This is a genomic window from Nannocystis sp., from assembly GCF_016714285.1.
Classification (GTDB): domain Bacteria; phylum Myxococcota_A; class Polyangia; order Nannocystales; family Nannocystaceae; genus Nannocystis.
The window spans coordinates 111,350-169,020 of record NZ_JADJNN010000021.1; the positions used below are offsets into that span (position 1 = coordinate 111,350).

The 57,671-nt window shown below is 72.2% G+C and carries 45 protein-coding genes (2 of these 45 running past the window's edge); 21 read left to right on the forward strand and 24 right to left on the reverse strand.

What is annotated here, in order from left to right:
* From IPJ59_RS28380 to IPJ59_RS28395, 4 genes are all read left to right on the forward strand, one after another.
* Window positions 1-219: the 3' portion of an NmrA family NAD(P)-binding protein gene (locus IPJ59_RS28380; RefSeq protein ID WP_293274120.1), read on the forward strand. 648 nt of this gene lie to the left of the window's left edge; 219 of the gene's 867 nt are visible here — the last part of the coding sequence; its start codon lies off the left edge, out of view; it ends in the stop codon at window positions 217-219.
* A gap of 68 nt (window positions 220-287) precedes the next feature.
* Entirely contained in the window at window positions 288-716 is a 429-nt protein-coding gene (locus tag IPJ59_RS28385; RefSeq protein ID WP_293274121.1) for a hypothetical protein, read from the forward strand.
* Window positions 717-766: 50 nt separating this feature from the next.
* Window positions 767-1,270 (forward strand): endonuclease V, encoded by a 504-nt coding sequence (locus IPJ59_RS28390; protein ID WP_293261440.1) that lies wholly within the window; start codon window positions 767-769, stop codon window positions 1,268-1,270.
* Between the two features lie 83 nt (window positions 1,271-1,353).
* Entirely contained in the window at window positions 1,354-1,731 is a 378-nt protein-coding gene (locus IPJ59_RS28395) for a GFA family protein (protein ID WP_366524709.1), read from the forward strand.
* An 8-nt stretch (window positions 1,732-1,739) separates the two neighbouring features.
* Here IPJ59_RS28395 and IPJ59_RS28400 read toward each other — a convergent pair whose 3' ends face one another.
* The 9 genes from IPJ59_RS28400 to IPJ59_RS28440 all read right to left on the reverse strand — a co-directional run bounded on the left by IPJ59_RS28400 (window position 1,740) and on the right by IPJ59_RS28440 (window position 9,779).
* On the reverse strand, window positions 1,740-3,101 hold the full coding sequence (locus IPJ59_RS28400) for a sigma-54-dependent transcriptional regulator (protein ID WP_293261434.1): 1,362 nt from the start codon (window positions 3,099-3,101) through the stop codon (window positions 1,740-1,742).
* Window positions 3,101-4,831: a protoglobin domain-containing protein gene (locus tag IPJ59_RS28405; RefSeq protein ID WP_293274122.1), complete on the reverse strand. Its 1,731-nt coding sequence runs from the start codon at window positions 4,829-4,831 to the stop codon at window positions 3,101-3,103. Before IPJ59_RS28405 ends, IPJ59_RS28400 begins: the two co-directional genes overlap by 1 nt.
* On the reverse strand, window positions 4,828-5,868 hold the full coding sequence (locus IPJ59_RS28410) for a transporter substrate-binding domain-containing protein (RefSeq protein WP_293274123.1): 1,041 nt from the start codon (window positions 5,866-5,868) through the stop codon (window positions 4,828-4,830). Before IPJ59_RS28410 ends, IPJ59_RS28405 begins: the two co-directional genes overlap by 4 nt.
* A 65-nt stretch (window positions 5,869-5,933) precedes the next feature.
* Entirely contained in the window at window positions 5,934-6,341 is a 408-nt protein-coding gene (locus tag IPJ59_RS28415; protein ID WP_293261425.1) for a CBS domain-containing protein, read from the reverse strand.
* Between the two features lie 26 nt (window positions 6,342-6,367).
* The gene (locus IPJ59_RS28420) at window positions 6,368-7,213 is read right to left on the reverse strand and encodes a universal stress protein (RefSeq protein WP_293261422.1); all 846 of its coding nucleotides are present in this window, start codon (window positions 7,211-7,213) and stop codon (window positions 6,368-6,370) included.
* The gene (locus IPJ59_RS28425) at window positions 7,210-7,623 is read right to left on the reverse strand and encodes a response regulator (protein WP_293261419.1); all 414 of its coding nucleotides are present in this window, start codon (window positions 7,621-7,623) and stop codon (window positions 7,210-7,212) included. Before IPJ59_RS28425 ends, IPJ59_RS28420 begins: the two co-directional genes overlap by 4 nt.
* 9 nt (window positions 7,624-7,632) lie before the next feature.
* Entirely contained in the window at window positions 7,633-8,103 is a 471-nt protein-coding gene (locus IPJ59_RS28430) for a CBS domain-containing protein (protein WP_293261416.1), read from the reverse strand.
* 271 nt (window positions 8,104-8,374) lie between these two features.
* A complete protein-coding gene (locus tag IPJ59_RS28435; protein ID WP_293261413.1) occupies window positions 8,375-9,007 on the reverse strand; it encodes a CBS domain-containing protein in 633 nt (210 codons plus the stop codon).
* Window positions 9,008-9,128: 121 nt separating this feature from the next.
* A complete protein-coding gene (locus tag IPJ59_RS28440) occupies window positions 9,129-9,779 on the reverse strand; it encodes a CBS domain-containing protein (protein ID WP_293274124.1) in 651 nt (216 codons plus the stop codon).
* A gap of 146 nt (window positions 9,780-9,925) precedes the next feature.
* Between IPJ59_RS28440 and IPJ59_RS28445 the strand changes: the two genes are divergently transcribed.
* Window positions 9,926-11,428, forward strand: a complete 1,503-nt coding sequence (locus IPJ59_RS28445; RefSeq protein WP_293261407.1) for a hypothetical protein — start codon at window positions 9,926-9,928, stop codon at window positions 11,426-11,428.
* A 3-nt stretch (window positions 11,429-11,431) separates the two neighbouring features.
* Here IPJ59_RS28445 and IPJ59_RS28450 read toward each other — a convergent pair whose 3' ends face one another.
* The 3 genes from IPJ59_RS28450 to IPJ59_RS28460 form a co-directional block, all read right to left on the reverse strand.
* Entirely contained in the window at window positions 11,432-11,707 is a 276-nt protein-coding gene (locus tag IPJ59_RS28450) for a DUF4404 family protein (protein WP_293261404.1), read from the reverse strand.
* 110 nt (window positions 11,708-11,817) lie between these two features.
* Window positions 11,818-12,417, reverse strand: coding sequence for a hypothetical protein (locus IPJ59_RS28455; protein ID WP_293261401.1), 600 nt, complete (start codon window positions 12,415-12,417; stop codon window positions 11,818-11,820).
* Between the two features lie 26 nt (window positions 12,418-12,443).
* Window positions 12,444-13,757: a sigma-70 family RNA polymerase sigma factor gene (locus IPJ59_RS28460; RefSeq protein WP_293274125.1), complete on the reverse strand. Its 1,314-nt coding sequence runs from the start codon at window positions 13,755-13,757 to the stop codon at window positions 12,444-12,446.
* A gap of 119 nt (window positions 13,758-13,876) precedes the next feature.
* Between IPJ59_RS28460 and IPJ59_RS28465 the strand changes: the two genes are divergently transcribed.
* Window positions 13,877-14,794 carry a DnaJ-like cysteine-rich domain-containing protein gene (locus tag IPJ59_RS28465; protein ID WP_293274126.1) on the forward strand — a complete coding sequence of 306 codons (918 nt, stop codon included), beginning with the start codon at window positions 13,877-13,879 and terminating at the stop codon, window positions 14,792-14,794.
* Window positions 14,795-14,808: 14 nt separating this feature from the next.
* Here the strand turns inward: IPJ59_RS28465 and acs are convergent, their stop codons facing one another.
* Entirely contained in the window at window positions 14,809-16,761 is a 1,953-nt protein-coding gene (acs, locus tag IPJ59_RS28470) for an acetate--CoA ligase (RefSeq protein ID WP_293274127.1), read from the reverse strand.
* 133 nt (window positions 16,762-16,894) lie between these two features.
* On the opposite strand from acs, the gene IPJ59_RS28475 reads away from it, so the two are divergent.
* Together IPJ59_RS28475 and IPJ59_RS28480 are read left to right on the forward strand one after the other, a co-directional pair.
* On the forward strand, window positions 16,895-17,749 hold the full coding sequence (locus IPJ59_RS28475; protein ID WP_293274128.1) for a spermine/spermidine synthase domain-containing protein: 855 nt from the start codon (window positions 16,895-16,897) through the stop codon (window positions 17,747-17,749).
* A 235-nt stretch (window positions 17,750-17,984) separates the two neighbouring features.
* Complete coding sequence (locus IPJ59_RS28480; protein ID WP_293274129.1) at window positions 17,985-23,615, forward strand: ABC transporter substrate-binding protein; 5,631 nt, start codon at window positions 17,985-17,987, stop codon at window positions 23,613-23,615.
* A 33-nt stretch (window positions 23,616-23,648) separates the two neighbouring features.
* On the opposite strand, the gene IPJ59_RS28485 is transcribed toward IPJ59_RS28480, so the two are convergent.
* Window positions 23,649-24,521 carry a DNA alkylation repair protein gene (locus tag IPJ59_RS28485; RefSeq protein ID WP_293261375.1) on the reverse strand — a complete coding sequence of 291 codons (873 nt, stop codon included), beginning with the start codon at window positions 24,519-24,521 and terminating at the stop codon, window positions 23,649-23,651.
* A gap of 61 nt (window positions 24,522-24,582) precedes the next feature.
* A complete protein-coding gene (locus tag IPJ59_RS28490; RefSeq protein WP_293261372.1) occupies window positions 24,583-26,235 on the reverse strand; it encodes a hypothetical protein in 1,653 nt (550 codons plus the stop codon).
* Between the two features lie 160 nt (window positions 26,236-26,395).
* Here IPJ59_RS28490 and IPJ59_RS28495 point away from each other — a divergent pair, with 160 nt between their 5' ends.
* Entirely contained in the window at window positions 26,396-26,827 is a 432-nt protein-coding gene (locus IPJ59_RS28495; protein WP_293261369.1) for a hypothetical protein, read from the forward strand.
* Window positions 26,828-26,966: 139 nt separating this feature from the next.
* On the opposite strand, the gene IPJ59_RS28500 is transcribed toward IPJ59_RS28495, so the two are convergent.
* Window positions 26,967-27,434 carry a hypothetical protein gene (locus tag IPJ59_RS28500; protein ID WP_293261366.1) on the reverse strand — a complete coding sequence of 156 codons (468 nt, stop codon included), beginning with the start codon at window positions 27,432-27,434 and terminating at the stop codon, window positions 26,967-26,969.
* A gap of 265 nt (window positions 27,435-27,699) precedes the next feature.
* Here IPJ59_RS28500 and IPJ59_RS28505 point away from each other — a divergent pair, with 265 nt between their 5' ends.
* The 4 genes from IPJ59_RS28505 (at window position 27,700) to IPJ59_RS28520 (ending at window position 36,357) form a co-directional block, all read left to right on the forward strand.
* Window positions 27,700-28,368, forward strand: coding sequence for a hypothetical protein (locus tag IPJ59_RS28505; RefSeq protein ID WP_293274130.1), 669 nt, complete (start codon window positions 27,700-27,702; stop codon window positions 28,366-28,368).
* Window positions 28,369-28,513: 145 nt separating this feature from the next.
* Window positions 28,514-33,130, forward strand: coding sequence for a serine/threonine-protein kinase (locus tag IPJ59_RS28510; RefSeq protein WP_293274131.1), 4,617 nt, complete (start codon window positions 28,514-28,516; stop codon window positions 33,128-33,130).
* Window positions 33,131-33,169: 39 nt separating this feature from the next.
* The gene (locus tag IPJ59_RS28515) at window positions 33,170-34,609 is read left to right on the forward strand and encodes a sigma 54-dependent Fis family transcriptional regulator (RefSeq protein ID WP_293274132.1); all 1,440 of its coding nucleotides are present in this window, start codon (window positions 33,170-33,172) and stop codon (window positions 34,607-34,609) included.
* Between the two features lie 440 nt (window positions 34,610-35,049).
* Entirely contained in the window at window positions 35,050-36,357 is a 1,308-nt protein-coding gene (locus IPJ59_RS28520) for an adenylate/guanylate cyclase domain-containing protein (protein ID WP_293261351.1), read from the forward strand.
* A gap of 38 nt (window positions 36,358-36,395) precedes the next feature.
* Here IPJ59_RS28520 and IPJ59_RS28525 read toward each other — a convergent pair whose 3' ends face one another.
* From IPJ59_RS28525 to IPJ59_RS28535, 3 genes are all read right to left on the reverse strand, one after another.
* Window positions 36,396-38,513: a protein kinase domain-containing protein gene (locus IPJ59_RS28525; protein ID WP_293274133.1), complete on the reverse strand. Its 2,118-nt coding sequence runs from the start codon at window positions 38,511-38,513 to the stop codon at window positions 36,396-36,398.
* A 223-nt stretch (window positions 38,514-38,736) separates the two neighbouring features.
* Entirely contained in the window at window positions 38,737-40,041 is a 1,305-nt protein-coding gene (locus IPJ59_RS28530) for a sigma-70 family RNA polymerase sigma factor (protein ID WP_293274134.1), read from the reverse strand.
* Between the two features lie 457 nt (window positions 40,042-40,498).
* The gene (locus IPJ59_RS28535) at window positions 40,499-42,013 is read right to left on the reverse strand and encodes a hypothetical protein (protein WP_293274135.1); all 1,515 of its coding nucleotides are present in this window, start codon (window positions 42,011-42,013) and stop codon (window positions 40,499-40,501) included.
* A gap of 231 nt (window positions 42,014-42,244) precedes the next feature.
* Here IPJ59_RS28535 and IPJ59_RS28540 point away from each other — a divergent pair, with 231 nt between their 5' ends.
* From IPJ59_RS28540 to IPJ59_RS28560, 5 genes are all read left to right on the forward strand, one after another.
* Window positions 42,245-43,462: an efflux RND transporter periplasmic adaptor subunit gene (locus IPJ59_RS28540; protein WP_293261339.1), complete on the forward strand. Its 1,218-nt coding sequence runs from the start codon at window positions 42,245-42,247 to the stop codon at window positions 43,460-43,462.
* Window positions 43,462-44,670 carry an ABC transporter permease gene (locus IPJ59_RS28545; protein ID WP_293261336.1) on the forward strand — a complete coding sequence of 403 codons (1,209 nt, stop codon included), beginning with the start codon at window positions 43,462-43,464 and terminating at the stop codon, window positions 44,668-44,670. Before IPJ59_RS28540 ends, IPJ59_RS28545 begins: the two co-directional genes overlap by 1 nt.
* Window positions 44,663-45,367 carry an ABC transporter ATP-binding protein gene (locus IPJ59_RS28550; RefSeq protein ID WP_293261333.1) on the forward strand — a complete coding sequence of 235 codons (705 nt, stop codon included), beginning with the start codon at window positions 44,663-44,665 and terminating at the stop codon, window positions 45,365-45,367. The genes IPJ59_RS28545 and IPJ59_RS28550 overlap by 8 nt, the downstream gene beginning before the upstream one ends.
* A gap of 123 nt (window positions 45,368-45,490) precedes the next feature.
* Window positions 45,491-46,852 carry a Vgb family protein gene (locus IPJ59_RS28555; protein ID WP_293274137.1) on the forward strand — a complete coding sequence of 454 codons (1,362 nt, stop codon included), beginning with the start codon at window positions 45,491-45,493 and terminating at the stop codon, window positions 46,850-46,852.
* A gap of 77 nt (window positions 46,853-46,929) precedes the next feature.
* Window positions 46,930-48,318, forward strand: a complete 1,389-nt coding sequence (locus tag IPJ59_RS28560) for a hypothetical protein (RefSeq protein WP_293274138.1) — start codon at window positions 46,930-46,932, stop codon at window positions 48,316-48,318.
* 4 nt (window positions 48,319-48,322) lie between these two features.
* On the opposite strand, the gene IPJ59_RS28565 is transcribed toward IPJ59_RS28560, so the two are convergent.
* From IPJ59_RS28565 to IPJ59_RS28575, 3 genes are all read right to left on the reverse strand, one after another.
* Window positions 48,323-49,222, reverse strand: a complete 900-nt coding sequence (locus IPJ59_RS28565; protein WP_293274139.1) for an acyl-CoA desaturase — start codon at window positions 49,220-49,222, stop codon at window positions 48,323-48,325.
* A gap of 220 nt (window positions 49,223-49,442) precedes the next feature.
* A complete protein-coding gene (locus IPJ59_RS28570) occupies window positions 49,443-50,816 on the reverse strand; it encodes a DUF1552 domain-containing protein (protein ID WP_293274140.1) in 1,374 nt (457 codons plus the stop codon).
* Entirely contained in the window at window positions 50,813-52,555 is a 1,743-nt protein-coding gene (locus IPJ59_RS28575; RefSeq protein ID WP_293274141.1) for a DUF1592 domain-containing protein, read from the reverse strand. Before IPJ59_RS28575 ends, IPJ59_RS28570 begins: the two co-directional genes overlap by 4 nt.
* A gap of 200 nt (window positions 52,556-52,755) precedes the next feature.
* On the opposite strand from IPJ59_RS28575, the gene IPJ59_RS28580 reads away from it, so the two are divergent.
* Both IPJ59_RS28580 and IPJ59_RS28585 read left to right on the forward strand, forming a co-directional pair.
* Complete coding sequence (locus IPJ59_RS28580) at window positions 52,756-53,661, forward strand: hypothetical protein (RefSeq protein WP_293261315.1); 906 nt, start codon at window positions 52,756-52,758, stop codon at window positions 53,659-53,661.
* Between the two features lie 150 nt (window positions 53,662-53,811).
* Window positions 53,812-54,600 carry a nuclease A inhibitor family protein gene (locus IPJ59_RS28585; RefSeq protein WP_293274142.1) on the forward strand — a complete coding sequence of 263 codons (789 nt, stop codon included), beginning with the start codon at window positions 53,812-53,814 and terminating at the stop codon, window positions 54,598-54,600.
* Window positions 54,601-54,683: 83 nt separating this feature from the next.
* Here the strand turns inward: IPJ59_RS28585 and IPJ59_RS28590 are convergent, their stop codons facing one another.
* Window positions 54,684-55,970, reverse strand: coding sequence for a C69 family dipeptidase (locus tag IPJ59_RS28590; RefSeq protein ID WP_293274143.1), 1,287 nt, complete (start codon window positions 55,968-55,970; stop codon window positions 54,684-54,686).
* Window positions 55,963-57,333: a flavin monoamine oxidase family protein gene (locus tag IPJ59_RS28595; protein WP_293274144.1), complete on the reverse strand. Its 1,371-nt coding sequence runs from the start codon at window positions 57,331-57,333 to the stop codon at window positions 55,963-55,965. Before IPJ59_RS28595 ends, IPJ59_RS28590 begins: the two co-directional genes overlap by 8 nt.
* A 170-nt stretch (window positions 57,334-57,503) precedes the next feature.
* Here IPJ59_RS28595 and IPJ59_RS28600 point away from each other — a divergent pair, with 170 nt between their 5' ends.
* Window positions 57,504-57,671: the 5' portion of a TIGR02996 domain-containing protein gene (locus IPJ59_RS28600; protein ID WP_293274145.1), read on the forward strand. The gene runs 1,563 nt beyond the window's last position; the window shows 168 of its 1,731 coding nt (coding positions 1-168); it begins with the start codon at window positions 57,504-57,506; its stop codon lies beyond the right edge, outside the window.

Sequence of the window (57,671 nt, forward strand, 5' to 3'; positions counted from 1 at the left end):
CGGGCGGTCCACTATCGCCGGGCGAGCGCGCTGGGCTACGCCGCGCGGCTGCGCCGTCAGGGCTTGCCGTGGGGTCAGGTCGCGGTGCAGACGATCCTCCATGTCGGCTTGCGCTTCGGTCAGGCCGAGGCGGTCGACCCAACATTGCCGCGGCTGCTCGGGCGCCCGGCGGGCACGCTCGCGGCCTATATCGCGGACCACCGCTCGCTGTGGACGTGACCTGAGCGCGGGTCTGGCGGGCCAGGTGGGCCTCGCTCTGCGGGGACGTGCTGCTAAGATCGGCGACCATGTCCGTGTTCGACGATCCGAAGGGCTGGGCGAAGGCCCAGGCGCAGCGCCTCCGCGACGACCCGAAGGGCTGGGCCCGCGAGCGCGGCGAGCAGCTGCGCGGGATGGTCGACGTGGCGCCGTTCAGCGATGAGGCGCTGGAGCGCGAGCTGGTGGCGCTGCGGGGCCGCATCGAGGGGCTCGCGGGGCTCGACGCCGCGGCGCGGCAGCAGCTGCACGACGACCTGATCGATCTACACAATCGCCTGAGCCCGGGCGGGGCGGCGGTCAGCGGGGCGAAGATCGGGCTGGCGGCGGCGGTGTTGCCGGTGATCGGGATGATCACGGGGCCGCTGCTCGGCGGGGCCTACGGGGTCTATCGCTCGCAGCGGGTGACGGCGGCGCGCGACGAGGTGCAGGCGATGCTGCGTCGGCTCGCGCGCGGGTGAGAGATTCGCGGGGTCGGGCGTGCGGTGAGGCTGCTATGCTCGCGGGCGCGATGGAGTTGCCGCTGCTCGCCTGCGTGGATGTGGACTACCGCGGGGAGGCTGCGGTGGCGGCGGCGATCCTGTTCCTCGACTGGAGTACCGCGGATCCGCTGGCCGAGCACGTGGTAGCGGTCGAGCACGTGGCGCCGTACCGGCCGGGGGCGTTCTACGAGCGCGAGCTGCCGTGCATCCTGGCCGTGCTGGCGCGCAGTCGCTGGCCGATCGCCACGGTGGTGGTCGACGGGCACGTGTGGCTCGGCGAGGGGGTGCCGGGGCTCGGGGCGCACTTGCACGCGGCGCTCGGCGGGCAGACGCCGGTGGTCGGGGTGGCCAAGAGCCCGTACCACGGGGCGCCGGCGGTGACCTTGCTGCGCGGCGACAGCACGCGGCCGCTGTATGTGACGGCGGTCGGGGTGGAGCTGGCGATCGCGGCGGACAACATCCGCAGGATGCATGGGCCGCACCGGCTACCGACGTTGCTGAAGCGGGTCGACCGGCTGTGCCGCGACGGGTGACGGCGCCGGGCGTCGGCCGGGGATCGACAGGGTCGCCGGGCCCTGGTAATCAGGGCCCGGGCTTATCGACCATGGAGCGCGACATGCACCGAGGATCGTGTCTTTGCGGGGCCGTGACCTTCGAGGTCGCCGGCTCGCTGCCGCCGCCCGACGCCTGCCATTGCACGCAGTGCCGCAAGCACTCGGGGCATATCTTCGTCTCCAGCGACGTGCCCCGGGCCGCCCTGACGATCCACGGCGCCGATCATGTGACCTGGTTTCGCTCGTCCGAGAAGGTGCGCCGCGGTTTTTGTGCGACCTGCGGGTCGTCGCTGTTCTGGGATCCGATCTTCAGGGACTGGATCGGGGTGGCGATGGGCGCGCTGGAGTCGCCCACGGGCACCAGGCTGGGGATCCACGTCCACGTGGCGGACAAGGGCGATTACTACGACATTAGCGACGGATTGCCGCAGAAGCCGTAGCGACCGCTCTATCGCCGCCCGTACGTGTGCATACGATACTGGATCGTTCGCACGCTGATATCGAGGATCTCCGCGGCGCGGGCGGTGGAGCCGTCGACCGCGTCGAGCGTCGATAGGATCGCGTGGCGTTCGATCTCGGCGAGGGTGGAGCCGGGGATGCGGACGCCGCCTTGCACGTCGGGGGCGCTCTCGAAGGGGAGGTGTTCGGCCTCGATGTATTCGCTGTCGCACAGGACCACGGCGCGCTCGATCGCGTTCTCCAGCTCGCGCACGTTGCCGGGCCAGGTGTGGCGGGCGAGCTTGCCGCGGGCGCGCTCGCTGAAGCCGCGGATGGAGGCGTGGTTCTCCTCGACGAAGCGCTGCAGGAAGTGCTCGGCGAGCAGGAGGGCGTCGCGGCCGCGGAGGCGCAATGGTGGGAGTTCGATATGGACGACGTTGAGGCGATAGTACAGGTCCTCGCGGAAGCGGCCCTCGCGGACCTCCTTGGCGAGGTCGCGGTTGGTGGCGGCGATGAGGCGCACGTCGACCTTGATCGTCTCGCTGCCGCCGACGCGCTCGAAGCAGCGCTCCTGCAGCACGCGCAGCAGCTTGACCTGCAGGGTGCCCGATATCTCGCCGATCTCGTCGAGGAAGAGGGTGCCGCCGTGGGCCTGCTCGAAGCGGCCGCGGCGGAGGCGGTCGGCGCCGGTGAAGGCGCCGCGCTCATGGCCGAAGAGCTCGCTCTCCAGCAGAGATTCGGCGAGGGCGGCGCAATGGAGGGTGATGAATGGTTCGCGGGCGCGGGGGCTGAGGGCGTGGATCGCCCGGGCGAGCTCGCCCTTGCCGGTGCCGCTCTCGCCGGTGAGGAGGACGGTGGCGCGGGCTCCGGCGACCTGGCGGGCGGTGCGGTAGATCTGCTGCATCGCGGGGCTGGTGCCGAGCAGGCCCTGGAGGCCGCCGCCGTCGCGCTCGCGCAGCTGACGGCGCAGGTTCTCGGTCTCGACGCGGAGGGCGCGTCGCTCGATCGCCCGCTCGATCGCCAGCACGAGGGCGTCGATGTCGAGCGGCTTGGTGAGGTAGTCGTCGGCGCCGGCGCGCATGGCAGCGACGGCGGTGGCGACCTCGCCGAAGGCGGTGGTGACGATGACGGGGAGGTCGCGGTCCTGCTCGCGCAGGTGGCGGAGCAGCTCCATGCCGTCCATCTGCGGCATGCGCAGGTCGGTGACGACGACGTCGGGGGCGAAGTCGGCGGCGCAGCGGAGGGCGGCGGCGCCGTCGGCCTCGCTGCGGACCGTGAAGCCCTCCTGCAGCAGCAGCTTCTCGAGGCCGTTGCGGGCGCTCTGCTCGTCGTCGACGACGAGGATGCGGGCTTTCTTGGCGGTCGCGGACATCAGGCGGTCTCCGTGGGTTTGGCGGGGGCGTGCGAGGGGCCGTCGATGGGGAGCAGCATGCGGAAGATGGTGCAGCCGGGTCGGCTCTCGAGGTCGAGGCTGCCGCCGTGGTCGGTGATGATGCGGTGGGAGATCGAGAGGCCGAGGCCGGTGCCCTGGGCCTTGGTGGAGAAGAAGGCGTCGAAGATCGGGCTGTCGGGCGGGACGCCGGGGCCGTCGTCCTCGACCTCGATCGTGACGGTGCGCGGCTGCCTGCGCGCGCGCAGGGTGACGGTGCCACTCGCGTTGGCGCCGGCGACGGCCTCGATCGCGTTCTGGCCGAGGTTCAGGAGGACCTGCTCGAGCTTGGCGGCGTCGGCGTTGAGCCCCAGCGGGGCGATCGGGAGGTCGAGGGCGACGGTGACGTTGTGGGTCGCGGCCTGGGGGGCGATGAAGTGGGCGACGCGCTCGAGCAGCGGGCGCAGCTCGAACGGTCGCAGGGACAGCGGGCGGGGGCGGGCGAAGGCGAGGAACTCGGTGACGAGGGCGCCGAGGCGGGTGATCTCGTCGCCGACGACGGCGACGGCGTTCTGCAGCTCGGGGTCGGCGCGCTGGCGCTTGAGGGCGCGCGAGAGGTAGGTGAGGTGGAGCTGGGCGCCGTTCAGGGGGTTGCGGATCTCGTGGGCGAGGCCGGCGGCGAGGGTGCCGATCGCGGCGAGCTTCTCTTGCTGGCTGGTGCGGGCCTGGGCGGCGCGCTCGTCTGTGATGTCGCTGCCGACGGCGAACACGCAGACCTCGTCGGCGTCGGCGGGGGCGTGGGTGAATTGCCAGGCGAGCAGGCGGGTGTGGCTGGCGCGGGTGACGATCGTGGTCTCGAGCGGGCGGGTCGCGCCGGGCTCGGCCGCGCTGTGCATGAGGTCGGCGAGGAGGTTGCGCAGGGCCGGGGCGCCCGGGTCGTCGAGGCGGAGGCAGGCGACGAGATCGCGGCCGAGGACCTCGTCGCGGGCGAAGCCGGTGACGCGCTCGGCCTCGCGGTTCCACAGGCGGACCCCGCCGGCGGCGTCGAGGCCGACGATGATCACGTGGGCGAGCTCGACGGCGTTGACGTAGCGGTGTTCGGCGCGGGCCAGAGAGGCGCCGAGGGTCTCGCGCTCGAGGCGCTCGGCGTGCTGGAGGCGGGCGACGAAGTCGTCGTGGTAGGTCTCGAGCATGATCGCCAGATCGAGGTCGAGGAGGCGGGACAGGGCGTCGGCGGCGGCGCTCGGGTGGATGGAGTCGTCCTGGTCATTGCGCGGGTGGGCCTCGAGCACCCGGAGCAGCGCGCTGCGGATCTGGGCCATGGCGGTGAACATGTAGCGCTGGGGCAGCCCGACCTTGACGTGGACGCGGCCGATCTGGGCGGTGCTGACGTAGTAGGCCTCGTCGTAGGTGCCGGTGAAGAGGCGGTGCATCCACTGGACCAGCGAGCGCTGCAGGCGGGCGATCTGGGCCTCGCCGGTGAACACGGCGTGGGCCTCCTCGTGGTGGCGCACGCGCTCATAGAACTCGCCGGCGATGCGCGTGAAGTGGGGCGCGACCACATCGGCGAACGATCGCAGGGCGTGGGCGTCGGCGGGGGAGAAGCCGACGTAGCGCTTGAGCTCGTCGAAGCGGGTCTCGGTTCGGGGGCTCGGGTTGGCGCGCGACAGAGGTCTCTGGCTACCACATTGCGATCGCGGGCGACAACCGGGCCCTCGCGGCGGGCGTTTCACGGGTCTTGCAGGGTCGCGAGGTCGCGGGCGAGGATCTGGTTGATCGGCTCGCGGAGCGGGCTGCCGGTCGGGAGGGCGAGGGCGTAGTCCTGGCGCTGGAAGCTGCGGGGGAGCAGCTCGAGGGTGTCCTTGTGGGCGAGCGCGATGGCGTCGACCAGCAACGGGCGGTCGAAGACGATCGCGTCGAGCTCGCCGGACTCGATCGCGGCGAGGCCGAGGGTGAGGTCGCTGAAGCCGCGGTAGTCGAGCTTCATGTCGCGCAGGTAGGTCTCGCTGGTCGTGCGGAGGACCGTGCCGACGCGCAGCTTGCCGAGGTCCTCGGGGCCGCGGACGCGGGCCTCGAGCTGGCCGAGGGTGAGCTGGGATGTGATCGCCGCGGTGGCGCTGGTGAGGATGATGAGCGAGGCGAGCATCCACAGCATGGCGAGCAGGCGCCCGGGGACGGTGATCGGGACCTTGTCGCCGTAGCCGACGGTGGCCATGGTCACGACGGCCCACCACAGGCCGGCGAGCACGCCGGGGCCGGGCGGGCCGGGGAACTGCGGGTTTTTACCGCGTTCGATCAGCCACATGAGCGCGCCGATCAGCAGCTGCAGGGCGGCGAAGGTGAGGAGCAGGCGCAGGAAGGAGAAGGTGAAGACGGAGATGAAGCCGTCGAACCAGGTCTCGGGCGGGCGATGGGCGACGGCGATGGCGAGGCCGGTGGTGTAGAAGGGGTGGGTGAAGTCGAAGCGCTGCTCGCGTTCGGCGGTGACGGTGATCGCGGCGACGGCGGCGTCGAGCGAGCCGTCCTCGAGGCCGCGCAGGAGGCTGGTGATGTCGCGGGGCTCGAGCTTGTAGTCGAGGTCGAGCTCGTCGGCGAGGTTGCGCCACAGGTCGATCGCCTGGCCGGACCAGCGCTCGGGGCCCTCCTGGACGACGAAGGGCGGGGTGTGGGTGACGCCGACGACCAGGCGCTGCGGGACCTCGCCAGGCGCGCCAGATGCCGGGGTCGTGGCGGCGGCGACGGCGAGGACCAGGGCGGCGAGGCTGATCATGGGGGCATGCTGGCCCGCGGCGCGCCCGGAGCACAAGGGGCGGACCGCGGGCGAGCGCGTCGGGTTCAGCTGGCGCGGAGCATGTCGGCGAAGGCCTGGCAGGCGTCGACGGTCGTGAACACGCCGACGACCTTGTGGTTGTCGACGACGATCGCGGAGCCGTACTTGTGGCGGGCCATCTCCTGGACGACCTCGTCGAGGGGGGCGTCGGGGGCGACGACGTAGACCTCCTGGGTCATGGCCTCGTCGACGCGGACATTGGCGGGGTCGACGTCGTGGAGGGTCTCGACCATGTGCAGGTCGCCCTCGGAGATGATGCCGACGAGCTTCTGGGCGGACAGGACGGGGAGGTGGCGGATCCGCTCCTTGCGCATGACGGCGTGGGCGTGGGCCATGGTCTGGTCGGCGCCGATCGTGTGCGGGGAGGTAGACATGTACTTGCGGATGGGAGGGATGATGCGGTGTTTGGACATGGTGTGGCTCGTGGGGTTGTGAGGGATCAGGTCGGGGGGATGACGGCGACCGGGCAGACGGCGATGCCGGCGAGGGCCGAGGCGCTGCTGCCGAGGAACAGGCGGCCGACGCTGCCGAGGCGGCGCGAGCCGACGACGATGAGGGCGGCCTGGCTGGCGATGGCGAGGGCCTGCAGCTCCTCGACGATGCTGCCGTAGGCGAGGTGGCGGCGGCAGGCGAGGAGCTCGTGGCGGGCCGCCCACTGCTCGAAGCTGCGAGCCACCTCGTCGCGGTAGGCGTCGCGCGCGGCCTGCCAGTGGGGGTCGAGGTCGTCGATGAGGTCGCTGGCGCGGGTGTCCCCGACGTGCACGAGCACGAGCTCGCGCTGGTGCTTCGCGGCCAGGTCGCGGGCGAAGGCGAGGGCGGCGTTGGTGGGGGCGTCGAGGTCGGTGGCGAGCAAGATCGGGCCGGGGCCGACGGCCGGGAGGTCGCGGGGGACGACGACGACGGGGCCGGGGAGGCGGCGCAGGAGGTGGCGGGCGACGTGGCCGAGGCGCAGCGCGACGTCCTCGCCGACGCTGGCGGCGCGACCGATGATGAGGCCGGCGGCGCCCTCGGCCGCGTGGGCCAGGCCCTCCTCGGCGGAGGCGGCTTCGAGGATCGAGGTGGTGGCGGGCGCGGCGACGTGGAGCTCGCGGGACAGGCGCTGGACGTTGTCGCGGACCGCGGTGATTGCGTCGTTGCGGATGTAGGGGCGGCTCCACTGCTCGAGCACGTGGATGGCCACGGTGTGGTCGGGGCCGGCGAGCCAGTGGGCGAAGCGGACGGCGCCGCGGCTGCGCTCGCCGAGGTCGAGTCCGAGGATCCAGGTGTTGGTGTCGGTGGCGGTCATGGTGAGTGTCGCTCTGCGAGGGCGCGCACGAGCGCGGGGTAGTCGAGGGGTTTGATGAAGATCCGCAGGCGGGCCTGGGGTTCGGCGCCGAGGGGCCGGGCGAGCTGCGGGTGGGCCGTGATCACGATAATCGTGAGCTCGGGGTGTTGGGTGTGGATCTTGCGGACGGTCTCGATGTCGCGGCTGCGGGCCGGCGTGAGGTCGATGAGCAGGGCCTCGGGGACGGGCGGCTGGGCGGCGCGGGCGAGCGCCGCGGCGCCGCTCGTGCAGGTCTCGACGTAATAGCCGTCGGCGCGCAGGAGGGTGGCCAGGAGCCGGGAGGTGCGAGTGTCGGTGTCGAGCAGGAGCAGGGTCGGGGCCGTGAACTGCTCGAGATCCATCGCGCCGCTGCTGTCGAGGCTGCTGTCCATGGCGGCGAGTCAGCCCGCTTCGGGCGTGGGCGGGACGCTGCGGGTGGTCCACTCGTGGGCGGGGTCGGCGGCCTGGACGGCGTCGCGGCGGAGCACGGCGGCGAGGGCCTGGAGGGCGTCGATGACGGTGAAGATGCCGATGAGCTGGCCGGCCTCCATGACGAGGGCGGCGCCGAACTTGTGGTCGCTGAGGACCAGGACGACCTGCTCGAGCGGGGCGTCGGGGGTGACGACGTAGGGGTTCGGGGTGCAGGCCTGCTCGGCGGTGTACTTCTCGGGGTCGACGCCGCGGACCGCGGCGAGGTGGGCGATGTCGCGGTCGCTGAGGATGCCGACGAGGTGGCCCTCGACGTAGACGGGGAGGTGTCTGGCGTGGACCTGGAACATGCGTGCGGCGGCGTCGGCGACCGAGAGGGCGCCGTCGATGGTCGCGGGGTTTTGGGTCATGAAGTCGCGGACAGTGGGCGTGGCGCTCGGCATGCTCGTGCCTGAGCAAGCGGTGTGCCAGCGGTCGTGACTGGGGAAGATGGGGCGGGGGCGCGAGGTCTGGCGTGGGAACTTGCGTGGCGACGCAACACTTGCACACGCGGATCAGGCGGGGCCGTAGGGCATCCAGCCCGAACACGAGGCCGCCGCGGCCGTGGTTCCCCACGTCGACGTGGAGGACCAGGAGCGCGGCGGACCAGGACGGCCAGCACGATGTGGTGGGCGCGGCGGCTTGGTAGCCGAGCCGCGCCCGGGCCGGGGCGGCTCAGGGTTTGTCGCGGCCGGTCACGGTGGTGGCGGCGCGGCGCAGCTCGGCGCGGTGGCCCGCGTCGCTGCGGACATCGATGCTGCCGCCGACGGAGTCGAGGCCGACGCGCACGCCGGGGGCGGCCTGGCTGACGCCGTCGTGGCGGGACTGGCTGTGCATCATGGCGTCGTGTCGGGGATCGTGGCCGTGATCGTGGTGGGGCTCGGCGGTGGCGGGCGCGTCGGGGCCGAGGCTGGCGGTGACGGGGCGGAGCTGGGCGACCAGGGCGCGGAGGGCGTCGATGACGGTGAAGATGCCGAGGAGCTGGCCATCTTGCATGACCAGAGCGGCGCCGAACTTCTGGTCGGCGAGGACCTGGGCGACCTCGGCGAGCGGGGTGTTGGGGCCGACGACGTAGGGGTTTGGCGAGCAGACCTGCTCGACGGTCGGGTTCTTGCCGGCGTAGGTGTCGACGCGGGCGAGGTCGCGGTCGCTGAGGATGCCGACGAGGTGGCCGCCGACGTAGACCGGGAGGTGGCGGGCGTGGGTGTAGAACAGGCGCTCACGGGCGTCGGCGACGGAGAGGCCGCCGTCGATGGTCACGGGGTCGGGGGTCATGAACTGGCGGACGATGGGCGTGGAGCTGAGCATGATGCCCGGCCATCGCAAGCCTTGTGCCAGCGGCGCGGGCGGCGGCGGCGGGCACTTGCGGTCGCGGCGGGCGCAGGTGTTTGCGCTTCGACGCAGAGATTGCATGTACGCGCTGCGGGGCTCAGGTCTTGTCGCTGTTGTCGCGGCCGGTGACGGTTCGCCCGGCGCGGCGGATCTCCGAGCGGCGGCCGGCGTCGCTGCGGAGGTCGACGCTGCCGCCGACGGTGTCGAGGCCGACGCGGACGCCGGCCGCGGCGTGGGCGAGGTCGTCGTGCAGGGCCTGGCTGTGCAGGAGGGCGGTCTCACGCGGGTCACGGCCGTGGTCGTGGGCGGGGTCGGTCGCGGCGTGGGGGTCGGCGCCGAGGCTGGCGGTGACGGGGCGGAGCAGGGTGACGAGCGCGTGGAGGGCGTCGATGACGGTGAAGATGCCGAGGAGGTGGCCCTCCTGCATGACCAGGGCGGCGCCGAATTTTTGGTCGGCGAGGACCTGGGCGACCTCGGCGAGCGGGGTGTCGGGGCCGACGACGTAGGGGCTCGGTGTGCAGGCCTGTTCGGCGGTGGCGTGCTTGTCCTCGAAGCCGTCGACGGCGGCGACGCGGGCGAGGTCGCGGTCGCTGAGGATGCCGACGAGGTGGCCGCCGACGTACACGGGGAGGTGGCGGGCGTGGGTCTGGAACAGGCGCTGGCGGGCGTCGGCGACGGACAGGCCGCCGTCGATGGTGACGGGGTCGAGGGTCATGAACTGGCGGACGGTCGGTGCGTGGGTCGACATGGCCGGACCATGGACCGCGTCGCTGAGGTCGCAAGCCGGGCGGCGCCGGTGCGAGGGGGTGGGGCCTGGGTGGTGATGGCGGGGCTTGGTCGCGGGCCTGCGGGGGCGCCGCGAGCGGCGCGCGGAGGCTTCGTAGTACCCTGGCGATGGAGGTGTTCATGCCGCGCATCGGGGTTGTTCTGACGTTCGTTGCTGGGTTTGTGGCGTGCGGTGATTCGGGGCGGGAGGCGACCACGACGCTCGAGACGAGCGCGGCGACGCCTGGCACGAGCGGCACGAGCGGGTCGCTGACGACGGAGCCGACGGGCGGGGCGACGACGGGTGGGGTGACGACGGAGTCGCCGACTGGCACGAGCACGAGCGCGGGCACGACGGGCGGCGTGAGCACGGGCGAGGTCTTGTCGAGCGGGTCGACGGGGGGGACCAGCGGCGGCTGCGTCGGGCTCGAGTGTCAGCAGGTGCTGTGCGGTGGGAACACGACGACCAACCTGACCGGCGTGGTCTACGATCCGGCGGGCAAGCTGCCGCTGTACAACGCGGTGGTCTACGTGCCGAACGCGCCGGTCGAGCCGATCACGATCGGGGCGCAGTGCACGACCTGCGACACGGCGCCGTCGGGCGCGCCGATCGTGGCGACGCTGAGCGACACGGCGGGGGCCTTCGTGCTGAAGGATGTCCCGGCCGGCGACGACATCCCGCTGGTGGTGCAGATCGGGAAGTGGCGCCGGCAGGTCGTGGTGCCGAAGGTGGAGCCCTGCGTCGACACCGCGGTCGCCGCCGATCTGAGCCGACTGCCGCGCAACAAGGCCGAGGGCGACATGCCGCAGCTGGCGATCACGACCGGTGGCGCCGACCCGCTCGAGTGTCTGCTGCGCAAGATCGGGGTCGACGACGCGGAGTTCACCACCGACGCGGGCGACGGGCGGGTGCACCTGTTTAGCGGGCTCGGCGGCGGGCAGAAGTTCGTGCCGGAGCTGAACGGCGGGGCCGCGTTCGCGCCGACGACGGCGCTGTGGAACGACGTGGCGACGCTGTTCAAGTACGACGCGCTGCTGCTCGCGTGCGAGGGCTCGCTCGAGGAGACCAACAAGTCGATGCAGGCGGCGCAGGCGGTGTTCGACTATGCGCAGGCGGGCGGCCGCATCTTCGCGTCGCACGTGCACAACTACTGGCTGCGCAAGGGGCCGCCGCCGTTCCCGACGGTGGCCCAGTTTCAGTTCGACCCGGACCTGCCGAGCCCGATCACGGGCGCGGTGATCGACACCTTCCCGAAGGGCAAGGCGCTCGCGGAGTGGCTGGTCAACGTCGGCGGGTCGCTGGTGTACGGGGAGATCGAGCTCAAGGCGGCGCAGAAGTCGGTGAAGTCGATCGACGCGCAGCTGGTCCAGCCGTGGATCGACATCGCGGCGCAGGACTCGGTGCAGTACTTCACCTTCAACACGCCGATCGGGGCGGCGCCGGAGGAGCAGTGCGGGCGGGTGGTGTTCTCCGACCTGCACGTGTCGTCCGGCGACCAGACCGGGCAGGCGTTCCCGCAGGGCTGCGTGACCACCGAGCTGTCGCCGCAGGAGAAGGCGCTGGTGTTCATGCTGTTCGACCTGACCTCGTGCGTACTGCCGGACGACGAGCCGCCGGTCGTGCCGGGGTAGGTGTCAGATGCCCATGCGCGACAGGGACTCGACCACACCGCGCAGGGTCGCGGCGAGGGTCGGGTACTCGACCTCGAACTGACGCGCCGCCTCGGCGAGCTCGGGGCTGACGGGTGGCTCGACGGGCAGGCCGGCCTCGCGGGCGCTGAGCTTGTCGGCGATCTCCTTGAGGGTGCCCGCCAGCAGGTTGCGGACCTCGGGGTCGCGGGTCTCGATGCTGCCGAGCTCCGTGTGTAGGGTGGCGAGGGTCTCGCGGAGCTTCTCGACGTCCTCGGTCATGGCGGTGACCGTACAGCAGGGGGCCGGGCGTGCCAAGGCCGTGCGCGCCGCGGGCGTGGCGGCAATCTCTGCCGATCGGGCGCGGTGGTCGGCACGATCACGATCGTGGTTCACTTCGGGGCTGGCGGGGCGTCGCTCGCTGCGGGGGCGTGGACGCCGGGCGGGAGGGGAGTGCCGGGCGTGAGGACGGTGCCCGGGACGACCTCCAGCTCGTGCTTCGGCGGCGGGGTGACGGCGATCGCCGCGTCGTCGTCGCAGGTGAGCAGGCAGGTCTCGCGGTTGGTCTCGCTGAGCTTGCTGTCCTCCCAGCAATTGATCATGCAGCCGCGCAGGTGCTGATACATGGCGCGCGCGGCCGGGTCCGCGTTGGCGCCGAGCTTGTCCTCGGCCAGGCTGTCGCACTGGAGCTTGCAGGTCTCGCGGTTGGTCGCGTTGGTGTGGGCCGTGAAGCAGCCGCGGTAGCAGCGATCGAAGGCGGCGATCGGCGGCTCGGCGGGCTGCCCCGGCGAAGCCGGCTGCGGCGTGGCCGTGACCTGTCCACTCGGGGCCGGGGGCGCCTTGGGGTCGACGGCCGTCGGCGCGGTGTTCGGCTTCTGCGCGATCGTCTCGTCGCAGCCTCCGGACAGCGCGAGCAGCAGCGCGAGCAGCAGGCCCGATCGGGGGGCGATGCGGGAGAGGACGGGCGATGGGTGCGTGACTCGGTTCGGCATGGCTGTTCCTGGGTGACGTTCTTGGGTTACAGGAGGTCGCGGCGGCGAAACTCGGCGCGGAGCTTGGCGAGCGCCTGCTCCTGCAGCTGGCGGATGCGCTCGCGTGAGAGTGCGTGGTGCTCGCCGATCTGCTTGAGGGTGAGCTCTTGCTCGTCGCCCATGCCCATGCGCTTGCGGAGGATGTCGGCCTCGATCGGCGAGAGCGCGGTGAGGGCCTCGCGGACACTGGCGATCAGGAGATCGTGGTCCATGTCCTCGACGGCCTCGAGGGTGTGGGTGTCGGCGAGGGTGTCGAGGAGGGTGAGGCCGGTGTCGCCGGGGCGCGGTTGGTCGAGGCTGACGGGAGCCTCGACCAGCGCGTAGTTCATGCGCTGGAGGCGTTCGGCGCTGACGCCGGTGAGCGCGACGAGCTCGGCCTCGTCGGGCTGGCGGCCGTGCTGGGTCGCGAAGTCGCGGCGGGCGCGACAGACCTTGTTGTGGGCCTCGAGCATGTGGACGGGGAGACGGACGGTGCGGGCCTGGTCGGCGATCGCCCGGCTGATCGCGTGACGGATCCACCAGCTGCCGTAGGTGGAGAAGCGGAAGCCCTTGCGGTGGTCGAAGCGGTCGACGGCCTTGAGCAGGCCGACGTTGCCCTCCTGGATGAGATCCTGCAGGGGCATGCGGCCGTGGTTGAAGCGGCGGGCGATGGTGACGACGAGGCGGAGGTTGGCCTTGATGAAGGCGTTCTTCACGCTCCACAGGGCGTGGTGGTTCGTGCGCACCGTGCTGATGTAGTGCACGAAGGGCAGGCTGCCGCGGGGCGGGAGCTTGACCGTCATGCTGATGGCCTCGTTGTGACCGGCCTCGACGCTGCCGAGGTCGGCGAGGATGCGGTCGGAGAGGAGGCCGTCGAGGTCGGCCTCGGCGAGGGCGAGGGTGAGGCGCTCGCGGGCGGCCTCGTAGGCCTGGCGGTGGAGGAGGAGGTCGCGGTCGCGGAGGGCCCGGGAGGCGCGGCGCATGGCGTCCAGGGCGTCGGCGGGGCAGGTGTCGGCGGGCAGGACCTCGCCGGCGAGCTCGCAGATGCCGGCGATGAAGGGCGGGTAGGACAGGATGGAGCGCCAGTAGGTCTGCCGCAGGGTGGCGATGCGGACGGCGGCGGCGAGCTCCTCGTCGCGGGTCATGAGGTCGAGGGTGGCGAGGTCGTGGAAGTAGGGGGTGAGCGAGCCGGGGTTGTCGTGCCGGGCCGGTTGTCGCGGCGGATCGGGCGTCGACTCGACTCGCGGGAGCACGGTCAGCCGCGGGGCCACGATGGCGTCGGCATGGATCGGGACGGCGACGGCGCTGTGGCTGTGGGGCATGGTGCCGCTTCAGCAAGACACGTGCCACGGCGGAGCCGTGAAAGCGGTCGCGTTCGCGGCGGCGCGGCGCAATCCATGCATGCCCGGCGGAAGGATTGCGCCGGGTCTATGCTCGCGGCGTGTTCGGCGACGTGGCCATGCCCGACCTGGATCTGAGCGCGGTCGATGGCCCGTGTCGGCCGCTCCCCTGGCGGGTCGCCCGGATCCTCGCCGAGGGGCTCGAAGCGGCGGACGAGGCTGCGTACACGCGGACGCGATCCTACTGCATCACCGACGACGACGCCGATCAGCCAGCGACGCTGTCCTACCGGGTCCGCGGGTCCACCCGCTCGATCCCGCTGCGCAAGGCGCGAGATGCCTGGCGTGTGGCGAGTGAGTGTGGGCTGGTCCCGCACTCCTGGCGAGACGACGCTCGCCGCGGGTTCGCGGATCAGGAGATCCTGTTCTTCTGCGACGCATGCGGCGGAATGGGCGCGACGGGCTACAACTACGACGACCTTTGTGGCGATTGCCACGGCAAGGGCAACGCGATGGTCCGGCGGACGACGAGCTCGCCGACCTCGATCGCGGCAATGTGGATGGTCGCGCTGCCGGAGGTCGTCGAGGCGGCCGAGGCGGCGGCGCGCGAGGCGGTGCGTCGGCTGACCAACGCACCCGCCGTCGATCGCATCCAGTGGGGCCGTGTGCGCGAGGGGAAGCCGTGCGGCACGGTCCCGCTGGTGCTGACGAGTCCGATCTGGGACCGTGTCCGGCCGCAGCCGTGGGACTGGCGGCGGATGAAGGGACCGGCATTTCGCCAGGCGTCGTGGTGGAAGGCCGCCGCGAAGCTCACGCCGGAGACCCGCGAGATGCTGTGCTTCGACGTGGGCGGAGCCTGGGCCCAGCGCGCAGCGGGCATCGTAGCTTCGCCGTTCGAGCCGCTGCTCCGGCTGTGGGAGCTCGGCGTCGTGTTCGAGGAGCTCCGCGACGATGTCATCGTCCTCGATCGGGCGTGTGCGCGGACCTTCATCCGTTCGTGGCGTGCGCACAGCCCGTGAGTCGCTGCTCCGGCTCACTCTTCGGGGGCGGCGCGCAGGCGGGCGAGCACGCCGAGATCCTCGAGGGTGCTGGTGTCGCCGGTGGTCTCGCGGCCGGCGGCGATCTCCTTGAGGAAGCGGCGCATGATCTTGCCGCTGCGGGTCTTGGGCAGGGCCTCGGTGAAGCGCAGCTCGTCGGGCCGGGCGAACTTGCCGACCTCGTGGGCGACCTGGGCGAGGATCTCGTCGTGCAGGGCCGGGCTCGCGTGGTGGCCGAGCTTGAGGGTGACGAACACGACGAGGGCCTGGCCCTTGAGATCGTCGGGGCGGCCGACGGCGGCGGACTCGGCGACGGCGGGGTGGGTGCCGATCGCGGCCTCGATCTCGGCGGTGCCGATGCGGTGACCGGCGACGTTGAGCACGTCGTCGACGCGGCCGAGCACGGTGACGTATCCGTCGGCGTCGACGCGGGCGCTGTCGCCGGTGAAGTAGACGCCGGCGATCGGGGCGAAGTAGCCGGCGAGGAAGCGCTCGTGGTTGCCCCAGATCGTGCGCAGCATCGAGGGCCAGGCGCGGCGCAGGACCAGGAGGCCGGTCTCGTCGGCGGCGCAGGGGCGGCCGTCGGGGTGGACGACGGCCGCGTCGACGCCGAAGAACGGGAGGCCGGCGCGCCCTGGGCGGGCCGGGACGGCGCCGGGGAGGGTGCTGAGCATGATGGAGCCGGTCTCGGTCTGCCACCAGGTGTCGACGATCGGGCAGCGGCCGCCGCCGATCGTTCGCTGATACCAGTGCCAGGCGTCGGGGCCGATCGGCTCGCCGACGGTGCCGAGCAGGCGCAGGCTGCCGAGCTCGTGCGCGGCGGGCCAGGCGTCGCCCCAGCGCATGAAGGCGCGGATCGCCGTCGGTGCGGTGTAGAGGATCGTGACGCGGTGGCGCTCGACGATCTGCCAGATGCGGCCGGGGTCGGGCGCGTTGGGGGCACCCTCGTAGATCAGGACGGTCGCGGCGTTGGCGAGCGGGCCGTAGACGACGTAGCTGTGGCCGGTGATCCAGCCGATGTCGGCGGTGCACCACAGCAGATCGTCGGGCTGCAGATCGAGGACGTGGCGGGCGCTGAGGTAGGCGCCCGCGAGGTAGCCGGCGCTGCTGTGCAGCACGCCCTTGGGCTTGCCGGTCGAGCCCGAGGTGTAGAGGATGAAGAGCGGGTGCTCGGCGTCGACCTGGGCCGGGGCGGATGGCGTGGACGGGTGGGCGAGGGCGAGGGCGTCGTCCCACCACAGGTCGCGGCCCGGGGTCATATTGACCGGGAGGGCTGCGGCGACGCGGCGGAGGACGATGACCTTCGCCACGCCGGGGGAGAGGGCGAGCGCGGCGTCGACGACGGGCTTCATCGGCACGACGCTGCCGCGGCGCCAGGCCCCGTCCTGCGTGATCACGAGGCGGGCCTCGCAGTCGACGATCCGGCTGTGCAGGGCCTCGGCAGCGAAGCCGCCGAACACCACCGAATGCACGGCGCCGAGGCGGGCGCAGGCCAGCATGGCGACGATGGCCTCAGGGACCATGCCCATGTAGATGATCACGCGATCGCCGGCGCCGACGCCCAGCGCGGTGAGGGCGGCGGCGAGGCGCACGACCTCGCGGTGTAATTGCAAATACGTGAGGGTGCGGGTCTCGGGCTGGCCGTGGGCGTCCTGCGGCTCGCCCTCCCAGATGAGGGCGGCCTTGTGGCGGGCTGGGCCGGTGAGGTGGCGGTCGAGGCAGCGCTCGCTGACGTTGAGGGTGGCGCCGTGAAACCAGGTGGCGTCCGGGAGCTCGCCCTGGCGGACGCTGGACCAGCCGCCGAGCAGACCGGCGAGCTCACGCGACCAGAAGGTCTCGGGGTCGGCGAGGCTCTCGCGGTGGAGCGCCTCGTAGTCGGCGCGCGAGCGGACGCGGGCGCGGGCGCGAAACTCGGGGGAGGGCTCGAGCTGCTGCGGGTCGTCGGTCATGGGTCGCTCCGGGGCTCGTTGTACCTGCTCTGGCGCGGCGATGCAGCATGAGGTCCGCGTGGCAAGCTCGCCGCGATCGGGCTTGGCTGCGCGGCGCCAAGGGCCTACCATCGCTCGACACCTGAGCCACTGCATGAACGACAGGATCTGGATCCCGGCGGCGTTCCTCTTCGACGAGGGGATGCTGCTCCTCCACGAGCCCGTCCATGCGGATCGGCGCGCTCTGGTCGCTAGCTTGCTCGAGTTCGACTATCCCAAGCCCTTCGTCTTCGACAACGGCGTGGTCCGGCGCCTGCACTTCTCACCGATGTACGTGCAGAGCGAGATGGTGATCCGGGTGCCGAATGACCTGAGCCTGGCCTATACCCGGAAGATGATGGCATTCATGCTGTTCATGTCCGCGCCCAGGCACATCCTGGTCGTGGGTCTGGGAGGTGGGTCGCTCACCAAATATTGCTACCACCATTTACCTACGACGCGAATCACCACCGTCGAGATCAACTCCGAGGTGATCGCATTCAGTGATCTCTTCGAGGTCCCGCCCCAGGGGGCGCGACACACGCTCGTGCAAGGGGACGCCGTCGACTACGTGGCGAGCATGACGGATCGGGTCGACATCGTGCTCATCGATGGCTGCGACAAACATGGCATCGCGCCCACTTTCTGTGATGATGCCTTCTATCGCGAGATCCGCGCGCGCCTCGAGCCCGACGGATTGCTGGTCATGAATTTGGTGGGTCCGACCGACGCGCGGCGAGCCAACCTCCGGATGATCGCCAGCGCCTTTGGTGCCCGCCTGCTCGTCCAAGAAGTCTCGATTGACGGCAATCAGATCGTCTTCGCGTTCAACAACACCGCATATCAGCCCAACTGGCCGCTCATCGAGCGCAAGGCCGCGTGGCTCGCACGCCATCATGGCCTGGACTTCGGGAGGCTCGCCCAGAAGCTGCGGCGCACGCACCAGGGGCCGCAGAGGGCCCCCTGGTGACGGCGAGCCCGGGGGCGAGCGGCGCTCGCTGCTGCCTCCGCTCGAGCGCCTCCCGAGGCGGACACCTCCGCATAGACTCGCCATCATCCGCCCCGCGGAGCGCGCGCGGCGTCGGCCTGGGCGCGAAACCGCGGCCAGGATCGCGGCCGAGCCTATGACGTGACGAGCGAGTGCGGCGGCACCACGGGGCCGCCTCGCGTCGGCGCCAGGTTCCGTGGTATGGCGATCCAGCGGGATGATCGGGACCAAGCTTGCGGGTCGCTATGAAGTGCTCGCGGAGCTCGGGCAAGGTGGCATGGGAGTGGTCTATCGGGCCCGCGACCAGGTGCTCGGCCGCGAGGTAGCGATCAAGATCATCTCCGCGACGGGCGGGGTCACCGACGATGCGGAGCGGCGCTTCCGCAGCGAGGCGCAGACGATCGCCCAGCTCGGTCACCCGGCGATCATCTCGATCTACGACTTCGGTCGCGACGCGGGCGTGCTGTTCTATGTCATGCCCGTGATCGAGGGCCTGAGCCTGCAGGAGATGATCCGGGCGACGATCGACCTGCCGAGCGTCATCGACATCGGGATCGCGGTCGCCGAGGCCCTCGCGTACACCCACGCGCGCGGGATCGTCCACCGCGACGTCAAGCCCGCCAACATCCTCGTGTCTCGCGGTGAGCAGGGGGTGCCCCGCGTCACCGTGATGGACTTCGGCCTGGCGCGCAGCGTCGACGACGACCCCTTGACCCGCACGGGCGTGCTGATCGGCACCGTCGCCTACCTCAGCCCGGAGAACATCACCGGCAAGATGGCCGACGCGGCCTCGGACATCTACGCCCTCGGCAACGTGCTCTACGAGTGCATCGCCGGCGAGCCGCCCTTCGTCGGCGAGCCGCAGACGATCCTCTACCGGATCGCCCACGAGTACCCCCAGCCGCTGCACGACCGCGGCATCACCGTCGACCCCGAGCTGGCCGCCATCGTGATGAGCTGCCTGGCCAAGGCGCCGATCGATCGGCCGGCCTCGATGGCGGCGCTCGCCCGCAGCTTGCGGCAGGTGCGGGCCCGCCTGCTCCACGCGGGCCCGACGCAAAACAGCCTGGTCGTCGGGCCCGTGCGCCGGGCCCAGGCGACGCCCCTGATCGGTCGCCAGCACGAGCTGGCCGACCTGCAGCAGCGGCTCAACCGCATGTTGACGGGCGAGGGCCACTTCGTCGTCCTCGGCGGCGACGCCGGGGTCGGCAAGACGCGTCTGGTCGCCGAGCTCGAGTCGCTGGCGTCGGCTCGCGGCCTGACCGTCCTCCACGGCCAGCTCGCCGAGCAGGACGGGCCCTCGCCCTACTACGGGCTGTGCGAGGTGCTGGTCGACTTCTTTCGCCAGCGCGAGACCGGCGGCGGGCCGCTGCCCGAGCTCGCGGACGTCGCCGGCGACCTCATCGCCTGCTTCCCGACCCTGGGCGAGATCGAGGCCCTGCGAGCGGCCGCCGGCGAGCTGCCGCACGCGGCGACGACGGCCCGCGCGAGCGACAACCGGGCCCAGCTGTTCGAGGCGCTCGCCCGCGTGTTCGTCCGCCTCACCTCGGTCGGCCCGCTGCTGCTCGTCTTCGAGGATCTGCACGCCGCCGGGGCCTCGATCGAGGCCCTGCAGTACATCGTGCGGCGCCTCGCCGCGACGCCGACGCTGATCGTCGCCACCTACCGCACGACCGAGGTCGAGCGTCACCATCCGATCCACCGCATGCTCGAGGAGCTCCGCGGTTCCCGGCGCTTCGCCTCGTTGACCCTCGGCCCGCTCTCGCGCAGCGAGCACCGCAACCTGCTGACCAGCCTGCTGGGCGACGTCCCGGTCTCGGATCTCGTGGTGGACCACCTCTACGCGACCACCGAGGGCAACCCCTTCTTCACCGGCGAGGTCGTCCGATCCCTGCTCAGCAACGAGACCGCGGCCGAGGGCGCCGACACCTGGTTGCTGCTGAGCCCGAGCCATCTGTCGAGCGCCCTGCCAGCGACCATCCAGCAGGCGATCGACCGCCGACTCGGCCGCCTGCCGGAGGCCCTGCGCGAGATCCTCGTGTGCGCCACCGTGATCGGCAAGACCTTCGACGCCCGCGAGCTCGAGCAGCTCGCGCGCGAGGGCGACGACCTCGACGAGGCGATCGATCGCCTCGTGCAAGAAGGCCTGCTCGTGGAGGAGCGGTCGTCGCGGGGTGACCGGCTGTCGTTCGCCAGCGGCGTCGTCCGCGAGGTGCTCTACGCCCAGATCCCCCGTCGCCGCCGTCGCGGCCTGCACCGCCGCTACGCGACCTACCTCGAGGGGCGCTACGCCAACCGCATCGAACGCGTCTACGCCCAGCTCCTGCACCACTACGCCGAGGGCGACGTGCCCGACCAGAGCGTCCTCTACGGGATCCGTGCGGCCCGCCAGTCGATCGCGGCGTTCAACCCCGATGAGGCGATCCGGGCGGCCCGCACCGCGCTCGAGTTCCTCGACGAGGAGTGGCAAGGCGACCCCGCCGCCCACGGCGAGGTCCGTGAGCTGCTCGCCGCCGCGTACCGCATGAACGGCAACCTCGACGGCGCCCTGCGCGAGGCCGAGGCCGCGATCACCGTGTACCGCGGGCTCGGTCGGCCCGCGGACGAGGTCCGCTGCCTCCTGCTCGCGGCGCGCACCGCCTGGCAGGCGCGCCTGACCGACGACACCCGCCGCTGGGTCGACCTCGGACTCGCGGCCGCACGCGGGCTCGGTCAGCTCGAGGTGCTCGCCCAGCTGCTCGCGCTCGCGGCCACCCTCGCCAGCCTGCGCGGCGACAGCGACCTCGCGGCCGAGTACCTCCATGAGGTCGAGCTCCTCGACCGCGACGCCGGCCGACGCGATGAGCGTGGCCCGCGGCCCGCGGTCGGCGGACGTCTGGTCGTCGCCCTCGCCACCCCTCCGCACCCCGAGCCAGCGGCGGCCCAGACCCAGGACGACATCGAGGTGCTCGCCAACATCTTCGAGACGCTGCTGGTCGCCGAGGAGGACGGCCACCTCCTGCCGTGCCTGTGCGAGCGCTGGGAGCCGCGCCGCGGCGGCGAGAGCTTCGTGTTCACGCTGCGCCCCGACGTCCGCTTCCACGACGGCCACGTCCTGACGGCCGCCACCGTGGTCGCCTCGCTCACCGACCTGATCCGGCGCCGCGCCGGCGAGATGCCGGCCGCGGTGGCCGTGATCGACGGCGCGGCCGAGTTCCAGCGCGGCGAGGCGAGCGAGATCCGCGGCCTGAAGGCGACCGGCGAGCACCGCCTGGAGATCGAGCTGACCCAGCCGCTCCAGATCTACCCCGCCTTCCTGACCAACTTGACGACCGCGATCACCCACGTCGCCGACGACACGCCCGGGGCCCAGCGCCTGGTCGCCGGCACGGGGCCGTTCAAGCTGGTCTCGATCGGTCCGCGCAGCGCGGTGATCGAGCGCTTCCCCGAGCACTGGCGCGGCGTGCCGGCCAACCTCGACTCGATCGAGTTTCGCACCGTCGACGGCGCGGCCGCGCTGGCTGCTGGCCTGCGAGCCCGCGAGCTCGACCTGATCGGCGCCGTCGCCCCCGAGCTGGTCGACGCCGTCGGCACGATGGTCGAGGCGCCGCTGAAGCAGACCTTCTTCGCGCTCTTCAACGCGAACAGCGGGCCGAACGCGCGCCGCCCCGAGGTCCGGCGCGCGCTCGCCGAGGTCGTCCCGGTGCAGGAGCTCGTCTGGCAGGTCCTCGGCCGCTTCGGCGTGCCCGCCAGCGGCCTGGTTCCGCCGGGGATCCTCGGCCACGACCCGGGTCGACGGCGGCGCCGCCTGACCGAAGCCGACGCCCGTGCCCTGCTCGACAGCGCCGGCATCGTGTCGCCGATCCGCGTCCTGCTCTTCCCGGTGATCCGCGAGCGCTACCGGGCGCTGCTCGACGCCCTGATCGCGGTGTGGTCAAACCTCGGCGTGACGATCGAGCTGGTCCCGGTCGACCTGGCGAGCTTCGCCAGCAGCGGCGAGCTCCCCGACGCGATCGACATCCTGCTGATCCGCTGGGGCGCTGACTACGACGATCCCGACGACTTCACATTCGGTAACTTCCACTCCCAGTCCGGTCGCCTGCGCCGCTGTTTCTCCTCACCCGAGGCCGATCGCCTGCTCGAGCTCGGGCGCAGCGAGGTCGAGCCCGCCGCGCGCGAGCGCTACTACCGTGAGTTCGAGGATCTCCTGCAGCACGAGAGCATCCTATTGCCGCTGTTCTACGCGGTCGACCACCGAATCGCGGGCCCCGACGTCGTCGGCCTCCACCTGCGCTCCAGCCCGCCCTACGCCAATTACGCCGAGATCAGCCGCCGCGCCGCGCAGCACCGCCGCAAGGAGCCGTCGTCCAGCGCCGTGATCCGCGTGCCCCTGCGGGGTCAGGTGATGAGCCTCGACCCGACCAAGGGTGATTATATGGAGTACCAGGAGGTCCTCCCGAGCATCTTCGAATCGCTGACCCGTCGGGTCGGCACGGCGCAGATCGTCCCGTGGCTCGCCGAATCCATCGAGGTGCAGGCCGGCGGCACCAGCTATCGCTTCCGCCTGCGCCGCGGGGTCACCTTCCACGACGGCCACCGCCTGACCGCCCGCGACGTCCGCTACAGCTTCGAGCGCATGCTCCGACGCCCCGACGCCGGCGACCGCTGGCTCTACGCGCCGATCGTCGGCGCCTCGGCGATGCTGGCCGGCGAGGCCAGCGAGCTCGCGGGCTTTCATATCCACTCTGCCCACGAATTCACGATCGAGATCGTGCGCCCATTGGTGTACTTCCCGGGCCTGCTGTCGCACGGCGTCTGCGCGATCGTCCCGGAGGGCGCCGATCAGCGCGGCGACCGATGGTTCGAGAACCCGGTCGGCACCGGCCCGTTCCGCGTGGTTCACTTCGACCCCGGCCGGCGCCTCGAGCTCGAGCGCGCGGTCGGCTACTGGCGACCCGGATACCCGCGCTGCCGCGAGCTCGTGTTCCACTTCGGCGTGCCCGCGGCCGAGATCCGCGCGGGCTTCGAGGCGGGCCGCTTCGCCATCGCCGGCGAGCTGCTGCCGGAGGACGTCGAGGTCCTGCGCCGCGACCCCCGCTACGCCGCGGGCTACCGCGAGACGCCGGCCTTCGGGACCTACTTCGTCGCGTTCAACGTGGTTCGCGGCCCGCTCGCGGACCCTGGCCTGCGGCGGCAGATCGCCCAGGCGATCGACCGCGTCCGCTTCGCGCGACAGACGATCGGACGCCTGGCCAAGCCGGCGCACAGCCTGATCCCTCCGGGTCTGCTGGGCTACGAGCCCGAGGTCGCCGTGCCCGCGCCGGTCAGCGACTCGGCGCCGACCACCGCCCGCGACGTCGTGCTCACGGCGCTGGTCCACCCGGTCTTCTTCGGCGAGTACAAGGCGTACTTTCGCCGCCTGACCGAGACGCTGGCGGGCCTCGGCGTCCACCTGCAGATCTACGATCAGACTTACAACATTCGCGACCTCGCGGACCCGACCGCGATGATCGACATCAACTTCACGCGCTGGTTCGCCGACTATCCCGACGCCCACTCGTTCCTCAACCTGCTCCACACCTGCGAGGGCCGGCTCGGCGCTTTGTGTGGATCGGAGCGCTGCGATCGCCTGCTCGAGAAGGGCCAGGCCACCGCCGACCCGCAGCTCCGCCACGCGATCTATCGCCAGACCGAGGATTATATCCAACAGGAGGTCTGCCTCCTCCCGCTGTTTCACCCGCAGACCTATCGATTCGCCCGGCCGGAGGTCGAGGGCCTCGAGGTCTCGCACGGCGGCCCCTGCGTCATCTATGACGAGCTCGCCATGCGCAGTGACAGCGCGGGCCACAAGTCCAGCGAGAGCGGCTGAGGTCGGCGCGGTGGCCGACCTTGGCGTCGACTCTCAGCAGCGCAGCCGCAGCGGCTCGCGCGTCCGCTCGTGCGCGGCCGGGGAGGCGAAGCCCTTGGCCAGGGAGTGCGCCCAGGCCTTGTCGATCGCGGCGGCGGCGTCGGGCGTCTTGCAGGCGGTGTCGCCGTGGTCCACCTCGACCTTGCCGATGCGCTTGGCGGCGGCGGTGGCCGCCTTGCGGAGCGCGGGGTTGCGGCAGCCGATCGTGATGACCGCGAGGTGCATCGCCTCGCGCTCGGCGTTGGGCACGCTGTCGATCGTCGCCTCGATCTCGGCGAGGCGCTCCTTGAACCACGCGTCGGGCATGGCCTCGTCGCGCTGGGCGAGCTGACCGACGAGGGTCCAGCCCGCGGGGCGCACAGGGGCGTCCCGGGCGAGCCACGTGGCGGCCTTCGCGGCCGCGTGCGGGCCCTCGGCGGCCAGCATCGCGACATAGCCGCCGCAGCTCCGCGCGCCCGCCTCACGCGCCCAGCGGTCGAGCTCGGCCGACGACATCCGCGCTGGATCGACGACCTTCACGGCGAGGTTGCGAGCGTCGAAATTGCCGGTGTCCCACAGCGCGCACGCGAGCTCGTGGTCGACGCCGATCCGCTTGTGCAGCAGCTTGAGCGCCGCGAAGCTGACGCCGAACATCGGCCCGGTGGCGCCGTGGCGGGCGTAGGTCTTTCGCGTCTGCGCCGACCCGGCTTGCTCGAGCTCGTGCATCGCCTCCGCGAGCGTCATCCGCGGGGCGGGGGCGGCTGGCTGCTTCGCGGCGACCTTCGTGGTCCGGGCGGCTGGCTGCTTCGCGGCGACCTTCGTGGTCCTGGCGGCGGCTGGCTTCTTCGCGGCGACCTTCGTGGTCGTGGTGGTCCTGGCGGCTGGCATTGCCGCGAATCTAGCCTCCGGCCGCGCGATGTTCAATCGCGGATCCCTCGCCCCGGGTGGACTACTTGATGCCGACCTCGAAGACGATGCGCGCCCGATTGCCGGCGCCGTCGGTGCCGAGCACCGTGAAGGTGCCGGGGCTGCCGCTCACGTCCCCGGCGATCTTGTTGGTCGCGAGGTCGAACGAGAAGCCGAGCGTCTCGTATTCGCTGTAGAACCATCCGTCGCCAGAGTTCGGCAGCGGGTGAATATCGTATTGGATCTGCTGGTGCGGGCAGGTGCCGCCGTAGCTCGGGCTGCCGCCGTAGCCGTAGCCCGAGAAGACGGCCTGGCACTGGTCCTTCTGCGCCGGCGCGGCGCAGTAGGTGTAGCAACTGCTGACGGGCCAGCCGCCCGCGGAGGTGCAGCCGCAGGTCGGCGCGGCGTCGTCGTCGAACACGCGCAGGCCGATGCTGACGGTGCGCCCGGCCTGGACGTCGCGCTCGATGGTCCACGCCGGCTTGACCAGGTTCTTGTTGGCGGCAAAGATGCGGGTCGCCTCGGCGCCGGTGTTGGCGTTGATCGACACGACGACGCCGAGGTCGGCGATCTTGTTCTCGGCCTTGTCCTTGTCGACGCCGAGGGCCTCGATCTCCTTGATCTTCACGACCACCGTCTTGAAGCTGACGTTCGGCGGGGGGATGTCGAAGAACAGGGTGTAGTCGGCGCCGCGAGGGTCGTGCTGGGCCGTCAGCTTGTGCGCGACCGGGCTCGGGGTCGACGGCTTGACGTACAGGGCGTCGTATTCGGCGCTGGTCAGCTTGCGCACCTGTACCGCCTTCGCCGACCAGCGGTCCGGGTTGGCCAGGTGCAGCAGGGCCAGCGCGTCGTCCAGCTCGCGGCGCAGGACCTCCATGCGGTCGGGGGTGTCATGGTCCTCGTCCGTCTCGGAGATCGCGAATTGCACGAGCAGGTCGATCTCCTGCTTGCGCTGCTCGAGGTCGCCGTTGTCCTCGATCACGCCGGTGACGATGACGATGCCGGAGTTCCATCCGCCCGGCCAGGCCACGCTGCTCCACGCCTTGCCGGCGTTGGCGGTGCTCAACGCGCCGAGGCTCGCGGGCGTGGTCCCGGCCGCCGGCAGGTAGCTCGGGTTGCTCAGGTAATTGTTGCCGCCGGGAGAGAGGACATTGAGGTAGACGGCGGTCTCGTCGGTGGCGTCGGCGTCGGCCGTCTTGTCGCACTTCATGCCGCTGTACATGAGCTCATATTGCGGCTTGTCGCCGGGGTCGTAGGGGTCGGGCGCCAGCACCGTGGCCGCGGGCTGCAGGGCCTTGCCCCACTTCGTGGCCGCGGATACCTGGTACTGGGTGTGATCGAAGAGCTGGGTGGTCAGCGACTCGGGCTTGCCGAGCCCGGGGAAGGCCTTGGCGCGCTGGGCCACGGGCATCGCCTCGAGCGCCTGGACCAGCCGCTTCGCCGTCGTCTTGGCGGCCGGGGTCTTGCCGAGCACCTTGGCGACGCGCTGGTCGTAGGCGCTCTGGCCGAGCTGACCGTTGGCGAAGCGGGCCAGCGCCGCGACGGCCTTGGCCGTGCCCGGCGGGTTGGCGAGGGTCGGCTGCGACCGCGTCGGCTGCTTCTGCGGCAGCACCGGCGCCGCCTGGCCGGACATCCAGGTCGGGAGGGACAGCGCCCCGACGACCGCTCCACCGATCAAACACGCGCGCATCCGCATACCGAGCTCTCCTGTTGCCGTGATGGTCGCACAGTCAACCCCGGGGGAGTGACCGCCGGGTCGCGAACGATCGCGGTCGGCAGTGGCGGGCTGGGCCTGGTTCTCCCGGAGCGGCGGGGAACAGCAGGGCGCGACGATCCCAGCGTAAGCTCGGGGTCCAATGCTCAGCCTGGCCCCGCTCGATACGCTCGTCCTGTTCGCGCTGCTCCAGCCGGTCGCCGAGGGCCCGAGCGAGGCGCCCACCGATGTTGAGCGCCCGGTCCGCAGCGAACGGGCCCCGACGGCCGCGGCCGAGAAGCAGGCCACCTGGGCCAGCGAGCGGCGGCGCTTGCAGCTGCACACTGGCCTCTCGGGCGGGTTCGCCAGCGCCATGGTGCTGACCGGCACACTGCTGCTGGTCGTGCCGGGCAACTGCAGCAACGACGACTGCTTCAGCTTCGGCCGCGTCATCACCGGCGTCGTCCTGCTCCCGCTGGCCGCCATCCCGATCGGCACCAGCATCTACTGGGGCGTCCGGCTCGGCCGCCATCATCGCCAGCAGCCGACCGTGGTCCTGCGCCCGCGCGCTGGCGGCCTGGTCGTCCATTTCTAGGTTCGCGGGCTCGCGGGCGCCGCGGCCGCGTTACCGTCGCCGCCGCTGCGCCCGGGCTTTCCTCTTGATCCGACTCGCGGTCGGGCCGGCGGTTCATGGTCGCGGCCTGGCGTCGTGGTCCCGGGGCGACGACGCGCACCTACGGTATCAGGGGCCCGCACTTCTCCGCGATCTCGGCGTCAAACGCCTCCTGCTCCGCCTCCGCCTCCGGCGAAATTTCACACGCCGAGAGGTCGTTGAGGAGCGCGTCGAAGCAGGCGTCCCGCTTGTCCGGGTCGCAGCCAGCCGACTGGAAGCAATCGGCCAGCGTCTCCTGGGAGGGGGCGATACAGTCGATGTACGCGCTCAACGCCGGATACTTGTTGTAGAGCGGGCAGACACAATCATAGGAGGAATCGTCGACAGTCAGATCGTCGATACACGATTGCTTGTCGGGGTATGTGCCGTCATTCACGCTGCACGTACATTGCGCGTCGATACTTTCCGGCGCCTTCTCTGCGGCGTCGCGGCACCACGCCTCGGCGCTCGATCCGTCCGAGGGGCCGCAGGTCCCCGCGCTGATACCGAGCACGACAGCGCCAAGCCGCATCATCCACGTGTTCTTCATACGACCTCTCTCCTTGAAACCTGGCCAGCGTGGCGGACGGAGCGACACCACCGCAAGAGCACGCGAATGCAGACGCGATGCGGGCTTGATCGCGGAGCGGCCCGCAGCGCGCGCTGCAGGCCATTTCAACGCGACGCGTGTCAACAAAATACCCATACGAATCGGCGCTGCGACGGACCGACGGCATCACCCGCGCGACATCGCCACGCGAGCGCAGCGGCGGCGACGGTGACACAAGGCGCGGCCCGGTGGCATCCTCACCGGCATGCCCGAACGCATCGACCTCCGCAGGCCCAAGGCGAAGCTCCCCACCGTTGAGCCCGAGCCGCCGCTCGCCATCCTCCGCCCGCAGGCCGGCCTCACTCGCTCCGCCGAGCTCGAGGCCGCCGTCTCGGTCAGCCGCGAGAGCGCCGCCGAGCTCGTCCGCGCCGACGTCGAGCGGACCACGATCCTCGGCAAGCTGGCGCGCCAGCTCGGCCTCCCCGCCGCGCCCACGCCGACCCCGAGCGAGACCCTGGCGGCGCCCGGCGCGACGATCCGCCTCAGCCTCGACAATTCTCGCGTCAATTGCTTCAACCCCGAGCACTTCTACCGCGCCGCCGACGGCCAGGGCTCCTACGTCCACCTCCGGCGCGGCACGAGCGACGATTACTCCGGCTACGTCGCCTTCACGGCGGTCCTGCCCCCCGGCTCGATCGGCGTCTACCTGGCGATCCTCAACGTCGACGCCACCATTCCAGAGGTCAAACTCGAGGTCACCACGCTCCCCGACGGCGGCGGCTTCTATGCCACCAGCAAGCGCACGGGCACGAAATTCCTGTGCCCCTTCGAACTGACCCTCCCGACCGATGGGCTCAGCTTTGGGATCACCTTCCCAATCGACGTGGTCGGCGACCTCAAGGTCTACTCGGTGGATATCTCGAAGGTGATCTGAGCGACGGTCACGGGCGGTCTTCCACCGGTGGGATGGAGCGCCCTCCTCCGTTCGCGCGCGAATCCGTTGATTCGTCCAAGTCGGCCGCGTGATCGATGCAATCGATCTACGCCGGGGCGCGGGGGCTCGGATATCATGCGACGGCTTGGCTGGCAGCGACCGTGTGATCCGCGGGCAGCCGCTCGCAAAGCCCGGTCTCCCCGACGCGGAGACTCTGGCCTCCCAGGACGTGGCCGTGGCCGTGCCCCCGCCGCCCGCGCCGACACCGGTGGACGCGGACACCGTCGACTCGCACGAGGATCCCGCCAGTCGGCGCTTCGGCGAGACGCTCTCAGATGCGACGACCGCGACGACCCGGGCGCGCGCGCGGGTCATCGGCGCGTCGCTCGGTCGCTACGTGCTGCTCGCCAAGCTCGGCGAGGGCGGGATGGGCGAGGTCTACTCGGGCTACGACCAGGAGCTCAACCGACGCGTGGCGCTCAAGGTGGTCCGCTCGCGCCGCGCCGACGATGTCATCGGCCGGGCGCGGACCCAGCGTGAGGCCCAGGCGCTGGCCCGGCTGTCCCACCCCAACGTCGTCCAGGTCCACGACGTCGGGGAGATGGGCGGCGAGCTCTTCGTCGCCATGGAGTACGTCGAGGGCGAGACGCTGCGGGCCTGGCAGAGGCGCCACGATCCGGCGACGCCGACCGGTCGACGGGCGATCCTCGACATGTACATGCAGGCAGGTCGAGGCCTCGCCGCGGCCCACGACGCGGGGATCGTCCACCGCGACTTCAAGCCCGACAACGTGCTGGTCGGCGACGACGGGCGCGCGCGGGTCCTCGACTTCGGTCTCGCCGCCGAGGACAGCGTCGCGGCGGTGGAGGCGGCGGAGACGGGCGAGACGACCGTCGGTACGGGGGGGCGCCACGCGCTCCTCGATCGCCACCTGACGCGCGCCGGGGCGATCCTCGGGACGCCGGCGTACATGGCACCCGAACAATTCCTCGCGCAGCCAGTCGACCGGCGCACCGATATATTCGCCTTCTCGGTCGCCCTCTACGAGGCGCTCCACGGCGAGACGCCCTTCGCCGGCGACACCTTCGCGGCGCGCAAGCTGGCGGTCGTCGACGGCAGCCCGCGCGAGGCGCCGCCGGCCGCGAGGATCCCGGCGTGGTTGCGCGTCGTGATCACCCGCGGGCTCGCGCGCGACCCGGCAGCCCGTCACCCGAGCATCAAGGCGATGCTGGCGGCGCTCGTCGACGACCCGATCGAGCGGGGGCGCCGACGCTGGCGCCTCGTCGGTCTCATCGTCGCCGCCCTGGCGCTGGCGTCCGGCTTGCTCCTCGCCGGGCAATGGACGTGGGACCAGTGGCAGCGGATCGCCGCGGAGGCCCGCGCCACGGAGCGCCTGGTCGCCATCGAGGCCCGGATCGACGAGGCGCTCGCCGCCGGCGCGAGCGACGAGGCCGAGCAGCTGTTCACGACCTTCGTCGGCCACCCGGACAATCGTGGCAGCGCCGCGGTCGGCCGGGCCTGGCTGCACCGAGCCGAGCGGGCGCGCCGTCGCCAGGACACGCCCGGGGCGCTCGACGCCTTCGCCGGCGCCTATGTCGTGGCGACCACGGCCGAAGACCAGCAGCTGGCGCAGGTCGGCCTGGCCCGGATCTTCCGCGACGAGATGCGCTGGCGAGGGCTCGCGCTGATCCTCTCGCAGCTCGCGGCGCGTCGCACTGGCATGACCGACGCGGCGGAGCTCGCCGAGCTGCGCCTCGACGCCGCGCTGGCCCGGCGCGACCTCGCGGGGGCCGCGGCGCTGCTCCGCGGGCCGCTGGCAGGCTCGCCGCGGGCGCCCGTGCTGGCGGTGCTCACCGCGTTGCAGCCGACGACCGAGACCCCGCACCGGCATCGCGGCGCCGCGGTGGTCGCCGACCTCGACGGCGATGGACGCCTCGAGATCGTCCTCGAGACCGACACGCGCGAGCGGCAGATCGCCCCGCTGCTGCGCGCCGAGCCCGGGCTGGGGCCGATCGGCAGCCTCGACCTCGACCGCGGCAAGTTCCGGGCGCTGGCGCCGGGCCCCGGCCAGCCGGCGCTGCTGGTCGCCAGCGAGAGCCGGACGGTCGACGGCGAATTCCAGCGCGACGCGGTCGTCCGCAGCTGGCGAGACGGCGCCCCCGTCGAGCTCCTGCGCTGGCGCGAGGACGGCGTCATCTCGGCGCTCGCCGCCGACGTCGACGGCGATGGGGTCCGCGAGCTGTTGGTCGGGACCGGGCCCTACTCCCGCCACGTCCGCGAATTGCTGCCCGGCCCCGATGGCTCATGGTCGACGCGAGCGGCAGCGCCGGACATCGACCGTCGAGGCTCGGACGTCGTCGATCTGCTGGCCGAGGACCTCGACGGCGACGGCACGACCGAGGTGATCGCGGCGCTCGGGCCGTGGAACGCCTACGAGCTCATGCTCCTGCGCCACGACCCGGAGACGGACCGGCTGCGGAGGTTCACGCGTCATCGCCTCGGCAACATCGTCGGCGCCGCGACGATCCGCCGGGGCCTCGCCGATGTGGGCAGCGAGGTCGTCGTCAGCAAGTCCGACGAGTACCGCAACGCGGCTGTCTTCCCGCGCGATCGCCCGAACGGCGAGGCCGCCGGCGTCTACGTCTTCGCGCTGAGGGACGACACGCTGGTCCAGACCGCGTTCATGCCGGCGCCGCGCGTGCACGCCGACGCGAGGGTCGCGTATGGTCGGCCCTTCGTCGGCGACCTCGACGGCGACGGCCGCGACGAGCTGATCGTCGGCTCGAGCGTCCTGGACACCCCGAGCGCGTGGAACGGTGACACCACGACGATCTTCGTCACCAGCCCCGACGGCGCGATCGCCCCGCTCGTGCTCGGTGACCTCCAGCCGATCGCCGTCCTCGACCTCGATGGCGACGGCGACGACGAGGTGATCGCCTCGAGCACCGGCCTGCGTGACGCCGAACGGGTGTGGGTGCTCGGCAGCGGCGCGGCGACGCTGCCGACCAGCGACGCGGCGGTCCCCGGCCCCGTCGACGCGGCCGCGCCCGCCGACCCGGTGCTCGCCGCGATGTGGCGCCACGCCGACGAGCTCGCGCAGATGGGCCTCGCCCGCCAGGCCGCCGAGAGCCTGGTGACCGTGGCCGACCTCGTCGCCGAGCCCGAGCTGCGCGCGCGCGCCTTGCTCCGCGCGGCTGAGCTCCACGAGTCGCTCGGCGCCGACGCGCAGGCGGCCGAGCTGTTCGCTCGCGCGGCGGACGGGGCTCTGCACGCCGGCCAGGCGCACGCGGGCGCGGCCCGCTGCTTCCTGCGCCTCGGGCGGATCGACAGCGCGGCGGCGCAGCTAGCGGCGGCGACGCGGGACGACCTGCCCCTGCCCGCCGTCGCGGCCGGGGTCGCGGCGTTGAGCGATGAAGTCATCGACCTCGACTTCGACCGCCCGCTCGCGCCGGTCTGGCGGGTCGCCCAGCCCCTCGCGCTCCGCCGCGACGGCGCCAGCGGGGCCCTGCAGGTCGACGCGCTGGTCCTCGGCGAGCTAGCCTCGGCCCCGATCGAGTGGTCGGGCCACAGCGTCAGCCTCACGGTCGACCTCGACCTCGCGCAGCTCGAGTGGCGCAGCGGCCTCGAGCTCGGGCTGGTGCGCGACGGCAGCGGGCTGGTCGACGGGAGCAGCCCGCTCGGCATCGAGGTCACCACCAGCGGCGGTGGCAGCGAGCGGACCCACGAGTTCGCTTGCATGTGCCACGGCCGCCGCAGCTTCGCCCGCGTGCCCTTCGTGGTCGGTGATCGCGGCGAACGCCTCGGCCTGGTGACGATCCGTGCGACCCTCCTCCCGGAGCTCGGTGAGTGGACCTGCACCGTCGAGCAGGACCGGGGAGCGACTCGCTTCTACGCGCGCAACCTGCTCCCGCACGAGGCGCACGAGGACGGGCCGCTCCGCCTCGCCATCAACGCCTCCCACGGCCCCAGATCGCTGGCCCGGGCCGAGATCCAGCGGATCGAGCTCCGCGGAGCGAGGCTCGCCGCGAGGCCTGGTGCGTCGCAGGACCTCGCGCTCATCGAAGCCGGCCGCGCGCTGGTCGAGGACGATCCGCTCGCCGCGCTCGCTGCCTTGTCCCGAGTCGCCACGCCCTCGCCCGCCGATCGCCTGCTCGGCGTCGTCGCGCTCGCGCGTCTCGGCCGCTGGCGGGAGGCCGAGCAGGGCCTCGCGCCGCTGCTCGCCGACAAGGACAGCGCCGCCGGGTTGAGCGTCACGCTCGCGGCCTTGCTGCGCAGCGAGCCCGAGGTGTTCGGCGCGCTCATCCGCGGCGCCGCCGGCCCGGCCGAGCTTCGCCGCCGCCTCGCCGACGCGTGGTTCTTCGCGGTGATGATGGAGAGGGACCCGCGCGCCTTCGCGGTGGTCGCGGCCGGCCTGGCCGAGCGCGACCTCGCCAGCGACCCCTTCGACGTCCTCAAGCTCCACGCCGTCGCCGCCGCCGCGCTCGGGCACGTGGCGACCGCACAGGAGAGCTACCGCGCCGCGCTGGTGGCGATCCGCGACCCGACGCGGGCCCCCGATCTGTGGGCCGCCGGACTCACGGAGACCGAGGCTGGCCTCCTCCACCTCGACCTCGCGGCCCTGGCCCTCGCTGCCGGCGACGAGGACGCCGCGCGACGCGAGCTGGGTCCCCTCATCGCCAGGGCCGATGCCGACCTCTCCTTCATCGATCGCCTGCGCGCGCGCGACGACCTGCGCGCCCTCTGGGACCTCGCGCCCATGTGACCGGGCCGGGGAGCCGCGGGTCTGCGATACGATGCACCCGTGGCCCCCGAACCCCGCCGCGCCGGCCCGAACGCCGACACGCTCAACGACTCGTTCCATGTGCCCGGCGGCGGCGACGACGAGGCCTCCGCGGTCCCGGTGCTGGTGCTGCTGTGGTCGCTCGACGAGCCCGAGCGCTGCGGCGAGGCGGTCCATCTGCCGCAGGTGGGCAACGAGCTGTTCACGATCGGTCGGGCCATCGAGGCCGACGACGACGACGCGGTCCCGCTGAGCTTCGGCCAGCTGCGCCCGGCCGGTCGCGTCGACACCGGGCCGCTGCGCTCCGCGCGGGTGTCACGGCGCCAGCTGGCGATCTCCCACGAGGCCGACGGCGCCCTGCGCATCGAGCAGCTCGGCCGCGGCACCCTGCGCCTCGACGGCCACGCGATGCCCGTCGGCGTGGTCCGCCCCGGCGGCGTCATCGAGGTCGAGCACCGCCTCGTGCTGCTCTACACGCGTCGGCCTGCGACCTGGGTGTCGCCGCGACCGCCGGGCTCCGATGACGGCTTCGAGTTCGGCGCGGCCGACCCGTGGGGCCTGGTCGGTGAGGCCCCCGCGACCTGGGAGCTGCGGCGCCAGATCTTCTTCCTCGCCGCGCAGGGCGAGCACCTGCTGGTGCTCGGTCCGAGCGGCAGCGGCAAGGAGCTGGTCGTCCAGGCGATCCACCGCGAGTCGCGGCGCGGCGCGGCCCCGCTGGTCTCGCGCAACGCGGCGACGATCCCCGAGGCGTTGATCGACGCCGAGCTGTTCGGCAACCTCCGCAACTATCCGAACCCCGGGATGCCCGAGCGGCCCGGCCTGCTCGGCGAGGCCGCCGGCGGCTCGCTGTTCCTCGACGAGATCGGCGAGCTGGCCCCGAGCCTGCAGGCCCACCTCCTGCGGGTGATGGATCGCGGCGAGTACCAGCGCCTCGGCGAGACCCAGATCCGCCACGCGGACCTGCGCCTGCTCGCCGCCACCAACCGCGACCCTGGCGAGCTCAAGCACGATCTCCTGGCCCGCTTCACCCACCGCCTGCAGGTCCCGGGCCTCGGCGAGCGCCCGGAGGACACGATCCTGATCGCGCGGCAGATCCTGCAGGGGATCGCCGCCAGCACCCCACGAACCAGCACCCCCACGCTCGGGCCCGACCTGGTCATCGCGCTCGTCGGCTACGGCTTCACCACCCACGTCCGCGAGCTGCAGGAGCTGCTGTGGCGGGCGCTCCGAAACGGCGACGGCGACGGCGGCGTCCTCGGTCCACCGCCGGAGCTCGTGCGGGTCGCTCGCCCGCGCCCCGACGCGCCCGAGCCGACCCCGGCGCTCGCCAGCCTGACGCGGGCGGTCGTGCTCGGCGTGCTCGAGCGCTGCGCCGGCGTCAAGGAGGTCGCGTGGCGCGAGCTCGGCCTGCGCAACCGCTATCAGCTGCATCGCGTGCTCAAGAAGCTCGGCATCGAGTGAGCGTGCGCCGAGCGTGCGCACGTCGGGGGGTGCTCCGGGCGTGCGCACAGCGCTGATTGGCGCCAATCCACGCGGCCTGCTCCGCGACCCTGGCACGGGGGTTGCTCATGGTATTGCCATTGCCAGGTCGCCTCGGAAGGCCAGGCGTCGTAGGTGCGATGCAAGACGAAAGTGATGTCAATTCCATGACCAGATTTCATCTTACTTCCGGACCCGCTCCGACTTCTGTCGGCAGTCGCTGGTGACCAGCGATTGTGGCCATTGCGAAGTGACCACGGCATGACCTTCTTCGACAGCGACTACATCGAGACGGTGGAGGCAGAGACCCGCGGTCGTTCGGGTGTGTGGGTCAGCGTACGCCACTGGCGAGGTGGTCCACAACCGGGTGCCGCTTCGCGCCGACCGGCACATCGGGTATCCTGGCCGCGGAGCCGGAGCTGGTGGGGGCGCGCCGCGAGACGAGACTGACGACGCTGGCGCGGGCCAGCGGCGAGTACAATGAGCGCCAGGTGCTCGCGGCGCGGGCGCTGGAGAGCGAGCGCCGGGTGACCGCGGTGCGGCTGGTCGCGCTCGCGTTGATGGCCGTGAGTCAGGGCCTGCTGCGTGAGGTGATCGAGGGCGCGCCCGATCACGACCCGCGTCGCGGGATCGTGGTCGCGATCTACGCCGCGTTCGCGATCTCCGCCTTCGTCGCTGTCCGGCGGTTCAAGACCTCGCCGATCAAGGCGCGGCTCTACCCGCTGATGGCGACGACCTTCGATGTCGGCTTCGTGCTGACGATGACCCTCATCGACCTGCGCCACGGGGAGATCGAGCTCGAGGGGATGGTCACCTTTCTCGGCCTCGTGATCAGCTACTCACTGCTGCGCTACGGCGCTGAGAGTGTGGTGTATTCGACCGTGCTGGCGATCGTCGCCTTCACCACGGCGATGCACGCGGCGGACGCGTTCAGCTGGTCGCGCTGGAGCTTCGTGGTGTTCGGCTTCACCGCCTCGGCGACGCTGTTGTGGTACACGCGCGTGGCGGTCCGCCAGGCCTTCGTCGATCTCAAGCGACGCGAGAGCCTGTCGCGGCTGGTCGCCCCCAAGGTCGTCGACGCGATCCTCGCCGGTCGCGAGAGCGGCCTGCGGCCGACCCGGCGCGAGGTGACGCTGCTCTTCGCGGACATCCGCGATTTCACCAGCTACAGCGAATCGCGGGCCCCCGAGGACGTGCTGCGTTTCCTCGATGATTACTTCGGGCGCATGACCCAGGTGGTGCAGGGCCACGACGGCTCGGTCAACAAGTTCCTCGGTGACGGCTTGATGGCGCTGTGGGGCGCCCCCGAGGCGCGCCGGGACCACGCGGTGCACGCGGTCCGGGCGGCGCTCGATATGCAGAGGGTCATGCGGGAGATCAACGAGTACCGCGAGGCCGATGGCGACCCGCCGCTGCGCATCGGCATCGGCGTGCACACGGGTGAGGTCGCCGCGGGCATGCTCGGCAGCAGCAGTCAATCAGAGTACAGCGTGATCGGTGACGCGGTGAACCTCGCCTCGCGCATCGAGGGCCTGACCAAGCAGCACGGCGCGGCGATCCTCGTCAGCGAGGCGACCTGGATGCTGCTCGGCGGCGGCTTCGTCGGCGAACGCGTCGGCGAGGTCGAGGTCAAGGGGCGGCGCGCGCGGGTCGTGATCTACACGGTGACGGGACGCGCGGGCGAGGCCACGAATGTGGGCCCTGATGTGCCGCCGGTCAGCCGCGAATGATCTGTGTTGTTTCGCGGGCTCAGCCGGGCGGGCTGGGGTCACAGCGAGTCGGGGTGCCGGTATACGAAGTTGTGCTGGGCCGGGCGCGTGGCGGGCGGGAGCTCCAACTTCTGCACGACCTTGCGCAGGCAATCTGCGAGCGGGATCTCGGGGCTGATGCGCGGCTTCTGGATGCGGCCTGCGGCCGTGACCAGGGCGATGACGGAGACCTCGTCCTCGCCGGGCCTGGCGTGCTTGCGATAGCAGCTGCGCGCGGGCTCGCTGCGGTTGCTGCGGAGCATGAGGCGGCGAAACTCGGCGGCGCTCAGCTGATCGGGGAGCGCGGTGGCGGGCCCAGTGGTGCCAGTGGTGATGCCAGTGGTGATGCCAGTGGTGATGCCAGTGGTGATGCCAGTGGTGATGCCAGTGGTGCCAGTCGTGCCCGTGGTGGTGCCAGTCGCGGGCTCGGCGGGCACGGTGGTGGGGGTCGGGTCGGGGTCGGGGACCGCGGGCATCGGCGGCGGGGCGCCGCTGGCGAGGGTGACCTCCGCAGCTTCGGGCGGGCCGGGGACCGTGCGCTGGGCGTGCGGCGGGGCGGTGACCGGCGCGCGCTCCGGGGACTCGGGCGTGGCCTCGTCGCGTCCGCGCAGGCGGTACGCGATCACGGCGATCAGGACGGCCGCGCAGACCAGGACGACGAGCACCGGGCCGCGGTTGCGACGCAGGGCGAGCTCGATGTGCGCCGCGGTGCTGACGTTGCCGCGTTGCAGCGCGGGCTCGCTGGCGGTGAGGCGCGGTGCGGTCGCCTGGCTCGCGCTCGCGTCGGCGCGCGGGCTCGCGGTGAGGCCGGGGCCGGGGAGGGAGCTCATCACGTCGGCGGCGCTCGTGCTCGCCTGGGGGCCCGGCTCGGGCAGGGGGGTGCTCACGGTCGCGGTGTCGCTCGGGTGCGCGGGAGCCTGATCGGCGGGCTGATCGGCGGGCTGATCGGCGGGCTGATCGGCGGGCTGATCGGCGGGCTGATCGGCGGGCTGATCGGCGGGCTGATCGACGGGCTGATCGACGCGACCGAGGTCGGGGCCCGCGGCGACGGGGCTCGCGGTGTGGTCGGTCGCGCCGGGGCTCGCGGTGTGGCCAGCAGCGACGGCGCCCGCGAAGAAGTCGGCGGCGCTGGGCTCGTCGTCGGGGTCCGCGGGGAAGCGGTGTGTCGGGGCGCCGAGCGCCTCGGGGTGGGCGACGAAGCGGGGCGGGGCTTCGGGCTCGCGGCCCATGGCGACCTGGGTGGCTCCGTGGGTGACGAAGCGGGCGGGCTCGGGCTCGGCGAGGGCGGCGAGGAAGTCGAGGTCGCCCGGGTGCATGCCGGTGGTCGCGCGGTCGAGCAGGTCGAGCAGGGCGACGGCGCTGGTGGGGCGGCCGGCGGGGTCGGGGTCGACGAGGGCGAGGACCACGGACTCGAAGCGCTCGGGGACGGCGACCTGGGCGTCGGCGCCGTGCATGTTCGGGGCCGCCTGGGCCGTGGGGATGTGTCCGGTGCACAGCTCGTAGACGACGACGCCGAGGGCGTGGAGGTCGTCGGCGGGGGCGGGTTCGTGGGGCAGGCCGCCGAACGCGGCGAGCTCCTCGGCGGCGCCGGTGAACTCGCGGTCGACCAGCTGGACCCGCGGTGCGGCGCCCTCGTCCTCGATCCACACGATGTTGCCGGGCGAGACGTTGCCGTGGACCACACCGAGGGCGTGGAGGGCCGCGAGGGCCTCGGCGAGCTGGCGGAGGATCGCCTCCGGGGCGGGCCAGGCGAGGCGCGGGTCGCCGAGCAGGTGGTGGAGGTTGCGGCCCTCGCGGTGCTCCATCACGACGAAGGGCAGGCCGTTCTCGGTGATGCCCTCGCCGAGCACGGCGGCGAGGCCGGGGTGCGAGAGGCCGAGCATCCGCCGCGAGCGCTCGCGGAAGCGATCGACGGCGGCGGAGGTGGCGGACTCGGAGGCGAGGATCTTGACCTCGACGGGGCGCCCGGTGTGGGTGTCGCGGCCGAGGTAGACGCTGCCGTGGTCGCCGTGGAAGAACAGCTCTGCGAGCTCGTGCCGGCCGGCGACGATGGTGCCGCGGAGGTCGGCCGAGAGGTCGAGGGCGGGGTCGGTGAGCGAGGGCGGTGCGTCCTCCTCGGCCAGCGGGATCGAGTGCATCGTCCATCCGCGGGGCCGGCGCGGATTCTTCGCGCCCGTGTCGCTTGCTCGTACAACCATGGTGGAGGTCGCGGCAAGGGTGCCCCCAACGGCGCGCCGCGGTCAATGCCCGACGAGCGGGGGATCGCGCCGGCCGCCCGGCTGTGTGGCGGTGCGGCGCCGGAGATGCCGGGCCGCGGGGCCGCTGTGGGGCCGCAATGGGGCCGCTGTGGGCCGCGGGAGGCTAGAACAGGTCGCGGCGCTTGAACTCGTCGCGGAGCTTGCCGAGGGCCTGCTCCTGCAGCTGACGGATGCGCTCGCGGGACAGCGAGTAGCGCTCGCCGATCTGCTTGAGGGTGAGCTCTTGCTCGTCGTCCATGCCCATGCGCTTGCGGAGGATGTCGGCCTCCATCGGCGAGAGGCCGGTGAAGACCTCGCGCAGGTTGGACATCAGCAGCTCGTGGTCCATGATCGCGGCGGCCTCGAGGGTCTGGGTGTCCTCGACGGCGTCGAGGAGGGTCAGGCCGGTGTCGCCGGACAGCGGCTGGTCGAGGCTGACGGGGTTCTCGACCAGCGAGTAGTTCATGCGCTGGAGGCGTTCGGCGCTGACGCCGGTGAGGGTGACGAGCTCGGCCTCGTCGGGCTTGCGGCCGTGCTGGGTCTCGAAGTCGCGGCGGGCGCGACAGACCTTGTTGTAGGCGTCGATCATGTGGACCGGGAGGCGGACGGCGCGGGCCTTGTCGGCGATCGAGCGGCTGATCGCGTGACGGATCCACCAGCTGCCGTAGGTGGAGAAGCGGAAGCCCTTGCGGTGGTCGAAGCGGTCGACCGCCTTGAGCAGGCCGATGTTGCCCTCCTGGATGAGGTCCTGCAGCGGCAGGCGGCCGTGGTTGAAGCGGCGGGCGATGGTGACGACGAGGCGGAGGTTGGCCTTGACGAAGGCGTTCTTCACGCTCCACAGCGCGTGGTGGTTGGCTCGGGCCGTGGTGATGTAGGCGATGAAGGGCAGGCTGCCGCGGCGGGGCAGCTTGACCTTGATGCTGAGGCCCTCGTTGTGGCCGGCCTCGACGCTGCCGAGGTCGGCGAGGACGCGGTCGGAGACGACGCCGTCGACGTCGGCCTCGGCGAGCGCGAGGGTGAGGCGCTCGCGGGCCGCCTCGTAGGCCTTCTGGTGGACCAGGAGGTCGCGGTCGCGGAGGGCTCGGGAGGCGCGGCGCATGGCGTCCAGGGCCTCGGCGGGGCAGGTGTCGGCGGGCAGCAGCTCGCCGGCGAGCTCACAGATGCCGTCGATGAAGGGCGGGTAGCACAGGATGGAGCGCCAGTAGGTCTGGCGCAGGCTGGCGAGGCGGACGGCGGCGGCGAGCTCCTCGTCGCGGGTCATCACGTCGACGGCGGAGAGGTCGCGGAAGTAGGGGGCGAGGAAGCCGGCGTTGTCGTGGGCGCTGCTCAGCTCGGGGGAGGTCGCCTCGTGCGAATGCGTGGTTGCGACGCGCGTGCGGCGCGCCTGAAAGGCCAGGGACGGGGCGACGGTCGAGGTGTTATTTTGCATCGCAGTTATCCTTGAGATCAGTCCTGGCGGGGCTTTGTTGGATCTGGTCCAACAGGGCCCCGAACGCCCGGGAAAGCCGGGTTTGGGCCGATCCAGTGATTGCACTTTGATGGCCCCGCCGGGGCGTGTCAATCGACCCGGGCGGCGAATCAGCGATCGTGGTGAAAGCCCGCAAAGCTGCCCTGTGGGGCTGCGATACCGCGGTTCCTCGAATCTCGGGAGGTGTCAAAGCTGGGGAGCTGTTTACGAAGCCCGCATTGCTGCGGCGATAACTGCCACCGCGACCGCGCGTGAGCGCCTGGGGCGGCGCTGGCGGGCCGGAGAGATCTCCCGATTTTGGCGTCAGAGCGGCCGCAGGGCTGTTCTGCGGGGGTTTACGAATGCCAGCTATTTGCCAGCTATTTGCCAGCTACTTGCTCGATAAGCAGGATAGGCACTGGCAGATTCCTGCCGGTCCTCAGTCGGGATCGGGCAGGCGGGCGACGTAGATGCCGGAGCGGGGGCCGTCGTCGACCGAGTAGACGACGTGGCCCGGGCCGAAGCCGGCGCCCAGGCGGAACGAGGCGGCCGGGACGGGGTCGTCGATGAGGCGCTCCTCGCCGGTGTCGAGGTCGACGAGCAGGAGCGGGCCGCGGCCGTCGCGGCTCAGCTCGACGGGGGTGACGAGGCTGGAGGCGCTGGCGAGGCGGGCGAACTGGGTCGCGCGGGGGGCCGCGACGCGGCCGTCGCTGCCGTCGAAGGAGAGGTGGTAGAGGGGGCCCTTGGGCGGCTCCTGGTAGCCGTCGCGGGCGAGGAAGAGGGCGCGCGTGGGGTTGGCGTCGAAGACCTCGCCGCGGTGCACGAGCAGGATCGTCGCCTCGCCGGTGACGCTGTCGAAGACCGAGACGGTGCTGTGGCGCAGCGAGCTGATCAGCCAGCGGCGCTCGTCGAGCACGGCCTCGAAGGCGTTGCCGCGCGGGAGGTCCTGGGCCGCGAGCTCGGGGATGCGAAACATGCGGAGGATGCGGTCGCCGTCGAGCCACAGCGGGAGGACGCCGTCGGCGACGTGATAGGCGGCGTCCGGGCTGTAGGTGAGGGCGGTCTCGCCGAGCGCGACGCTGGTGCCGGTCGCGCGGTCCTTCAGGATCACGGCGCTCTCGATCGGCTTGAGATCGAGGGTCGCGGCGGCGGTGTGCTGCCACAGCAGGTAGCGGCCGTCGTCCAGCGAGACGCGGAAGCTGAGCACGTCCGCGGCCTCGACGGTGGAGGTGCCGGACTCGAGGTCGAAGCGGAGCAGGTTGTCGTCGGCGTCGAGCGCGAGGACCTCGTCGGGGCGCGTTCGCAGCAGGAAGCCGCGGCTGATCGCGGGGTCGCTGACGGCCGGGAGCAGGCGGATCTGCGGGTGGAGCACGATCGGCGGCGGGGCTGCGGCGCGCGGGTCCTCGGGGTAGGGGTAGAGCACGAGCGCGCCGAAGGCCGCCTGCTGGTCAGCGCTGTCGTCCTCGTCGCCGTCGACGGCGACGACGCCGTGCTCGGACCAGTCGTCGTCGCAGCGGACGCCGGGCATGAACGGGGTCGCCGGGCCGCCCGCAGGATCGAGCAGGACCAGGGCGTCGCTGGTGGCACCGCAGCCGACGACGACGCCGGGCCAGCGCTCCTTCTGGGTCGAGATCCACGTCAGGTCGCTGGCGTGCAGGCGCGGCGACTCGCCGCAGGGGCCGCAGCTCCACGCCTCGAACTCCGTGGCCAGCGCGCCGCCGCCGGGGTCGATGACGCCGCGGCTGGTCTGGAAGTAGTGGCGATCGTCGACGCGAAAGGGGACCGAGAACGAGTGCAGCTGGCGGCCCGGGGCGAGCTCCAGCAGGCGCACCGGGCCGGCCTGGCCGCAGAGCTCGGCGAAGGCGACCGACTCGGGTTGCGCGTCGCCGCCGCAGGCGAGGAGGCCAGCGAGCAGGCCAGCGAGGCAGGCGGCTGCGGGCGGGAGGCGCTGCACCGGGGCAGGATAGGCGCGGCCCGCGGGATCAGCAAGCGTGGGCGGTGCGGAGGTGATTTCATCATATGTCCTATGAGACATGTGTATAGATAATCGCCGGACCGCGAAGGATGTGCGCTGGCCGCGGCGGGCGCGCCTGGCACGATCGGCCGCCCCAAAAAAAGGCCCACGCGCGACGATCGCCATGTTGTCGAACCGCGCTGGTTGTGGCAAGCAGAGGCAGCCGCGGTCATGAGCACGAGAAGCAAAGGTCGCCGCGTCCTCGTGTGGATCACCGCCGGAGCGCTCGTCGTCGCCGGCGGCGCGGCGCTGGCGTGGCCGCGGCTGGCCGGGCCGCGGGTCGCCGTGGTGGTGGCCGAGCAGGGGCCGTTCGCGCAGACGATCGTCACCTCGGGCCGCGTGCGCCCGCTGGCGCGGGCGAGCCTCGCCACCCTGGTCGCCGGTCGCGTCGCGACCCTGGGCGCCGACGAGGGCCAGAAGATCCGGGCGGGTCAGGAGCTGATGCGGCTCGACGACATCGAGGCCCAGGCGACCCTCGACCAGGCCAAAGCGGCGGTCGACGCCGCCAGCGTGCAGGTGCGTACGGTGCGTACGGTGAGCCTCAAGGACGCCCGTGAGCAGGTGGCGCGCGCGCAGACCCAGCTCGACGAGGCCCAGCGCACGCACCAGCGGATTCAGCTCTTGTTCGCCGGCGGGGCCGCCACGCGCGAGACCCTCGAGGACGCAGGCACCGCGCTGTCGCTCGCCGAGAGCGAGCTGCGGGCGGCGCAGAACCAGGAGGCTGACATCAGCGGGACGCGGCGCGCGAGCTCCAACGCCGCCAAGCATCAGGCCGAGGCCGCGCTCGCCGCGTCGCGGGCCCGGCTCGCCTATCACCGACTGACGGCGCCCTTCGACGGCGTGGTGATCTCGCGGATGGTCGAGCAGGGCGACGTGGTCCAGGCGGGCACGCCGGCGTTCGTCGTGGTCCGCGAGGGTGAGACCGAACTCGTCATCGAGCCCGATGAACGCAACCTCGCGCTGCTGGCGGTCGGACAGTCGGCGACCGCGTCCTCGGAGGCCTTCCCCGACGACCGCTTCGCCGCGACGGTCACGTACATCGCCCCGGCCGTGGACCCGCGCCGCGGCACCATCGAGGTGCGCCTGGCCGTGCCGGCGCCGCCCGCCTATCTTCGCCCCGACATGACCGTATCGGTGGAGATCGTGGTGGCTGAGCGGGCCAGCACGACGATCTTGCCCGCCGACGCGGTGCGCGGCCTCGCCGAGGGCAAGCCGTGGATCCTCGTGGTCCAGGGGGCGCACGCCGAGCGCCGCGACGTCGCGGTGGGCATGTCCGGTGACACCCGCGTCGAGGTCGTGCGGGGCGTCGAGGCCGGCGAGCGCGTCATCCCTGCGTCGGTCCGCGTCGCGCCGGGCGACCGCGTGCGCGTCGCCGCGGAGCCGCGCTGATGTGGGTCGACTGGTTCCTCGCGCTCCGCATCCTCCGCGACGGACGGATGCAGACGCTGCTCATCACCTCCGGGGTCGCCGCGGGGGTGACGGTGATGGTGTTCCTGTCGTCGCTGATGACCGGGCTCGAGGTGAGCCTCCTGAAGAAGACGCTCGGCACCCAGGCCCACGTCGTCGTGCGCCCCGCCGAGGAGCGCGCGCGGCCGCTGCTCGGCGACGAGGTCGTGCGCCGGGTCGAGGCGACGGCCCAGCGCACGCGCTCGATCGACGGCTGGCAGCAATTGCTCGCCGCGCTCGACGCCGAGGCCGGGGTCGCCGCCGCGTCGCCCAGCGCGACCGCCCCGGTGTTCGCGGTCCGCGGGAACGGCACCGAGGCCGTGGTCGTGAAGGGCGTCGTGCTCGATCGCTTCGCGCGGGTCATCGACCTGACCGATCATATGGTCGCCGGTGCGCTGACGGTCGCCGACCGCGGCGCCGTGATCGGGGTCGGCCTCGCGGGCAAGCTCGGCGTCACCGTCGGCGACCGGCTGCGGCTGCAGGCGGCCGACGGCACCAGCGAGCTGTTCGACGTGCGCGGCCTGTTCGACCTCGGCAACAAGGCCGCCAATGACGTGTGGGTGCTGGTCGCCCTGCGGGACGCGCAGACCCTGCTGGCGCTGACCGGCGGGGTGTCGTCGATCGAGCTCCGCATGCCCGAGCTGTTCGCGGCCGAGGCGCTCGCGGCCCGGCTGCGCGGTCGCACCGGGCTGGAGGTCGAGAGCTGGATGGCCGCGAACACGGAGCTGTTGACCGCGCTGCGCTCGCAGGCCTCGTCGAGCGCCGTGATCCAGGCCTTCGTGATCCTCGCGGTCGCCATCGGGATCGCCAGCGTCCTGGTGGTCTCGGTCATCCAGCGCTCGCGGGAGATCGGGATCTTGCGCGCGATGGGCATGTCGCGCGGCCGCATCACCCGGGTGTTCTTGCTGCAAGGCGGGCTCGTCGGCGTCGGCGGCTCGCTGCTCGGCTCGGGCCTCGGCGCCGCCCTGGCCGTCGGCTTCGGCAAGGCCGTCACCGACGCCAGCGGGGGGCCGCTGCTGCCGATCGTCCTCGACGCGCAGCTGTTCTTGACCGCGTCCGCGGTGGCCACCGCGACCGGGCTGCTCGCCGCGCTGCTGCCCGCGCGGCGCGCGGCCAGACTCGACCCCGCGACGGCGATCCGCAATGCCTGATCCTGTGCTCGAGCTGCGCGGCGTGATCAAGGAGTTCGGCGAGGCCGTCGTCACCCGCGTGCTGCACGGCATCGACATGCGCATCGAGCGGGGTGAATTCGTCGCCATGATCGGCCCCTCGGGCTCGGGCAAGAGCACCGTGCTGAACCTCGTCGGCCTGCTCGACCGGCCGACCGCCGGTGAGGTGTGGGTCCTCGGCGAGCGCAGCGACCGGCTCGACGACGACGGCCTCACGCAGCTGCGCGCGCGCAGCCTGGGCTTCGTGTTTCAGTTCCACCACCTCATCGGGGCGCTGTCCGCCGGCGAGAATGTGATGATGGCGCTGGCCGCCGACCAGCCGCGCCTGACCCGCGAGATGCGGCGGCGCAGCCTCGAGGCCCTGACGGAGGTCGGCCTCGCCGACCGCGTCGACGAGGACCCGCGGCGCCTGTCCGGCGGTCAGCAGCAGCGCGTCGCCATCGCCCGCGCGCTGGTGCGGCGGCCGCCGCTGGTCCTGGCCGACGAGCCGACCGGCAACCTCGATACCAGGACCGCCGAGGAGATCTTCACGCTCATGCGCAGGGTCAACAAGGAGCAGGGGATCGCGTTCCTGATCGTCACCCACGACCCGCGTATCGCGGAGCGCTGCGACCGGGTCGTCGAGATCGTCGACGGCCGGATCGTCGACGGCCGGATCGTCGACGGCCCCCCGCGCTGAACGTCCGGGGCGAGGGCCCGCAGCGGTGGACCTGCAGAGCGGGGATTGCCCTCGTATGGCGCCCGGGGATACCCTGTGAGGATGGCGCGCTGCACCGACCGTTCCGTGATTTCCGTGCTTGTGGTGTGTGCCCTGCCCGTCGCCCTGCTGGCGTGCGGGGACGATATGGCCATGACCGCCGACGCGACGGCGAGCAGCAGCGGCGCGGTGACGGCGACGACCCAGGCGCCGACGACCTCGACGAGCACGCCGACCGGCAGCGACTCGGACGCCGCCGAGAGCACCAGCAGCGCGAGCGCCACGGGGACCTCGGCCGCGTCGGGCGACAGCACCTCGATGGGCTTCAAGTTCGACATCGGCACGGAGGAGACGGACGGGCCGACGTGCCAGACCAAGTGCGGCAACACCGACTGGAGCTATGTGTGGATCGCCAACTCGGGCGAGCACACCCTCAGCAAGATCGACACCCGCGACATGACCGAGGTCGGCCGCTACCAGACGCGGCCGCAGCCGGCAGGTAACCCCTCACGCACATCGGTCAGCATCGACGCCAAGGCCGTCGCGGTGGCGAACCGCGCCGGCGGGCTGACCAAGGTGTGGGCGCGCAAGGAGTACTGCGCGGACAAGAACGGCAACGGCGCCATCGAGACCTCGACCGGCAAGAACGACGTGCTGGCCTTCGACCTGGACGAGTGCATCGCCTGGCACACGCCCTTCCCCGAGGCGACGACGCAGCGCCCGGTCGCGTGGACCTCGGGTGTGTACAATGACGTCACCTGCGAATACGAGGATCAGAAGATCTGGACCGCCGCCGCGAACGGCACGATCGGCGGGACCTGGCCCTGCGACGGGGCCGCGGGCATCTTCGTGTACCGCGTCAATGGCGACACCGGCGTCGTCGAGGACACGATCCACATGCCCGAGGTCACCTGCGGCGGCACCTTCGGGCCCTACGGCGCGGCCGTCGACTACAACAATGACCTGTGGATGTACATCTGGTCGGCGTACACGATCGTCCACGTCAGCTACGACACCCTCGAATACGAGACCTTCCCGGGCGGCAATTACGGCATCACCGTCGACAACAAGGGCCGCGTGTGGACCGACGCGGCCTCGCGCTATGACCCGATGACGATGCAATGGGTCAACCAGATCGGCGACCAGCCGGGGGTCGGCGGCAGCGGCGTGGCCCAGGACCTCAAGGGCCGGATCTGGAAGTCGACCACCGGCGGCGTCGGCTGGGTCGACGCGGAGACGATGCTCATCGGCGACACGGTGATCCTGCCGGCGCAGGGCAACGCGCGCGGCATCGGCGTCGACGTCGACGGCTACATCTGGGCCGTCATCCTCGGCGGCACCACGGCGCATCGCATCCACCCGGACACCTACGAGATCACCACCTACGACGGCCTGAACCAGCCATATACCTACTCGGACATGGCCGGCGGGCAGATCAACAACGTCACCTGTAATCCGCCCAATTGAGGGTCGGAGCGGTGCGGCGGCGGGCAGGCGAGGGCAGGCGAGGGCAGGCGCGCTGTGGCATCATGCCGGCGACCTCGATGCTGTCCCTCGCAACCTCGCAGCGCGGCCGGTGGGTCGTGGTCCTCATGGCCTCGCTCGTGACCTCGCTTGTGGTCGGGCAGGCCCGCGCGCAGGACCCCGACCGCCCCGGCGACCGCGATCAAGACACGGAGGTCGCGGGCCCGCTGGCGCCGGTGCCCGAGCTGCCGTCCGAGTTGACGCCGCCGCCGCGCCTGGAGGTCCTGTACGCGCAGCGGCTCGGGCAGGCCGGACGACACGCCGAGGAGGCGGATCAGCTCGAGGCGCTGTGGCGCGAGCTCGGCGATCCGCGGCTGCTGTACCACGCGGCGATGGCCCGCAGCCGGGCCGGCCAGCACATGCTGGCGCTGCAGCAGCTGACGCGAATGGTCGAGCAATTGGGGCCGATGTCCGACGTCCTGCGGGCCTTCCTCGACGCCAAGATCGCCGGTGAACAGGCGCAGCTGGTGAGCGTGCGGGTCCTGCTGCGGGAGCAGATCGGGGGCGCGTCGCAGGCGGTGACGCCGGGCCCGGACGCGCGCGTCACGGTCGAGGCCGCCGGGGTGCCGGCGATGCCGATCGCCGCGGCGACGCTGCTGCGCCTCGATCCCGGGGCGTGGACGGTGCGCGCCCTGGTGCCCGGGTATCTGCCGATCGCCAGCCCGCAGCGGGCCGAGGCCGGGCCCGGCGAGGCGGTCTGGGTCGTGCTGCTCGCGCGCGAGCCGGCGCCGCAGGTCGCGGCGCCGCGGCCCCGCAGCGCCGCGCCGCCGCGCTTCGTGAAGGACAGGAAGCTCGTCATCGGCGTGACCGCGGCGATGGGCGTCGCGTTCTATACCGGCGTCGGCTTCGCGGTGGGCGGGGCCAACATCGAGTCGCGGGCGACCAAGAAGGACAAGGCGGCGCTCATGGACGCGGGGGTGGCCGAGGGCGCCACGCCGGACGCGGCCCAGCTGGCGGCGGTGGAGGCCGCGTATCCGACGGCGACGCTGCACCGCGAGCTGCGGCGCGCCGCGACCTTCCAGACCGCGGGCGCGGCGGTCATGATGACCGGGCTCGGCGCGGTGTTCGGGATCCTGCCGTCGCTGTTTCAGTCGAAGCGGCGGGCGGCGTACATCGAGCTGGGGGTCGGCGGCGTCGCGCTGGTCGGCGGGGCGGTGTGGATGCACGACTACCTGCGCCGCGACCAGGCCCGCCTCGGTCCGAGCGACCCCGAACACCGGGTCCACGAGAGCGGCATCGGCCACCGGCTCGGCGCGTCGATGCTGACCGGCCTCGGGATCGGCATGACCCTCGGGTCGGGGCTGTTGCTGCTCACCGACCACCTGTCGCGGCGCAAGCCCCTGAGCGCCCGCATCGCGCCCTACGGCGGCCAGGGGCAGGCCGGGCTGCTCGTGCGCGGGGTGTTCTGAGGTCTCAGCCGCCGGACCGGGTGGTGCACGCCGCGTCGCGGGCCCGGCCCTCGGCGATCACGGCGGGCGGCACCGGGCGCAGGTCCCAGACGACGCCGAACAAGGCGAGCAGGCGCAGCACGTAGTAGGTGACGTCGATCTCCCACCAGTAGAAGCCCTGGCGGGCCGAGCTCATGTAGTGGTGGTGGTTGTTGTGCCAGCCCTCGCCGAGGGTGACGACGGCGATGAGCCAGTGGTTGCGGCTGGTGTCACCGGTCGCGAAGCGGCGCTTGCCGACGACGTGCGCGAGCGAGTTGACGAGGAAGGTCGCGTGCCAGGTGAGGACCGTGCTGAGGAAGAAGCCGACGACCAGGCCCGACCAGCCGAACGCGTACCACACGGCCGTGCCGGCGAGCAGCGGCGGGAACATCCAGTGGCGGTCGAGCCACACGAGCTCGGGGTAGCGCGTGAGATCCTGGATGACCTCGCGGTCGGTGCCCTCGGTGTTCAGCTCGGCGATCCAGCCGACGTGCGAGTGCCAGAAGCCGCGCTGCAGCGGCGAGTGCACGTCCCAGGGCAGGTCCGAGAATTTGTGGTGGTGGCGGTGACGGGCGGCCCACCACAGCACGCCCTTTTGCCCCGAGGTCTCGGCCAGGAACGCGAGCACGAACTGGAACACGCGGCTGGTCTTGAAGGCGCGGTGCGAGAAGTAGCGGTGGTAGCCCGCCATCACGCCGAAGGTGCGGAGGAAGTAGAGGACGCCGCACACGATCCAGTCGACCGGCCTTGCGCCCGTCCACAGCGCGGCGAAGCAGGCGAGGTGGACCCCGAGGAAGGGCATGAAGCCGGGCCAGTACACGCCGCGATCGGCCGCGGGGAGCGGCAGATGGGCGAACCTCTCGGGGATGGCGATCGGCTCTTGCACGTGGCGAGAGCGTCGCAAATAGCAAGCGAGGCCGCCGTCATGATGCCGTCACACTTTGGTCCTCGAGTCCGGCGCCGCGTGAGGTCCGCGCTGCGCAAGCCCTCGCACGGTCGGTCGGTCGCGGGCGGCCCGCGGTCGGTGCCCGGTCGGCCTGTGGAGGCGTGCGGTCGGCGTGCGGTCGGCCTGTGGCGGCGCGCGGCGGACACAGGTCCGGAGCTGCTCACGCCAGCAGCGCGGGCACGGTTTCGCTGACCAGTCCCTCGTCCTTGCCGAAGCTGGCCTCCTGGCTGCCGAACAGCTTGAGCAGGGTGAAGGGGACCTTGCTGGCGTTGTCGCCGTCGACCCGGTGGTGCAGGTCCCCGCGCAGCAGGCCTCCGCCCTTGCCGAGCACGAGCATCGGGAAGTCGGTCATCAGGTGGTCCCACGGCAGGGCCACGCACGAGGTCGTGTAGATCACGGAATTGTCGAGCAGGTTTCCGTCGCCGTCGGGCGTGTCGCGCAGGCGCCGGACCAGCTCGGACAGGCAGCTCATCGTGTAGGCGACGCCCGCGTGGTGGCCCGCGGTCGCGTAGTCGACGCCCTGCGGGCTCAGGCGGTGGCCGAAGTCCTCGTGGAAGGTCACGTTGCCGAGCCCCGCCTCGATGTAGGGCGCGTGGCAGGCCGCGCAGCTGAACACCTGCGTGGCCACGCGGGTCAGCTCGCAGGACAGCGCGAAGGTCAGCAGGTCGGCGAAGGCGCGGCAGCGGTCGACGCTGATCGATCCGTCCGCGCCGCGGTTCGGGTAGGCCGCGTCGGGATCGATCGGCACGCCGCAGTCGGCGGCGTTGATCGTGGCGTCGATCTGGGTCTGCAGCTGGTCCAGCCCGTCGAGGTGGCGCTCGAGGCGGATCTGATCCTCGCGCCCGAGCTGCGCTTGCAGCTGGCGGGTGTCCTCGGCGATCACGTCGAGCAGCTGCTTGCGGCGCAGCAGGGCCGGGTCGGGCTGCTGCTCGCCCGACAGCGTCAGCAGCTTGGCGAACAGCGCCGCGGGGCTGTACTCCGGGGGGTTCGGCGCGTTGGGGCCGTTGAACGAGATGTTGAAGTCGAGCGCGCCGGCGCCGGTGACGTCGCTGATGCCGACGTGCACGCCGCCCGGGAAGGCGGTGTCGGCGTTGATCAGCGCCGCGATCTTCTGGTCGAGCGAGGGCAGCTGGACGTCGCCGCCGTCGACCGCCTGCGCGCCCGTCAGCACCGCCGCCGGCGCGGACTTGTGGGCGTAGATGGCCGGCACCTTCACGGCGAAGCCCGACAGCACCGACAGCCACGCCTTGAATTCGGCGAGCGGCACGAGCGACGGGCTGATCGCCCAGGCGTCGCCCTGACCGACCGCCGCCGGCACCCACTGCGTGGGGTCGGCCCCGTTGCCGAAGAACCAGGTGACGAAGCGCGGCTGCAGCGGCGTGCCGTCGGCGAGGGCGGTGCCGTTGCCGTTGAGCATCCCGGCCAGGCGCGGCAGCGGCACCGCGATCACGGCCCCGCCGAGCACGCCGCGCAGCAGGGCGCGGCGGGGCAGCAGCCTGCGGCGGGCGTTGGGCGTCGCTGGTGTGCGGCTCATGGCATGTCTCCCGGCCCGGGGGCGTCGGGCTTGATCTCGCTGCCCGCCGGGTTGGCGAAGCGAAAGTCGTCGTGGCTGACCATCGCCAGCAGCAGCTCGGCGAAGCGATTGCCGGCGCCGACCATCCGATCCTCGATCGCCGCCAGGGTCGCCGCCTCGCTCCCGTACGGCGGGTGCGCGGCCGCGTAGGTGTAGAGCTTGCGGACCAGGCAGCCCGGCGCGTCTGGGTGCCCGCGCAGCAGCGTCGCCAGCTCGGCCCCGTCGGCGAAGGGCAGGCCGTCGAGGTCGCCGCTGGCGTCGATCACGAGGCCCTGGTCGAACTCGCGGTAGCGGCCCATCGTGTCGAAGTGCTCGAGCGCCAGGCCGAGCGGGTCGGTGATGTTGTGGCAGCCCGCGCAGGCCGGGTTGTCGCGGTGCGGCGCCAACTTCTGGCGCAGCGTCCGCGGCTCGTTGCCCATGTCGTCCTTGTCGAGGTTGGTGTCGACGTTGGGCGGCGGCGGCGGCACGGTGCGGCACAGCAGCGACTCGGCGATGAACTGCCCGCGCTCGGTCGCCGAGGTGCGGGCCGGCAGCGAGTTCATCGCCAGCAGGAGGCCGCTGCCGATCAGGCCCAGGCGCGGGCTGTCCGCGGCCAGCTCGGCCGCCCGCCAGGCGTCTGGATCGACCAGCGGCAGCCCGTAGACCTGCGCCAGCTCGTTGTTCACGAACACCTTGCGGCTGTCGTAGAGGCTGAAGAAGTCGGTCGGCGCGGTGAACACGACGTCGTCGATGCGCGCCAGCAGCTCGTCGCGCATCGCGGCGCGCAGGGTCGGCGTCCACTCGGGGTACAGCAGGTCGTCCTTCAGCTTCTCGTCGAGCAGCCACAGGCTGTAGAGCTCGGCGACGAAGTTCTCCACGCCCTGCTTGGCCCGCGGGTCGGCGAGCATGCGCGCGGCCTGGGCCGCGATCCCGGCCGGCTCGGCCAGCTCCTCGCGCTCGGCGGCGTCGAGCAGCGCCTCGTCGGGCAGGGTGTTCCACAGCGTGAACGCGAGGCGCGACGCCATCTCGTACGCGCTGAACTTCAGCCGCCCGCCGTCGGCCGGCGAGGCTTGCCCGACCTCGACGCGGTAGAGGAAGTTGGGTGACTGCAAGATCGCCCACAGCGCGTAGCGCAGCGCCTCGCTGGCGTTCCCCGTCTCGGCCCCGATCGCGGCCGCGATCCCGAGGTAGCGCTCCAGCTCGGCGCCGGTCAGCGGGCGCCGCCACGCCCGGCGACCGAAGCTGGCGATCGCGTCGCGCGTGCAGGTGGTGTCGCTCACCAGCGCCGGGACGCAGGCCAGCCGCGGCGCCAGGGTGACGGGGTCGGCGAAGGCCTGCGCCGTCGCGTCGCCGAGCGCCGCCTCGTACTGGGCCACCCCGGCCGGCGACAGGGCCACCCGCGCCGCACCGACCGCGAAGAAGCCCTCCTGCGCCGAGTCGGCCTCGACGTCCAGCAGCGTCACCGGGCCGAGCAGATCCTGGACGCTGTGGCGAAACTCGGACCCGGTCAGCCGGCGGATCGTCGGCGCCGGCACCTGCGGGGGGGCGGGCGTCTCGTCCGTGTCGCCGCCCGACTCGCCCGCGTCGGTGCCTCCGCTGTTGCCGGTCACGCTGCTGCCGACCTCGCCGACCTCGCCGTCCGCCGCCACGCCCGCGTAGCAGGCGAGGACGAGGGAGCACGCGGTCGCCAGACCAACCACGCCGAGCTGTCGCGGATACACAGGCAGGCCGCCATCCTACCCGGGCACTTCGGGGCCGGTCAACGCGCCGACTCGGCCCGAGTGTCGCAGCCCCCAGGTCCTCCGCTGTCACCCCCTGCGGTCCCGCTGCGGTGGGCCCCGGGGAGCATCCTGAGATCTGGCCCGCCGTCGCGGCGACAATTCACTCGTCGGCCTCGCGCGGCCGCGATATGCAGGCTCCCATGTCACGCGCTTACGTCGTCCCACTCACGCTCCTGCTCCTGTCGTCCTGCAAACCCGCCGAGGAGGGCACGAGCTCCGACGGCACGGGCGGCGACACCGAGACCTCGAGCAGCACCACGTCGGCCACGACCCCCACCAGCGGAGACACCGCAGGCGTGTGTGTGCCGGGCCAGAGTCAGTCGTGCGTGTGCGACGGTGGAGCCCAGGGCGCCGAGGTTTGCAAGCCCGACGGCACCGGCTTCGGCGCCTGCGTGTGCGACGACCCGACCGGCGGCGTCTCGGGCGACGCGAGCACCAGCGCCGGTCCCTCGACCGACGTCACGATCACCACCGAAGCCACCAGCGACGCCACCACCGACGTGACCGCGAGCAGCACCGACGCGAGCACCAGCGGCGGCAGCACCAGCGGCGGCAGCACCACCGGCCAGGGCGGCGCCTGCCAGGATCTCATGAGCTTCGAGCTCGTCCCCGGCGACGCCACCCTCTCCGGCGGCTGGATGCTGACGATGAGCATGCTCGGCGAGGGCCAGGTCGCGAGCCTCCCCAACCCGATGATGAACAACATGGGCTCGGTGCTCTACAGCCCCGATATCCCCTGCGACGACACCTGGTACATCTGGGTCCGCGCCCTCGACCAGGGCAGCAACGACTCCTACTTCTGCACCCTCGACGGCGAGCCGAACCCGAAGCCGATCTTCGAGGGCGACTGCAGCAACCAGGGCAACAGCTACAAGTGGGCCCGCCTCAACTGGCGCGACCCGATGGCCCAGGCCTGCATGTACATCGAGGACCCGTGGGCCCCGATGTGGGCCGCCGGGGTCCACGAGATCGAGTTCAGCTACCGCGAGTCGTCCGCGATCGGCCGCATCCTCCTGACCAACGACATGAACTTGGTCCCGCCCTGAGGGCCCGGCGCCGCAGGCAAAACTGGCAGCGAAGCCCCGGGATCGGCGATGCTCTCGGGCGCAGGAGCCCGCGCCTGTCGCGCGCTCCGCCGTCAGCGAGACGCGCGTGGGGCTGGAGATCGCGAGCAGAAGCCTGTACGAAGGGACCGCATGTCACGCATCGCCAAGTCCCACGTCAACGCCGCCTTCGAGTGGGCGGCCGGCCAGATCACCGAGGCTGGCGGCCGCGACGGCATCACCAGCCGGGCCGAGATCCGCCACAAGATCGGCGAGCTCACCGGGCCCGAGCGCGACCTCGTCGACTTCTTCTACCGCTTCATCCTCCGCCAGGGCGCCGGCGCCAGCGAGCGCGTGACCCGGACCGACATCGACGCCGCCCTCGCCGTCGCCCGCGCCCAGCTGGTCGCCGCCTTCGACACCGACAACAACGGCCTGTCCGCCGACGAGGTCGCCGCCATGCCGCTGCTCGGCCGCCTCGCCGTCAAGGTCGCCCGCCGCCGCAGCCGCAGCGGCGAGGAGCTGGCCGCCCACTTCGAGGCCCTCGCCTTCAGCCTCGTGTTCGACGACTACAGCACCGAGCTGCACAACGAGCGCTTCCTCAGCTTCCACGCGCCGGTGCAGCTCGCCGAGCTGACCGCCCACACCTTCCGCGACGCGCTGCACCTCCACGGCGACGGCCCGCAGGACGCCATCGCCCGCATCGACGACGCCGAGCAGTTCTTCGCCCGCCTGGCCGAGGCGCACACCCCCGGTCAGACGGCGCAGGCCGTCGCGCTGGCGCAGGCGATGCAGTCGACGCTGAGCGACCTGCACGTCTACATCGTCGGCCAGGACGTGAGCGCGGCCCGGGGCGGCGCGCCGATCCACCCGGTCTACGTCGTCGGCCTCGCGCCCGACGGCAGCATCGCCGGCCTGCGCGCCCGCGTGCAGTGGAGCTGAGCCGGGCGCAGCCCGACGCAGCGCGGCGGACCTGAACGATCGCCTCGTGAACTCAGCGCTGTTCGAGCTGCGGGCGCGTTCGTTCAGACGCCCGCCGCTCGGGCCTTGCGCGCCCAGTAGCGATGAAAGGGTCGCCAGCCCGGGCGTCCCGTCGCCCGCGCGGCCGCGGTCCAGCCGGGGATCGCCGCGTGATGTTCGGCCCAGATCGCGGCGACGGCCGCCGCGTCGCTCGCGTCGACTGCCAGCGCCCGGGCCTCGAGCGCCGCACGCTCCCCCGCGAACGCGGCCCGCCGCGCCGCGTAGTCCTGCAGCGTGACCCGGTGCAGCCGCTCGTGCCGCCACCACAGGCTGTCGTCCGGCGCGTCACCGGCGACCGGCAGCGCGGCCCGTGGATCGCCGCCGAAGCCGACCGGCTTGAACACCGCGAGGCAGGGCGACGAGCTGCCGGTGAACCACATGCGCGGGCCGTCCGGCTCGAGCCTGGCCAGCATGCTCGCGGTCGTCTGGCCCGACGCGCGGGTCGGCAGCCAGCTCGCGTGGGCGCAGGGCATGTGCATACGCAGCCCGTCCTCCGGCCCGGCGTCGCCGTGATCGCGGAGCAGCCCCGCGAGCGCCGCCGGGTCGAGCGGGCCCGCGGAGGCCAGGCGCGTCAGCCCCCGCAGCGTGCAGGCCCGGCGCCGCTGTCCGCCGCTCATTACGCGATAGAACGGCCGCGCGAAGCTGCGGGCGAAGCCGAAGTCGGCGGCGCCGCGGCACCACCCGCGCGCCCGCGCCGTCGCATACGCCTGCGGATGGATCTGATCGAAGTCGTCCTCGATCGTCAGCACATTCGACAGCGTGTACGCCCCGGTGACCCGCCGAGCCGCCCACAGCGCCCCGGCCGTCTCGAGCACCCACGCCTCGCGCGCGTCGGCGAGGATGAACGACGAGCTGTAGCGCATCGACCGGTCGCGGTATCCCATGCGCCCGCCCTGGGGATAAACTGCCAACATTTCCACGATCACCGCGAGCGCCTCCGCGGCCGAGCTCGCCCGCGCGAGCGCGAGGCGCTGCAGGTCCATCCCCGTGATCCCGCGATCCGCCAGCGCCGGGCGCACGAACACCGCCTCGTTGGCGACCGCCACCCCGCGCGCGTTGACCCCCATCTCGCAGCCCCACATCCAGCGCGGCCGCGAGACCCACATCTCGTGGCTGGCGCCCGCCTGTGGCAGATCTAGCCCAGGTCCAGGGTGGGCCAGTTGCAAGCGCGTGTCGCCCGGGTGCAGCCCGGCCGCGTGGTGCTCGAGCAATTGCACCTCGTCGGGCTCGCGGTCGCTGTTCTTGGCGAGCCACACCCCGCCAGCGTCGACCAGCACGAGCGTGTCACACACGGCCGACCTCGCGTGCCGCCAGCACCTCGTCGGCCGCCCGCTCGCCGGCCTCGATCGCCCCGTCGAGGTAGCCGACCCAGCGCGTCGCCGTCTCCGTTCCGGCGAAGTAGATCCGCCCGCAGGGCGCCCGCAGGGCCGCGCCGACCCGCGTCAGCACCCCTGGCGGCATGACGCCGACATAGCAGCCGCGGCTCCACTGCTCCGCCGTCCAGTCGTGATCGACGTAATCGGACGGGCTCGCCGCGGCGGGCCCGAAGAAGCGCACCAGCGCCTCGACCACTGCGGCCCGCCTCGCCGCCGGCGCGAGCGCGGCGAAGCCCGCGACCGCGTCGCCGATCACGAAGCCGACCAGGGCCGCCAGGCGCCCGTCGTGCGAGCAATCGTCGAACACCATGCGCAGCAATCCCGCGTTCGACACGGCCTCGCCCGACAGCCCCTGCTCGCGCCAGAAGGCCCGCGGATAGGCGATCACGCACTTGACCACCGAGCCCATCGGCATCTGCTCGTGCACGACCTGCCGCAGCTCGGGCAGCGCCGGCGCAAATGTGATGTGTTGGGCCACCGCCGGCGGCACCGCGACGATCACACGGCCCGCGCGCAGCGCCTCGCCGGCCGCGGTCCGCACCGTCACGCCGGCCCCGTCCTGCTCGATCGCCACCACCGGCGTTTCCAGCCGCAGCGCCGCGCCGAGCGGCTCGGCCAGGCGCAGCGACAATTGCTGGACCCCGCCGCGCAGGCGCAGCGCCTGGGCCCCGTCGCGCACCTCGGCCAGCCGCGTGAACGAGCCGCCCGAATGTGTGTAGTGCAGGAAATACAGGAAGGAGATCGTCGCCGGCTCGCGGGCGAAGATCGCGTGCGTGGCGATCTCCAGCATGGCCCGCGCCGGCCTGCGCTTGACGTGCCGCGCCAGCCACTCGGCCACGCTCTGCCCGTCGAACTCGGCGGCCCGCGCCGCGCTCTCCGGCCGCCCGAGCGGCACCTGACGGGCCATCCGCTCGATCCGCCAGATCGCCAGCCCGAGCTCGACCAGCGCCAGCGCGGGGATCCGCGGCAGCAGGCCCTTGTAGGTGCGTCGCTCGCCGTCGAACTCGAGCACCTTGCGACCCTGGAGATGCTGCGGGAATGTCTCCACCCCCAGCTCCAGCGCCAGCGCCAGCACGCGGTCCTGCGTCGGACCTACCCACTGCCCGCCGAGGTCGACCGACTCCTGCGCGAACGGGACGGTCAGCGTGCGCCCGCCGACCCGCTCGCGCGCCTCGAGCACCCGCACCGCGACCCCGGCCGCCCGCAGCCGGCGCGCCGCCGTCAAGCCGGAGAGCCCCGCGCCGATGACAATCACCTCACTCGCTTCCGGTCCCGACATCGCCGTCGACGCTATCCGAAACGAGCGCCGCCGTCACGCGCCGCTCGAAGAAGAAAGAGAAGAAGAAGAAGAACGCGTAGATTTCAGGCGACAATTACCCTGACACCCACCGTCGGCGTATTCGGCACGATCTCGCCCACGTCGGCCTCTCTGGTGTATCGTCCGTGCTGATGCGCCCGGTCGCCGAGTCCCTGTCCGCGCTGTACCTCGCCGAGGAGCCGGGCGCGGTGCTCGGCGCGATCGCGGCTGTCGAGGCCCTCAGCAGCGGTCGCGTCCGCCGACCCGAGCGGGTGAACCGACGCACCGGCATGCCCGAGCGCGACGGTCTGTTCTGCGCG

Bases quoted from the DNA above. Each gene is read 5' to 3' on its own strand.
- IPJ59_RS28420 (WP_293261422.1), bottom strand. From the start codon at position 7,213: ATGACCGCCACCGACACCAACACCTGGATCCTCGGACTCGACCTCGGC.
- IPJ59_RS28545 (WP_293261336.1), top strand. From the start codon at position 43,462: ATGTGGGTCGACTGGTTCCTCGCGCTCCGCATCCTCCGCGACGGACGG.
- IPJ59_RS28530 (WP_293274134.1), bottom strand. From the start codon at position 40,041: ATGCAAAATAACACCTCGACCGTCGCCCCGTCCCTGGCCTTTCAGGCG.
- IPJ59_RS28560 (WP_293274138.1), top strand. From the start codon at position 46,930: ATGCTGTCCCTCGCAACCTCGCAGCGCGGCCGGTGGGTCGTGGTCCTC.
- IPJ59_RS28440 (WP_293274124.1), bottom strand. From the start codon at position 9,779: ATGTCGACCCACGCACCGACCGTCCGCCAGTTCATGACCCTCGACCCC.
- IPJ59_RS28495 (WP_293261369.1), top strand. From the start codon at position 26,396: ATGCTCAGCCTGGCCCCGCTCGATACGCTCGTCCTGTTCGCGCTGCTC.
- IPJ59_RS28595 (WP_293274144.1), bottom strand. From the start codon at position 57,333: ATGTCGGGACCGGAAGCGAGTGAGGTGATTGTCATCGGCGCGGGGCTC.
- IPJ59_RS28525 (WP_293274133.1), bottom strand. From the start codon at position 38,513: ATGCACTCGATCCCGCTGGCCGAGGAGGACGCACCGCCCTCGCTCACC.
- IPJ59_RS28540 (WP_293261339.1), top strand. From the start codon at position 42,245: ATGAGCACGAGAAGCAAAGGTCGCCGCGTCCTCGTGTGGATCACCGCC.
- IPJ59_RS28450 (WP_293261404.1), bottom strand. From the start codon at position 11,707: ATGACCGAGGACGTCGAGAAGCTCCGCGAGACCCTCGCCACCCTACAC.
- IPJ59_RS28475 (WP_293274128.1), top strand. From the start codon at position 16,895: ATGAACGACAGGATCTGGATCCCGGCGGCGTTCCTCTTCGACGAGGGG.
- IPJ59_RS28460 (WP_293274125.1), bottom strand. From the start codon at position 13,757: ATGCCCCACAGCCACAGCGCCGTCGCCGTCCCGATCCATGCCGACGCC.
- IPJ59_RS28390 (WP_293261440.1), top strand. From the start codon at position 767: ATGGAGTTGCCGCTGCTCGCCTGCGTGGATGTGGACTACCGCGGGGAG.
- IPJ59_RS28410 (WP_293274123.1), bottom strand. From the start codon at position 5,868: ATGATCAGCCTCGCCGCCCTGGTCCTCGCCGTCGCCGCCGCCACGACC.
- IPJ59_RS28550 (WP_293261333.1), top strand. From the start codon at position 44,663: ATGCCTGATCCTGTGCTCGAGCTGCGCGGCGTGATCAAGGAGTTCGGC.
- IPJ59_RS28445 (WP_293261407.1), top strand. From the start codon at position 9,926: ATGGAGGTGTTCATGCCGCGCATCGGGGTTGTTCTGACGTTCGTTGCT.
- IPJ59_RS28400 (WP_293261434.1), bottom strand. From the start codon at position 3,101: ATGTCCGCGACCGCCAAGAAAGCCCGCATCCTCGTCGTCGACGACGAG.
- IPJ59_RS28580 (WP_293261315.1), top strand. From the start codon at position 52,756: ATGTCACGCGCTTACGTCGTCCCACTCACGCTCCTGCTCCTGTCGTCC.
- IPJ59_RS28455 (WP_293261401.1), bottom strand. From the start codon at position 12,417: ATGCCGAACCGAGTCACGCACCCATCGCCCGTCCTCTCCCGCATCGCC.
- IPJ59_RS28430 (WP_293261416.1), bottom strand. From the start codon at position 8,103: ATGCCGAGCGCCACGCCCACTGTCCGCGACTTCATGACCCAAAACCCC.
- IPJ59_RS28490 (WP_293261372.1), bottom strand. From the start codon at position 26,235: ATGCGGATGCGCGCGTGTTTGATCGGTGGAGCGGTCGTCGGGGCGCTG.
- IPJ59_RS28480 (WP_293274129.1), top strand. From the start codon at position 17,985: ATGATCGGGACCAAGCTTGCGGGTCGCTATGAAGTGCTCGCGGAGCTC.
- IPJ59_RS28395 (WP_366524709.1), top strand. From the start codon at position 1,354: ATGCACCGAGGATCGTGTCTTTGCGGGGCCGTGACCTTCGAGGTCGCC.
- IPJ59_RS28415 (WP_293261425.1), bottom strand. From the start codon at position 6,341: ATGTCCAAACACCGCATCATCCCTCCCATCCGCAAGTACATGTCTACC.
- IPJ59_RS28425 (WP_293261419.1), bottom strand. From the start codon at position 7,623: ATGGACAGCAGCCTCGACAGCAGCGGCGCGATGGATCTCGAGCAGTTC.
- IPJ59_RS28505 (WP_293274130.1), top strand. From the start codon at position 27,700: ATGCCCGAACGCATCGACCTCCGCAGGCCCAAGGCGAAGCTCCCCACC.
- IPJ59_RS28570 (WP_293274140.1), bottom strand. From the start codon at position 50,816: ATGAGCCGCACACCAGCGACGCCCAACGCCCGCCGCAGGCTGCTGCCC.
- acs (WP_293274127.1), bottom strand. From the start codon at position 16,761: ATGACCGACGACCCGCAGCAGCTCGAGCCCTCCCCCGAGTTTCGCGCC.
- IPJ59_RS28585 (WP_293274142.1), top strand. From the start codon at position 53,812: ATGTCACGCATCGCCAAGTCCCACGTCAACGCCGCCTTCGAGTGGGCG.
- IPJ59_RS28500 (WP_293261366.1), bottom strand. From the start codon at position 27,434: ATGAAGAACACGTGGATGATGCGGCTTGGCGCTGTCGTGCTCGGTATC.
- IPJ59_RS28435 (WP_293261413.1), bottom strand. From the start codon at position 9,007: ATGCTCAGCTCCACGCCCATCGTCCGCCAGTTCATGACCCCCGACCCC.
- IPJ59_RS28385 (WP_293274121.1), top strand. From the start codon at position 288: ATGTCCGTGTTCGACGATCCGAAGGGCTGGGCGAAGGCCCAGGCGCAG.
- IPJ59_RS28485 (WP_293261375.1), bottom strand. From the start codon at position 24,521: ATGCCAGCCGCCAGGACCACCACGACCACGAAGGTCGCCGCGAAGAAG.